This window comes from Streptomyces sp. HNM0645 (assembly GCF_030056615.1).
GTDB classification, from domain to species: domain Bacteria; phylum Actinomycetota; class Actinomycetes; order Streptomycetales; family Streptomycetaceae; genus Streptomyces; species Streptomyces marianii.
Map to the genome: position 1 here is coordinate 1 of NZ_JASHLT010000012.1, position 56,410 is coordinate 56,410.

Sequence of the window (56,410 nt, forward strand, 5' to 3'; positions counted from 1 at the left end):
CGGCCCACCCGGAAGCTGATCCAGGAGAAGAACGGGAGCAGCAGCAGGGACAGAGCGGTCAGCCGCCAGTCGAGTGCCAGCATCGCCACGACCGTGGCCACCACCGTGGTGAAGTTGGAGACCAGGGATGTGGCCGTGGACGAGACAGTGGCCTGCATCGCCCCGATGTCGTTGGCGATGCGGGACTGCACCTCGCCGCCGCGGGTTCGCGTGAAGAAGGCCAAGGGCACCTTCTGCAAACGCTCGTAGACGGAAGTCCGGAGATCGTGCATGACCCGCTGACCGACCGTGGTGGACAGCAATGTCTGCAGGACGTCGAAGATGCCCGACACCAGGGCGATCCCGATCATGCCCATGGCCAGGAGACCGAGTAGCCCGGTGCGCCCCTGGGGGATCGCGGTGTCCAGGATCTCACGCAACAGGAAGGGTGAGGCGACGGCCACCAGCGAGGAGGCTCCGACCAGCAGGCCGACGAGGGCGATGCGCCCCCGATAGGGCCGGAACAGGCCCAGGACACGACGGAGTTCCCGGGGCCGCTCGGCAGGGCTCGGCGGGGCGGTTTCGGGAGTGCGGGCGGCGGGCGGACGGGGGTTCAGGGCTCTGAGGGAGTCTGGGGTGGGCATGGCTCAGTCACGGGCCTTGGTAGCGGGTCAGTCCCTCAAGGGTAACTTGTCCGGTTTTGCACCTTTCGCGCATGGAACGCCATTCATGACGCATCACATGAATGACCGAACCGGCTGTCATCAGTGATGCGGTGGGGGCCGCTCCACCGCGCCTTCGGCCGCCGTTGCGGCGGAGGGTGGGAGGTGACGACCTCGCGGCCCTCCCGCGGGGTGCTGAGGTGCTGTGGCAGCCCCGACGGAGGCGGCGCCCTGCGGCCGGGCCCGCGCCGGCCGGTCCGTCCTCGTACATCTCCCGCTCCCCCCCCGTATCCACCCCCTCCCCGCCCGGGCACGCCCCACCGGCAACCACCGCCAGCACCACAACAGCCGTCAAACCCAACCCGACCAGGGTCACCCTCCCCATGAGCCCCTGACAGAACGTGCCGAGACCACACTGGCAAACCGATGCGCATCATCACCTGAGGAGTGAGGAATACGCTGCCTGCCGGAATCACAAGGTAAGGCCAGTTTTCCCGGGAACGGGAATGACGACAGCACCGGACATCACATCCGGGGCCGCGCATTCAAGCCTCCCCCGATCGGTGGACATGCCTCCCCCCCGTCCATGGGCCGACCGGTGGACACACCCAGCACGTGAGGCATGCCACAGTGAGGGCATCGCCTCTCAAGAGGTACCGCGAACGCCGGCAGACGCGCGACAACCTCGCAGGTCCCGGTCACAGCACCGACAGAGGCGACCGTGCGGACGGCATACCGATCCCTCAGCATATGACGGCGTGCCGTCCAGAGACCCCAACCAACAAGGTCGGGGCCCCTTCCCTGAGCTTGGCGTTCAACCTCGACCGTTCACCTGACCCGCTGATCTTGGTTCGTTCCCGGGACAGCGGGGCGGCCGTTCTTCACGCTTCGAGGTGTCGAGCAACGTCGCGTGAAGGAACGGCCGCTGGTGAAGAGTCTCGCCGCTGAACAGTCCGCTGATGCCGCGTTGGGTGTCCTGTCCCACTTTCGTGTCCAGTTCTACGACTGCCTCTACACGCGGGCGGATGCGCTCTTCGAGCTCACCGACGCGGTGCTGTGCTCGGACAGCCCGGTGACGTCGCTGGTCGAGTTGACGCTCACGGCCGAGCATCGGCGTGGGCACGGAGCGATGTACGACGCGGTCAACCACGGCTGGCTGGAGCCGCGCCGCCTGCGCAGGCTGCTGGCTTCCACGCCGCTCCCGCGTGCTGCCGACGGGCGGATCGTGCTCGCGGTGGATGTGAGCAACTGGCTGCGGCCCGACGCCCCCACCAGCCCGGAGTTGCTGTTCTGCCACGTCTACGGGCGGGGCCGCAGCGTCGATCAGTTCATCCCCGGCTGGCCCTACTCCTTCGTCGCCGCCCTGGAAACCGGACGCACATCGTGGACCGCGGTCCTGGACGCGATCCGGCTGGGGCCGGCCGATGACGCCACCGCGGTGACCGCCACCCAGCTGCGGGAAGTGGTCACCCTGCTGGTGCACACGGGACAGTGGCGGCCGGGCGACGCGGGCATCCTCGTCGTCATGGACACCGGCTACGACGTCACCCGCCTCGCCCACGTCCTGGCCGACCCGCCCGTCGAGCTGGTCGGCCGGCTCCGCTCGGACCGCGTCATGCTCCGGGACGCCGGACCGCGCCGATCCACCCCGCGCGGCGGACATCCCCGCAAGCACGGCGGCGTCCTCACCTTCTCCAAGCCCGAGTCCTGGCGCACCCCCGACCAGGCCACGACATACGACACCACCCGCTACGGCACGGCCGAAGCCCTCGCCTGGGACCGGATGCACCCCCGACTGCAGGCCCGTGGCCCCTGGCTCGACCACTGCGGTGAACTCCCCCTGATCCACGGCACGTTGATCCGCCTGAAGGTCGAGCACCTGCCCGGCGACCGCGACCCGAAGCCGGTGTGGCTGTGGTCCTCGCACACCGGGATGACCGGCGCAGACGTCGACCTGCGCTGGCAGGCGTCCCTCCGCAGATTCGACCTTGAACATACCTTCCGGCTGCTCAAACAGACCCTGGGCTGGACCGTCCCCAAGGTCCGCGATCCGCACACCGCCGACCTGTGGACGTGGCTGATCATCGCCGCCCACACCCAACTCCGCCTCGCCCGGCCCCTCGCCGAGGATCTTCGTCGGCCCTGGGAACGGCCGACGCAGCCTCGTCGGCTCACCCCTGCCCGGGTCCGCCGGGGGTTCCGCCACCTCCGCGTGAAGACCGCCCGTCCCACCTGGCCACGCTCGCCCTGGCCCTCGCGATCGTCAAACGCAGCGACGACCAGAAGGGGTTCGTGGTACCGCCCAAGCGGTGGATCGTCGAGCGCCTCTTCGCCCACCTGATGCGCACCCGCCGCCTGGCACGCGACTTCGAGCGCCGCACCACCGGCGCCGAGGCGATGGTCTACTGGTCGATGATCCTGCTCATGACCCGCCGCCTGGCCCGGCCACACCCTGCGCGAGCGTGAACCGGGGGCCTTGACCTCGAAGGTTGGACACCTGTTCGTGTCGTTATGCGGCAAGCCTCAGGGTGGCTGACCGCTGTTCGTAGGCGATTGGCGCCTGCTGTCCGTTCGCCGAGTGTCGTCGGCGGGTGTTGTAGCGGGTGGTCCAGCGGAAGACCGCCAGGCGGCAGGCGCGGGCCCCATCGAAGCGGCGGGCGCCACGGAGCGTTTCGCGCTTGAGGGTCACGTTGAACGACTCGGCGAGGGCATTGTCCGCGCTGGTGCCGACCGCGCCCATGGACTGCTTCACCTTCAACTCGGCACATACAGCAGCGAATTCACGGGAGCTGTACTGAACTCCGTGATCGCTGTGCAAGACGGCGCCGGCCAGGCTGCCGCGGACCCGGGCGGCGGCCTGGAGCGCGTCGGCGACCAGCGAGGTGCGCATGCGGTCGGCGATCGACCAGCCCACCAGCCTGCGTGAGAAGCAATCGATCACGGTCGCCAGATACAGAGACTCGCCGTCGCCCACCGGCAGGTAGGTGATGTCGCCGACGTACTTCGTGTTCGGGGCCCTCGTGGTGAAGTCGCGCCCCAGCAGGTCGGGAATCGCTGCGGCGGACGGTTCGGGCACGGTGGTGACCTGGCGCTTGCGCAGCCGCAGCCTGGCGATGCCGTACTTGCGCATCACCCGTCCGACGCGCTTGTGGTTCGCCCGCTCGCCGTCCTCTCGCAGCTCGGCGGTGATCCTCGGGCGGCCGTAGGTGCCGTCCGACTCCGCGTGGACGGCCCTGATCCGCTCGGCGAGCGCGGCATCTGCCCGTTCACGCACGGCGCGGGCCCCACGGCCGGCCCGCCACTTGCAGAAGCTGGAGCGCGCGACCTCCAGCACGGCACACAACCGCTTCACGCCCCAGGCGCTGTAGTGGTCCTCGATGAACTGGAAGCGGTTGGTCACCAGGTCATCTACTGTGCGAAAAGCTTCGTCGCCTTGCGGAGAATGTCCCGTTCAGTGGCGAGCTTGTGCATCTCCTTGCGGGCTGCCGCCAGCTCCCGGCGCAGGGCCTCGTTCTCGGCCTGAAGCTCTTCGGCCGTCGGCGGGGAATCCACCGTGTTCTTCTCCGTGCTCGTCGTGCCGCCCCCGCCGCGGCGGGCCCGTTCGGCCCTCACCCAGTTACGCAGCGTCTCGCGGCTGATCCCCAGATCTTTGCCGATGCCCTCGAAGGTGTGACTCGGGTCCGACAGGTACAGCGCGACAGCGTCCGCCTTGAACTCGGGCGAGCAGACCTTCATCACCACAAAAGATGCCTCCCACCCGGCCCCTGACGGGGCCGGGCTCAGAGGTGTCCACCACTCGGGGACAGGTCCCACACGGTGAGCCAGTCCGCGTGGTCGGCGATGAACTGGCGCATCGGTTCGACCAGGTACATGCGCAGGTTGGGCGGGGCGGACGCCTCATGGGCTGGCCTGGAATTCCTCGTGGAGCTGGGGAAGGAAGGCGGCAAGGTGGTTCATCTCCGCAGCGCAGTGGTGGATCATGTCGGTGCCGATCGTGGCGGGCGTCAGCCGCGGCGCGGCCCGGGGAGCGACCAGGCGGCCGACCGCGCGGCCGGGGGCTGAGGTGAGGGCGCGGGTGGCCAGGCCGGGCGGCAGGGCACGGGCGGGCAGGTTCAGCAGCGCGCCGTCGCCGAGGAAGAACCGGGACCGCATCTCGGCACCGTCCTCGGTGGGTCTGACCTGGTGGACCAGCCACCCGAATGCCAACGGGTGGGAGCTCAGGCCGACGCGGGCGCAGATGTGGGTGGTCCCGGTGACGGAGGCGATGCCCATCTTCTCGGGGTCCAGGAACCGGATCGCCAGCGGCTGCATCCGACCGCCGATGTACTCATCCACGTAGGAGACGTTGCCGAGGTACCGCTGCCGGTCGGTCAGCGCCCGGTCGGCGCCGCGGTCCTCGCCGAGGGCGCAGTACTGGTGGGCATCGGGGTGCCACAGCTTGTACCGCGCGCTCTCACGGCTGTGCCAGCCGAACCACCAGTCCCACATGTCGGCGGTGGTGCCGGGCATCGGGGTGTGGATGCTGACCATGACGCCCCCGCCGGAGAGGCGGGTCCAGCCGGTCTCCACGGCCTCGTATCCGGGTCGGGCCAGCCGGTCGGCGACCTCGTCGACCCCATACCCGTACTCGGTCGGCGCCATCCCGCTGACCAGGGCGTGCACGACATGCTCCTGGACGGGCCGGGTCCGGGCCTGGAAGTAGCTCGCGTACGGCTGGGACCAGTCGGCCTCCCGGTAACCCAGGTAGCGCGGTTCGCCGGTGTAACTGGCCGGTCTGGGCGCCCGGTCGGCGGCGCTGGGCTCGTATCTCATCAGGCTTCTCCCTCGCGGGTCTGTGCGGTGCGAATCGCGGCGCGGGCTGCGTCCACCGGAGTCCCGAGCAGGAGTAGGTGGGTGAAGGCCACGTCGGCGGCGTCGCCGTCCCAGCGATCGGTGGGCCCGGTGGACAGGAACATGAGCGCGGTGCTCTCCAGCACCCGCGACAGCATCCCGGGGTCGAGGTCGTTGCCGAAGATGCCGCGTTGCTGCCCATGCCGGATCAACTCGGCGACGACCACGTTGAACGGGTCCATCGCCGAGGTCACGGCGTCGGCGGCGCCGCGGCGGGCGAGTTCGATCACCGGGGCGAACTCGCGTGCCGCGCCCCAGGTGCGCAGCACCATCGCCGCCAGCTCCGCGCCGGGGTCGTCGGCATGGACGTCGATGTGACCCAGGTGCGCGACGAACTGCTCCGCCCCGGCCCGGACCAGGTCGGCGACCAGGTCCTGGCGGGTCGGGAAGTGGCCGTAGAGGGTGCGGCGCACGACCCCCGCCACCGCGGCGATGTCGTCCATGCTCGCGTCAGGGTCAGCGGCCAAAACCTTGCTCGCGGCGTTCAGGATCGACAGCCGATTGCGTTCCCGGGCTCTCAGTGTTCGGTTCGTTGCAGCGGGCACCGCTTCGCCTCCTCTCGTCTGCACCCACCTCTCAAATTTACACGTCACGAGCATATTTGCACAGGACGTGTAAAATTTGGGGGTGAGTCGCCATGTCACGAGGCGTGTCGCTGCGCGGCGCGTTCACGTCACAGCAGCCAACCCCTATGCGGTGTGCCGACCCCACGCCGACGCCCGGCAGGAAACGACGGCGGACCGAGGGGAAGACAGCGCCGGCAAGGAGATCTGTCGGCACCCGGTCACCGCCCAGGGCCGGAGCATGGTCGCAGACGCCGCGACGCTGTTCCTACACGCCTCGGCGAACGACGACGAGCTGCTGCTCGCCCTTGCCCTGAAGACCGGCAAGGAACGCCGGCAACGCGCGTTCCCCCACTCCTCCGCCGATGCCCCCGCCGGCGACTTCACCGTCATCGCGGACCCTCTCTACTACCCCGGCCAAGGCCGCCGCCTGTTCGTCCTGTGCACCAGCGTCGGCGGCTACGCCGGCCCCTTCTACGAGAACGACAACAAGATCCGCGGCGCCGTCGCCACCGCCGAAGGCGTCTACGCGACCGGCGTGAACCACCGCCTCGTCCACGTCCCCGCGGGGGAGTTCACATGGCCGCCAGTGGCCTGGCGGCGCCGTGAGACGGACGACATGAGGACGGAGCGCATCGCCGCCAGCGCCCGCCCTGCGCGGCGATGGCACCCTGGGGGTTTCGCCGAAGAGCACGCGCCAATACGGTGGCCCGATGATGTCGATCAAGAAGTTCCAAGTCACCTTCGACTGCGCAGAACCTGAGCGCCTCGCCCGTTTCTGGTGCGAGGTGTTGGGGTACGTCGTACCGCCGCCGCCCGAGGGGTTTGCCACGTGGGACGATTTCAAGCGCTCGCAGCCACCTGAGCAGCAGGACGCATGGTTTGCCTGCGTCGACCCCTCAGGCGTGGGTCCGCGACTGTACTTCCAGCGCGTCCCCGAGGGAAAGGCCGCCAAGAACCGGCTGCATCTTGACGTTCGGGTCGGCACCGGACTCGTGGGAGAAGCGCGCCTCGCCGCGCTTGAGGCCGAGTGCGCACGGCTGATCCCGCTCGGGGCGGTACATGTGCGAACTCTGTATGACGGCAATGACGCGTGCATCCCGATGCTGGACATCGAGGGCAACGAGTTCTGCATCGACTGAGGGGCCTCGAACGTGCTTCCTCCGGTCATGTCCCGAGTATCGATGCAGTGGCGCGGAGCAGCATCTGACGCCCCCGCTGTTCAGCGGCTCGGTGCCCGCAGGTCGCGGGAGGGGAATCCGACGGCGCGGACTGCGGCGACGAGTGGCCGAAAAGTTCCGTGACATGCCGGCCCATGACCCCCGCCATGCGGCTCATTGTCCGCAACGGACGCCCTCATCCCCGCTCGGATCGCTTCCCCTGTCTGGCTCAAAACCAACTGCTCGTGAAGTTCGTTTAGCGGGCAGGACAGAGCCGGAGGTACTTCTGTGGCGCATGCGACCAGGCCCCCCAACCAGCGCCTCCAACTGGGGGCCGCGCTCCGCGTACTACGGCAGGCCAGAGGCATGACAGCAACCCAGGCAGCGGCCTCACTGCTGGTCTCCCAACCGAAGATCTCCAGCATGGAGACCGGCCGACGGCGCATCAGCCCACGCGACGTTCGCGACCTCTGCACGATCTACGGAGTAGAGGACCAGCGCACCGTCGACGCCCTCATCCGGATGGCCGGATGAGGGCCCGAGGGCCTGCTGTCTTCCTTCTGCGCCGAGGCCATCCGCCGCGCGCTGCCCGAGGCGGCGCAGGTCGCCGACCGGTGGCATCCGTGGCACAACCCGCGTTCAGCCGCCCGGAGCGAGGCCGAAGCGCACAGCACCTGCCGGGGCGCCGTGCCGGACGCGCCGCCTTTTCGTCACGGGCCCGCTCGGCCTGTTGCTCGCGGCGCCGGCCACCGCGGCCGGCGTCCAGGACTCTGCAGCCGGCACCCACCTGCTCGACCGAGTAGCCGCCACCCGCTCCGGCCCGCGCAGGATCTGCGTCGACGGCGGCTACCGCCGAGCAGGGCGGCAACGCCCCGGCGGCCGTCCACCGGCGCGTCGGCCCCTGGGGCCCGGTCGGCGTCGCCATCGAGTCCGCGCTCCCTGCGTGGCTCCTCCTCGACCGCCGACTACCGCCGCTGCACGGTGAAATGGCGGTGCGGCAGGCCGACGAGGCAGGCCCCGCGACGCATCGACGGCGCCTCTCGGGTGTCGCTCGGGGAGGAGATCAGCGGGAGTAGACGCCGTCGAGGCGGCCGCGTGCGAGAGCGGGGCCGCCCACCGCGTCGAGTACGTCCCGGGGCCGGCACGCCTCCAGGTTCGGCCGGCGCGGAACCGAGGTGATGGCGGTACGCAGTGCGAAGAGCTGGAAGGCGTACCGGTGTTCGCCGTGCCCCTTGAGCGGCTGCGGCCCCAGGTAGCCCCGGCCCATGCCGGAGCGCAGCACGTGGACGCCCTCGACCCCGGCGTCGGCCCCCAGGGCCCCCGGAAGCAGTTCCTGCCGCTCGGGGGAGATCAGTGCCAGGCAGTGGACGAACGGCCTGCTGGTGGGGGCGTCGGCGTCCTCGACGACCAGGAGCAGCTGTGCGGACTCCTGGGGGGTGCCGGTCCAGGTGAGGGCCGGGGAGAGGTTCCGCCCTCCCCCGCACCGGCCGGCGTGGACCGCGTGCATCGCCTCGCCGTGCCGGAAGTCGGTACTGCGCAGGTCGAGTGTGTCCGAGCCGGACAGGTTGGGGTGGTGCCAGGCCAGATGCTTTTCACCTGCGCGCTTGTTCTTCAGCAGCGTTCCCAGAATCGCCATGCCGTCGTCCCTCTCGTCGGTGGTGCGTACAGGTCGTCGGATGCGAGGTGTGCACGGCCCGGTCCGGCACACGGCCGGTCCGGGAGTCCGTCCCCGTCCCGGCTCACGGCCGACCGCCGCTTGCATCCATGAGTCACCATATCTAGAGTGACACTGAGTTTCACCAATGAGCTATGAATTCAACATCAAGTCGTGGTTGCATCTGCTGGGGGTGCAGTGCACGAAGAAGATCCAGAGGAGTTCACGATGAGCGACAGCAGGACGACCGACTTCACCGGCCGTACGGTGGTGGTCACCGGAGCGAGCTCGGGGATCGGTGCCGCGGCGGCACGGCGATTCGCCGCGCTCGGGGCGACGGTCGCCGTCGTCGGCCGGTCGCACCAGAAGACCAGCGCCGTCGCGGCGGAGATCGGCGCCGAGGCCCACCTGGTGGACTACGGGCGGCTGGACGACGTGCGCCGCCTGGCCGGGGAACTCCTGGCCCGCTACCCGCGGATCGACGTCCTGGCCAACAACGCGGGGGGATTCTTCACGAGCCGCAAGGAGAGCTCCGACGGCCACGAGCTGACTTTCCAGGTCAACCACCTGGCGCCGTTCCTGCTGACGAACCTGCTGCTGGACCGCCTCGAGGAGGCGCCGAACGGCTCCCGAGTGGTGAACACCGCCAGCGTGGAGTACCGCAAGGGGCACTTGGAGCTGGGCGACCTCGACCGCACGCGCGGCCGCTACCGCTGGCGGGAGGCGTACGCGGCCGCCAAGCTCGCCACCGTCGTCTTCACCCGGGAACTCGCCCGCCGATCCGAGGGGACGGGTGTGACCGCCTCGTCCTTCCACCCCGGCTCCATCGCCAGCGACGTCGCCCGGGACAACGCCTTGATGCGGGCGATCATGGGGACGCGCCTGGTCAAGGCCATGATGGCCACGCCCGAGCAGGGTGCCGAGCCGCTGCTCCACCTGGCCGGCACGCCGAACGCCACGGCCGTCAACGGCGCCTACTTCGACCGCCTCGAACGCGAGGACCCCCGCAACGCACAGGCCACCGACACCGACCTCGCCCGGCGCCTGTGGGAACGCTCGGCGGAACTGACCGGCCTCCCGGCCACCGCCCTCGGGTGACGAGACACGGTCCGAGGCCGGCACGACGCACCCAAGCCCGGCCTGGCGCCCGAGGACACCAGGCCGGGCTTGTCGGCACCGCGGTGACGATCCCACCGCGGTGCCTTCGGCACGCTGCCGACCCAACTGCTCGTCTCGAGCGCCACCGATCGCCGAGCTGGTCGACCCGCCCATGGAGGCCCATGGAGGCCCATGGAGGCCCATGGAGGATCCCGCCCCGGACGCGGACGACTGGGGCTGCTGAACCGACGACCCCGAGGGCCGTCGCAGTCGGCGGCGGGGTGGTTCGGGGTGACGTCGGTGACCACCGACATCCTTCACTCGTCCCCGGCACGGTCTCCCTGGTCGCTGCCACCTCCGTCGCGGTTGCCGGCCGCGGCGCGAAGTGGCTCGACATGCGTCCCTGACGTGACCGTCGAGGGCTCACACGCGAACCACGACACCGCGTCCGACAGAGCCCGGCCCGACGCGACAGCGACCTGGACCCGCTCCCACCAGACGTCCGGCGGAGCCCGGCAGGACGAGCGCGTGAGCAAGCCGGTGCGCTGACGGCTCGCGAGTGCGGACCCCATTCGTCCGTGCGTGTCCGGGCCGAGCGACGCCGGTCACGGTGAGAGGGCCGCGAAGGCTCCGTCGAGCAGCGCGATGAGGTCGAGAACGCCGTCCGACGCGGTCCAGTGGTCGACAGCGATGTTCAGGCAGTCCAGCGCCGCGGCGGCTTTCACCGACAGCGCGAGGGCCGAGGCCCCGGAGGGGCCCGCCCGCTCGGCGAGGGCCTGCTCCAGCAGCGGGTGCCAGGTGCGCTGCCTCTCCAGCTGGCGTGCGCACAGGGCGGGGGTCTCCCGTACGAGGCGGGCCAGCGCCAGCGCTCCCGCCGGATCCTGGCGGTAGGGTCCGACGACCACGTCCATCGCGGACCGCAGCGCCCTCCAGTCACCCTCGGCTGCCGGGCGGGCCCGCAGGGCCTCGGCGATCCGTTCACCATGCGTGTCGAAGGCGCTGAGGACTGCGTCCTCCTTGGTGCCGAAGTAGCGCAGGAACGTGCTGCGGGACACGCCCGCGGCAGCGGCCAGGTCGTTCACCGTGACGTTGTCGAAGCCCTTCTGCCGGAACAGGCCGAAGGCCACCTCGGCCAACTCGGCACGAACGGCCGCTCGGGCGATATCCCTCGTGTTCGTACGCGGCGCTCCACTCACCGGGCGTCCCCACCTCCCGTTCGGCATCGACTCTGTGAGACTTAGTATCACATATCAAACCCCATGCCGAATGCTAAATCAATGTTCACAAGTGAACCTCTTCAGTGTCGTGACGCCCGCCACGCCCTCACCTTCCGCCTCTCCGACCATCGCGCGACGATCGGGGCTGCAAGACGTTCGAGGTGACTCCCGGTCAAGGAAGACGCACCGACAGCCGCAGGGCCTCCTGCGCCGACGGAGCCAGATGCCGCGCCCCCACCAGATCGGTCCCACCCGACTCAACAACCCGGAAACACAAGCCCCTTGGATCAGAGTCGGTCTCGTCACGGTCGATTGCCTCGGAAGGTGCGCCGATAGGCGACGGGAGTGACGCCGATCGAGGCGTGCAGGTGCTCCCGGAGGGAGTTCCCGGTGGCGAAGCCGACCTGGTGGGCGATGTCGTCCACCGCCAGGTCCGTGGTCTCCAACAGGTGCCGAGCCTGGGTCACGCGCTGTTGGATCAGCCAGCGGCCGGGGCTCATACCGACCTCCTCGTTGAACCGGCGGGCGAAGGTGCGCAAGCTCATCCGGGCGTGACCGGCGAGTTCGCTCAACGGGAGCGGCTCGTGCAGGTTCTCCAGCGCCCACTGACGGGTGGCCGAGGTGCCGTTCGCAGACGCTGCGGGCACCGGATGCTCGATGTACTGGGCCTGGCCACCGTCCCGCCACGGGGGTACGACACAGGCCCGGGCCACGTGATTGGCGACGGCGGCGCCATGGTCGCGACGCACGAGATGGAGGCAGACGTCCACGCCGGATGCGGCACCGGCCGAGGTGAGCACGTCGCGGTCGTCGATGAACAGGACGTCCGGGTCGAGCGCCACCTGCGGGTACCACGACCGGAAGGTGTCCGCGAGTGCCCAGTGGGTGGTGGCGGGCCTGCCGTCGAGCAGGCCGGCGGCGGCAAGGACGAAGGCCGCGGTGCAGATGGACACGATCCGTGTCCCGTGCGGCACGTGGGTGAGTGCCCGGCCAACCCCCGGAGGCAGCTCACGGGTGAGAAGAGAGGTGTCGAACGGCGGCAGCAGGACCGTGTCCGCCGACTCCAGCAGTTCCGGGCCGTGTTCCACGGTGACAGCGAAGTCGGAGTTCGTAGCCACCGGCCTACCGTCGACCGAGCAGGTCAGGACCTCGTACCGACCCTCGGCCGCACCGAAGACACGGCTGGGGATGCCGAGCTCGAAGGGGTACACCCCGTCCAGGGCGAGGACGACGACACGATGGAGCTTTCCCATGGCAGGATCCCGTCGAAAGTTGGCATTCATGCCATGGTACGGGACGGCGTGGGCGGCGACGCTGGAAGCATGACGAACCACCCCACCATGCGCGCCATCAGCCAGGACACCCACGGCACCCCCGAGGTGCTCCAGGAAGTCGTGCTGCCGCGCCCCGAGCCCGGCCCGAGCCAGATCCTCGTCGCCGTGCGCGCGGCCGGCGTCAACCCGACCGACTGGAAGCACCGCTCCCGGGGCCTGTTCCTCAACCGCCTGCCGCTCGTCCTCGGCTGGGACGTCTCCGGCGTCGTCGAGGCCGTCGGCTACGGTGTGACCCTGTTCAAGCCGGGCGACGAGGTCTTCGGGATGCTGCCCTACCCGCACGGCGTCGGCTCCCACGCCGAGTACGTGACCGGCCCTGCCCGCGCCTTCGCTCACAAGCCGGCCGGCCTCGACCACATCCAGGCCGCCGCCCTGCCACTCGCCGCGCTCACCGCCCACCAGGCGATCGTCGACACCGCCGGGGTCCGCTCAGGGGAGCGGGTCCTCATCCACGCGGCCGCCGGAGGCGTCGGCCACCTCGCCGTCCAGATCGCCAAGGCCCGCGGCGCCTACGTCATCGGCACCGCCAGCGCCCCCAAGCACGCATTCGTCCGCTCCCTCGGCGCGGACGAAGTGATCGACTACCGCACCACCGACTTCCGCGACGCCGTCCGGGACGTCGACATGGTCCTCGACCCCCTCTCCGGCGACACCCGCAGCCGCTCCCTCGACGTGCTGCGCCCCGGCGGCGTTCTCGTCTCCCTCCTGCCCGCCACGGACGCCGACGAGGAGGCGAAGGCCGCAGCCCGCAAGATCCGCGTGGAGACCCTCCTGGTCGAGGCCGACCACACCGGCATGAAAACCATCGCGGACCTCGCCGAATCCGGCGCCCTGCGTGCCCACATCGAAGCCACCTTCCCCCTCGCCGAGGCGGCGAGGGCGCACGCCCTGGGTGAGACAGACCGAACCACCGGCAAGATCGTCCTCTCCGTGGACGCGGCAGCACGACCCTCCGAGCTGCCGGGCGGGTGATGGCCCACTGGCGCGCGGTAGCGGAGAGCGCCGGGCGTCGAGGAGTCCCGGAGCAACCGCCTGCCGTGAAACTCGGCGCCGAGGTCGCGGACTTGGCGGACTCGTCCGAGTCGATGCGCCTGGCCCTGAAGGGAGGCACGAGCGAAATCGTCGACCGCATCGCGCTCAGGATCACCAGTGGCCTGGAGGGCGAGAGTCTGCCGTCGGCAGAGAGGCCCGCGACGTCGCACCGGTCCGTACGAGATGCGGCTCGGCGCTAGCGACGCCATGACCAGGACGCATCGCGGTCCGCCCCGCTCGGCGCCGTCGCAACGGCAACCCGCCGGCTTCTGCGCCTTTGGAAGGTCCGCGCCCCACGCCGGATCCGGGCGTGGACATGTCCACCCGAAAGTTCGACCACCTCACCCGAGTAAAGGGCGTGTCATGAAAGTTCTGATTGTTCTCACCTCCCACGACGAGCTGGGGGACACCGGCCGCAAGACCGGGTTCTGGCTGGAGGAACTTGCGGCACCGTACTACCGCTTCAAGCAAGCGGGCGCGCAGATCGTGCTCTCCTCGCCCCAGGGCGGCAGGCCACCGCTGGACCCCAAGAGCAACGAGCCCGACTTCCAGACCGACCAGACCCGGCGCTTCGAGGCCGACCCCGAGGCGACCCAGGCACTGGCGAACACTGTGCGCCTTGACTCGATCTCGGTCAGCGACTTCGATGCGGTCTTCTATCCCGGCGGGCACGGGCCGCTCTGGGACCTGGCCGAGGACACCGTCTCCGCGCGGCTGATCGAAACGGCGCTCCGTTCCGGCAAGCCGGTGGGACTGGTGTGCCACGCGCCCGGCGTACTGCGGCACACCGTCAACGATGACGGAACCGCGCTGGTCCCGGGCAGGAAGGTCACCGGATTCGCCAACTCCGAGGAGGAAGCCGTCCAGCTCAGCGACATCGTCCCCTTTCTGGTCGAGGACGAACTCACCCGGCTCGGAGGGGTCTACTCCAAGACCGACGACTGGCAGCCCTATGTCGTGCAGGACGGTCTGCTGATCACCGGGCAGAACCCGGCTTCCTCGGCTTCCGCGGCTGACGCCCTGATGGAACTGGCCGGCAAGGGCGGGGGTGAGCGCGCACCCCTTGGTGTGTGAGGCATGCGGGGCCGACCCTGCGGGGCGTCGGCGCCGGGAGACGGTGGGGACGCAGGCGGCTGAGGTGTTCGGGCAGAAGACCAGTCTGCGGAAGTGGCACGGCGCCTGCGGGTGAGCCGGAAGCCGGCCTGTCAGTGGCACCGGACGTGGGTGGGTGCGGTACGGCGGCGGTGGCCCCGGCCGGGTCATTGCGGGCCCGGACGCGGTGCGGCCGTCGAGCACCGTTCCGGGAAGCCTGCGGATCTGGAGCGGGCGCCGCTCACCTCGCGGCGCCCGCCCATCGATGTCCCCGTCTCCGGGGCCGGATGTTCCCCCTCGTGCTCAGCCGTCGGACGCGCTGTCCGCGTCGGCGTCGTCCGCGACGGATTCGGCGCCGTCCAGGAGCCGTTGCATCCGGGCCAGTTCCTCGGAATCCACGCTCTGCGTCGCACCACCGCCCTCGGCTGCAGGTGCGTCCCCGTCCCCGGCGGCCTCCTCGGGGACCGCCGTGGACGTGTCCCCCGGAGCTCGGGTGCTGCCCGTGGCCGGCGGATTCCCAGCGGTCTCCCCGCTCCCGTCGGCGCAACCGCCGAGGAGCAGGGCGGCCAGAGCCGCCACCGTGAGCGCGGCGGTCCGGCGGCGCGGGAGCGGCTGCATCAGTCGTCGCTCCCGTTCTCCTGGGCCTGGCACCACGTCTTGACCGCCGCCACGTCCTTCTGGCGCTGCCCAAGAGTCGTCTTCAGCGTCGTGCGGGCGGTGAGCCGGTTCTTGAGGAAGGTGTGGACCTCCGTGTGGCCGGCGTCCTCGGCAGCGGCCACGCGCTGCTCCAGCCGGGCCAGTGAACCGCGCTCGTCGGCGTCGCCGTTGATGCGCTCCAGAGCGCGCTCGATGCGCTTCTCGATCTTGGGGACGCGCTTGCACAGGGTTTGCGCGCCGTCGCCGGAGCGGGCGGTGTGCCCTGACGGCGTGCCGCCGTCGGCCACGGCAGCGCCGGCGCCGACGAGCAGGGAACCAAGGGCGAGGAAGGACACGGCGGCCTTCTTGAACGTCAACATGACAGTTCCTCCTCGAGCGGTTGCGGACGGGCGGGTTCCCGTCGGCAACGGACGTTAGGAGCGCTCTTTGTGGAAACCTTGTGGGCGCCCGCCGTCCGCCGGCTGCTCGGGCGACCTGGGGTGCGCGGCGGTCTCGATCATCCAGTCGCGGCGCGCGGGCGGCGGACCCACACCCACGCCGCCGTCACTGCCACCGCCGGGACCGCCCAGGCCGTCGGGCCCGCCGCCGGCTCCGGCGTCGCGAACCGGCAGCCGGACCTCGAAGCGGGTTCCGGTGCCGTCCGGCCCGTCCAGGACCCGGATCCGCCCCCGGTGCAGGGCGACCTGCTGAGCGACCAGGGTCAGCCCGAGTCCGGAACCCGGACTGCAGGGCCCGCGGTGAAACCGCTCGAACACGCTCTCGCGTGCGGCATCCGGAATGCCGGGGCCCTGGTCGTCCACGGTGAGGACCGCCGCACATCGTCCGTCCCGCTCCGCGCTGGCGCGCAGTGCCACGGCCACCTGTGCGGGGCGCGCCCCGTCGCGGCCGTGCAGGACGGCGTTGACCAGCAGGTTGTCGACGATGGTGCGCAGTCCCGGTTCCCAGCCGTGGATGGCCGGCACGGGCTCGCAGTCCAGCGCGAACGAGGTCTCCGGGTGCCTGCGGCTCAGGGCCGCAGTCGACGCCTCGGCGATCTCCGTCAGGTCCACGGGCCCGAAGGTGTCCGTCTCCACCAGGTCACCGCGCCCCAACTCGCGCAGCATCATCAGCAGCCCCAGCAGCCGCTCGTGCTCCTTGCGCAGGTCGTCCAGCACCTCGACCCGATCGTCCACGGCTATGTCGGGATGGTCGGCGAGGATGTCCAGATTGGTCCGCATGCTCATCAGCGGGGTGCGCAGTTCGTGTGAGGCCGCGGCGGAGAAGGAGCGGGCCGTGGCGAGTCCTTCGGCGGTACGGGCGGCCTGCTCGTCGTATCGGGCCAACACCGTCTGGAGGGTGCGGGCCAGGTCGTCCACCTCGGCGATCCCGGTCGGGGCATGCTCCAGGCGGGTCGAAGTGGAGCGCGGGTCGAGCCCGCTGGTGCGCTGCTGCAGGTGCCGCAGCGGCCGGGTGGCCCGGGCGGCCACGGCCCCGGCGAGGAGGCCCGCCAGGGGCGCGGTCACCCCGGCGACGGTGAGGACACGGGTGCGGACGACCCCGAGTTGTTCGTCGCTCGTCGTATCGGGAGAGAACAGCCACAGCGTGCCGTCCACTCCGTTGCGCCGTCCGGTGATCCGCACCGACAGGGCCCGCCAGCCGGTGTCCCCGTCCCGCACTGTGATCGGCTCGGGGGCGTCGTCGGGCAGCGGTACGGACACGTCGGGCTGCGGTCCGCCCGAGGCGGTCCCGTCGGGTCCGATCAGCCGGATGCCCACATCGAGTGCGGCGTTGTACAGACCGCGCTCCCGCGCGCGCTCCACGGCCGGAGCGCGGTCCGTCGCCACCGCCCGGAGCAGTCCGCGGGCGTTCCCGGCGACCACGGCGGCCCGTTCGCGCAGGTGTGCGTCCTGCTGGGTGTGCAGATCGGCCGCCACCAGTTGGACGAGCAGCCAACCGGCGCCCAGGACCAGAAGGGGGACGGTGATCCCCACGGCGAGGGCGATCCGTGTGGAGAGCTTCATGTGCGAGGAAGGCCGCAGGCGGGCAGGGAGTCTCACCGGCCTGCCGCCCCGGGGCCCGCGTCACGGGTGGTGCCTCCGTCGTCGCGCAGGACGAAACCGACTCCCCGGACGGTGTGGATGAGCCGGGGCCGGCCGTCGGCCTCCAACTTGCGGCGCAGGTAGCTGACGAAGGTGTCCACCACGCCCGTCCGGACGTCGAAGTCGTACCCCCACACCCGGTCCAGCAACTGGTCCCGAGTGAGGACCACGCCGGCGTTGCGGGCCAGTGTGCTCAGCAGCTCGAACTCCCGCCGGGTCAGCGGCAGCAAGACGCCGTCCAGTTGAGCCTCGCGGGCCGTGAGGTCGATGGTCAGGGGTCCGGCCCGCAACCGACCGGAGCTCTCCGGTGGTCGCCGGCGCAGCAGGGCCCGCAGCCGTAGCAGCAATTCCTGGAGTGCGAAGGGCTTGACGAGGTAGTCGTCGGCACCGACCTGGAGCCCCGCGATCCGGTCCGCGGTCTCGTCCAGGGCGGACAGCATCAGCACCGGCACGTCGTTGCCTTCCGCGCGCAGTGTGCTGCATACGTCGATGCCGCTGAGGCCGGGCATGGATATGTCCAGCACGATCGCATCGAGCGGGCCGTCGCCGATCCTGCGCAGGGCCCTCGGGCCGTCTTCCGCGAGCTCCACTGAGAAGCCGTTCAGGCGCAGCCCGCGGGCCAGCGACCGGCGGATCGCCGCGTCGTCGTCCACCACCAGGACGAGCCCTCGTTCCGCGTCCCCGGGACCGGGCATCTGCGCCTCCTGCCTCCGGACCCCTTTTGGGCCCTGTTCTCCGCCTCCCGCGGCGACCATCGTGCACCAGAGGACGGCTGCTGTCGGCAGCGTGGGGGGGGAAAGCAGCACAGTCACAGGGAATTCCCAGGCACGGCTCCTAGCCTCCGCTGCCATGGCACGTCATCGAACCCCTCGGCGGTCGCGTCCGTACGTCGCACTGGCTTCGGCACTCCTCTCCGTGAGCGCGGCGGCGGCCGTCGCCCACCAGGCCGGGTCCGGCCCGGCGGGCAGTGCCGTCCCGGCCGCCGCGATGCCGCAGCAGGCCGACGGCCAGGACCGGGCCGGTGGGGCGAAGGGCGAACCGTCCACGCAGGAGCAGCTCATGGCCGTCCTGGCGGAGGCGACGGACGCAACGACTGCCGGCACCGCGGGCCACGCCGCCGTAGCAGTCATGGACCTGACGACGGGACGGAGCGCAGCGGCCGACGACGGCCACGCATTCGCCACGGCCAGCATCGTCAAGGTCGACATCCTCGCAGCACTGCTCCTGACAGCCCAGGACGGGGACCGCGTGCTCACCGGCCAGGAGCGCCGGCAGGCCGCGGCGATGATCCAGGTGAGCGACAACGCGGCGGCGACCGCCCTGTGGGACGCCGTCGGAGGGGCGGACGGCCTGGCGCAGGCGAACCGGCGGCTGGGACTGTCGGAGACGACACCCGGTTCCGACGGGCTGTGGGGCCTGACCCAGACCACCGCGGCCGATCAGCTCCGTCTGCTGCGGGCCGTCTTCACCGACGACTCACCGCTCTCCTCGGCCTCCCGCGACTACGCGCAGCAGCTCATGGGCGGCATCGCCGCAGACCAGGACTGGGGCATATCGGCCGCGGCCGACGACACCTCCTCCGCCCGACTCAAGAACGGCTGGCTGTCCAGGAGCGAGACCGGGCTCTGGGTGATCAACAGCATCGGTGTGGTCGAGAAGGACGGCAACCGGTTCCTCGTGGCCGTCCTCAGCGACGACCAGCCCAGCCGAGCGGCCGGGATCTCCCTCGTCGAGACCGTAGCGGCCCGAGCCGTGTCCCTGCTCGCACCGGACAGCCCTTAGCAAGGCATGGTCGGCTCGCCCCACCTCGCGGACGACCTTGCTCAGGAGGTGTGGATCGCGGTGGTGCGCGGCCTGCCGCGCCTGCGGAAGCCGGAGCGGTTCACCCCGTGGCTGTTCACCGTCGCCCGGCGCACGGTCACCGACCACCTGCGCGGCCTGCAGAGCTCCGGCGACCCCCCTGGAGGAAGCGGCCGCCGTCATCGCCGACGACGGCGAGGCCAGCGGCGTCCTGACCACGGCGAACTCAGGGTCCCGTCCGAGCGGCAGGGCCTGGCTCCGGAGTGTCCTCGCCCTCCAGCGCCGTACCGAGGTACCACCGGGCCTCGTCCTGGACGATCGCGACACCCGTCCCCACCATGACGACCCCTCACCACGCCCTCCAGGCCCGCACGGACGTCCCACGAGCCGTCGCAACCCCGCCACCGCCAGACCGGAAGGGACCGTGACCCCGGACAGGAAGCCGTACGCCGTGGGCAAGCCGGGGCCCGGGGAAGGGCCGATCACCGGCGAGGCCCTGTGGTCTTCACCCACCCCTGCAGGCAGGGGGCAGCACCCGTCAGCGAGTCCGCCTGTCACTCACCCCCGGGCGGTACTTGCGCTGCCCACCGCACCTGGCAGGCCGACCCGACCTCCTCGGACCGTGGAGTCGACGAACGGTCACGAGGCCGCGGCCACCGCCATGCGGCGCTCAGCCGGGCCGGCGCGCAGGAGGTGCTCGGTGGGGCCTTCGTCTCCCCGGCGGCGGACGAAGGGAGGTAGGGCTGGGGCACCGTGTCGTCCACGGTCAGGACTTTGTTCACGCGTGGGTACGGCCACGTGGCGTCGGTGGCCATCCGTCCTGACCAGCGGTTCGGGCCGTCGCCGCGGCACGTCGAGCAGCGTGTCGCCACAGATCGCCCGCAGTCCGCCCACCACAATCGGTTCGACATTTCGAGAGTGACGATCGTGGTGGGGCATTGGGAGTGTTCGAATCCGGGAAACGGCGCACGCGGCAGCCGCGTCCACTGCGGACAACCATGGGAGTGCTCCAACTCGGGATGCTCGTGGCCGCCTTCGACCAGACGGCTCTCGGTGTCGCCCTGCCCAACCTCGTGGCCGACCTCGGAGGCGTGCACGACCTGGTATGGGTGGTGGGGGTCAACCTGCTGGCCGCCACTGTCTCCGCCCCGCTCTGGGGCAAGTTCGGCGACATGTACGGCAGGCGGCGGGCCCTTCAGGCCGACCTTCTCATCCTGCTGGTGGGCTGCGTCCTGGCGGGCGCCGCCCAGAGCATGACCCAACTCATCGTCTTCCGGGTCGTCCAGGGCCTCGGCAGCGGCGGACTGGTGGTGCTTTCGCTGGCCGTGGTCAGCGATCTGGTGCCGCCGGAGGACCGGGGACGCCGACAGGGTTCCCTGAATGCGATGTTCGCCATCGGCACGGGTCTCGCACCGCTGGCGGGAGGCCTTCTCGCACAGTACGCCTCCTGGCGCTGGATCTTCTACGGTACCGCCGTCCTCAGCGCCCTCGCGTTCATCGGCAGCAGCGTTGCCCTGCGCGTCCCCGAACCGCACGGGGTGCGCCGCGGCTTCGACTACATCGGTCTTGGGCTCCTCGCCGCCCTCAGTACCTGCCTGCTGCTGAGCGTCTCCCTGGGGGGTCCGTCCTGGAAGGCCTGGCAGGTGATCGCGTACCTCGTGCTCGCCGTCATGCTCGGTGGGCTGTTCCTGGCCCGCGAGCGCAGGGCGCCACATCCCCTGATGCCTCCCAGGCTGTTCGGCAGCACCGTCTTCGCGCTCCTGGCCGCGGTCGCGTTCCTCATGGGTGCCGCGAAGGCCGCGACGTCCGTCTACCTCCCGCTGTTCCTCCAGATCGCCATGGGCTCCAGTCCCTTCGGCACGGGCCTGATCATGGTGTCGCTGGTCGTCGGGATCACCGCGGGATCGCTGGCAAGCGGAGAACTGGTCAGCCGGACCGGACGCTACAAGCCGTGCCTGATCGCCGGCACCGGCCTGACCTCCGTCGGGCTCGTACTGACCCACCTGCTGGACGCGCGGAGCAGCAGTTGGACGGTCGTCGGCTCACTCGCCGTCTTCGGTGTCGGCTTCGGGCTCACGGCTCCGATCCTGACCCTGGCGGTGCAGAACGCGGTGGGGTACGAGGACCTCGGCGTGTCCGTGTCCGGCATCGGCTACTTCCGGTCCCTGGGCAGGACCCTCGGCGTCGCCGTCGTGGGCACGGTGTTCGCCGTCCGGCTGGGGCACAACCTCGCGGAGGAAGAGGCCATGCGCGATCTCGACATCGCCGCGCTGCGTGCCGTTCCGACCCTGCTGGACGCATACACGCTGTCCATCAGGGAGACGTACCTGGGGTCCGTCGGCCTGGCGCTCATCGCCTTCGCACTGTCGTGGTTCCTGCGGGAGATCCCACTCCAGCCCGGTGCCACTCCCCCGGAGACCGCGGACCCGCTCCGCACCGCACCGGTCCCCCGCACGTCCATCGAGGAGGTGGAGCGCATCCTCTCAGCGGCCGGCAATCGGCAGGTACTGCGCAGCCTCTTCACCCGGATCGCCGAGACCGCCGACGTCCGACTGCCGCCCCAGGCCTGCTGGCTGCTCATCACGGCGCTCCGCGAATCGCCCTTGGACCTGCGAAGGCTCAAGCAGCACAGCGTGGTCGACGCGAGCATCATCGGCAACGCCGTGGAGGCGCTCGAAGCCCACGGCCTCGCCAGGGCCTCCGGCACCACCCTGGTCCTCACCGGAGAGGGACGTGAGGTCGCCGCGCACCTGACGGCCTCGCGCCGACGCATACTGCACGATGTCGTCGGCACCTGGGCCACGGAGGAACATGCCACCGTCGAGGCCCTCCTGGAGCGGCTCGACAAGGCGCTGACCGGCCAGGACGACCTCCCTCCGGGGTGACCACGCAGTGCCGCCGCATCGCCGGACCGGGCTCGCCGCAGCGGGCACCCCCGGCCCTGCACCGTCAGGGGACCTGCGGCCACGGACCGACGGGAACCCTGACATACGGGCGGTGGGCACCTTGTGCGCCGAGAAGGACTCCCCGACGTCGATCGGGCCTTCGTCGCGCGAACCGCACCGGAGACGTGCGGAGCACGTTCTGCCCCGCCTACCAGCGGTCGGCTTCGTCGACCGTGGCGACGCCCTCGTGTCCGCCCACGGAAGCCCGCCGAGGGCCGCCCTTCCGGCCGGTCCCCGTCATGTGCGCGTCTCGCTACGCGGCGTCGAAGCCCATCGCGAAGGTGATGCTGGAACCGGCGGCGTGCCGTGCGATTTCCATACGGTCGGTCAGCTCGCGGACAAGCCAGAGGCCCCGGCCGTTCGAGGCGTCCGGAGAGGGCAGCGTGCGCGGAATCATTTCTTCGCTGAGGCCGGGCCCTTCGTCGGTCACCCGGCAGCACACACCGTCTGCACTCCGGTAGAGCCTGAGGGTCCCCTCGCCTCCCCCGTGCCGTACGGCGTTGCACATCACCTCGTGCGCGGCCAGGACGAACTGGGCGCGGCGCTGCTCGGTGAGGGTGGTCGTGGACATGTGGAGGTCGACCTCGATGCGCACCCTCGCCAGGTCGGCGGCGTGGAACCGCGACTGCAGAAGCAGCTCTCCTTCGTCCTGGGTCGCGATGGTCTGGGCGGTCATCGCGTGGCTCCCTCGCTCTCGACCAGGACCAGAGCTTCGATCTGACGAGCTCCGAGGCGGCGGAACAGCTCTGCGTGGAACGGGGTGCAGTGAACCTCCAACCGCTCACGCGGGCCGCACCGTTCGACCTGTCGCAGTACTTCCGCCGCGCAGGTCACGGACAGGAAGGTCAGCGGGGTGAGGTCGACCGTCAGCGGCTCGTCACGGCCGGGGCCGGCAAGCGCGGCCTGGAAAGCGGCGTTCCACTGCTCTCGGGTTGACCAGTCCGCTTCGCCGACCAGTCGCAGCCCTTGGTCGGAATGGGAGGCTCCCAGCTGCCCCGGCTGCTCCAGCAGGGCGACGGGGTGCCCCAGGCGCATGGCCTCCACCGTCTCGGGAGCGAAGCGACGGCGGTCGTACGTGCAGATCTCCGCGTATCGGCAGTCTGTGAAGAGGGCTTCGGCGTGGAGTTCGCGGTGCATGACGCCCTCGATGTCCATCTCCAGGTCCTGAACCCAGGCCATGTCGATGACCGACCGCAGCCCGGTGTACCCGTCGGCGAGGGCCCGTTCGGTCTCCTCCCTCAGGCGCCCCAGCTGCCGCTCCGCAGTGAAGTGCCGTTGGGGATGGATCAGCTCGCGCATGCTGGTGAACTCCAGCTGGCCGTGTTCCCGCGCCGCTTCGGACGACGACCCCGCATGCGGAAACAACCGCTGGAACACCTCGTCGTCCGAGACGGCGGGATCAGCCAGGACGACGACCTTCTCACCACGCGCCAATCCGAGCTGCGCGAACACTCCCAGCACACCCCAGCGCGCCTGATCGTCCGCGTAGTGCGCAAAAGCATGATCCCCCAGCCGCATCTGCTCCACCGCCAGAGTACGAGCATCCACTGGAACGGCCACGGCCACCTCCCTCCGCCCGACCGGCGTCACCAGCTCAATGAAGAGCCACCACAGCAGTGATAAGGACAGCGACGCTATAGCGCGACAAGCCGGGAGGGGCCGCAGGACCGCTACCGATCGAAGCCGACGCGAAGAGGTCCGAACCTGAATCACAAAGCCCACAGAACCTTCGATCTGCGTACCATCGCACTCAGGCTCATCGAGAACGGCCAGGTCAGGGTCGCCGGGGTATCGCCACAGCCGGCGAAGAAGCGGGGTCACCTGGAGTACCACGCCGTACCCTCGCTCCTGGTCGACGACACCGGAGCGCCACTCGCGCAAGTGGCAGCCGCGTTGGCAGTTGACACGGCCCTCCGCTGTCGCGGTGGTTCGGGGCATGGCTTGCCCTCCTGCGAACGGGAGGCGACTCCGGCCGCCCGACCGCACCCGGTCGGGGCCCTCGGAGGTTGCTGAGCTCTGCATCACAAGTCGAGGAAGGGCTGTCCTACCGGCCGGCCGCCGGCCCTGGTCCTGCGCGGTGAGCCGCCAGAACGCTCTATGCCGTTCGAGACGATCCGCCGAGCACCTCGGACGCCTCCACCAGCCATGCCCGATCCGGTGAACTGCTCGCGAGGTTGGCTCCTCACCGGGCGGGGAGCTCCACCTCCACCGAATGAGTGGACCTCATTTCGAACCACCTCACCCCTCACCTGCGAGATCGAGTCGAACAACTTCCCAAAGAGTGTGTTTCGGGGCAATCCGCATCACCACGGGATCCGAATGACATGCGTCAGGCCCACAACGGGCGCACACAACAGGGAAAGTGAGCATCTGTCATGCGTAAGGTCCTGCGTACTGCCGTCGTCACCGCCGTACTCGTACCCGCCGCGATCGCTTCCGTGGGAGCGGCCAGCGCGGACGGCTACGGGCAGCACACCACGGCCGCCGGCCCCAACGGTGCGGTCTCCAGCCACGTCATGAGCGGCACCAGCGCCAACGGCGGCACCTACTACATCGAGCGCAACAGCATGGCCGGCCCCGACGGAGCGATGAGCTCCAGCACCCACAGCGTCGCCGACGGCAGCATGGGCAACCGCATGGGCGGCGGACTGAGCGGCGGACTCCTCGGCCTCGGCCGGCTCCTCGGCTAGCACATGCACCGGGCCACCAGGCGGCCCTCACACGGCGGCGGCCCCACCACCGGACGGGACCGCCGCCGTTCCCACGGCGATCCTCGGACCGCCAAGTCGACGGAGCCGAGAGGCGTCATCTCCTGCCGCTGGTCCACGACGGGGAAGGAGCGGGGCCTTTCCCCCGGACACACTGGAGATGACCGTGTGGAGAAGCCGGACCGAGAAGGACTCCGGTCTCGGTCGTCGCCGCGTTCGCGGGTCGCCATGCGTCGCTCGTCGTCATCCCCGACCCGTTCGGCATCAGCCCCACCACCGCTGAAACCCGGGCGAACTGCGCCAACGACAGCCGGGCGGTGCGCATCGGCGCGGCGGACGCCCGCCTACTGCCCACCTCTCCCCAACTCAGTTGGGGCCGAGAGGACGAGCCTTCCATCGTGGACTTCGGCGACCTGGTGGACGGCGGTGAGGTGAGTGGGGTCGTGGGTGACCAGGACGGTGGCGGTGGCCTGCCGGTGGGTGAGGCCGGTGATCAGGTCGAGGACTGCTGCGCCGCGTTCGTGGTCGAGGGCGCTGGTGGGTTCGTCGACCAGGAGGACGGTGGGGTCGTTCATCAGGGCCCGGGCGATGTTGACGCGCTGGCGCTGGCCGCCGGAGAGCTGGTGGGGGCGGTGACCGGCCTGGTCGGCGAGACCGACGGCGTCGAGGAGTTCCATCGCCCGGGTGTGGGCGGCGCGCGGGTTGCGGCCGTCGATCTGCGCCATGACCTGGAGTTGTTCGGCGGAGGTGAGGGAGGGCAGCAGGTTGGGCTGCTGGAAGACGATGCCGATCTTGCGGCGGCGCAGTTCGGTGAGTTCACCGCGGGTGAGGCCGGTGGTGGTCCGGCCGTCGACGGTGACGGTGCCGGTGTCGGGGGTGATCAGGGTGGCGGCGACGGCGAGGAGGCTGGACTTGCCGGAGCCGGAGGGGCCCACCACGGCGGTCATAGTGCCCCGGGGCACATCGAGGGTGACGTGGTCGAGGGCGGTCAGGCGGGTGTCGCCGTCGGGGTAGGTGAGGGTGATGTCGGTCAGGTTCAGACTCATCGGGCGGTCCCCAGGGCGGTCAGCGGGTCGACGGAGGTGATGCGGCGGATGGACAGGGCGGCGCCGAGCGCACCGAGGAGGATGATCACGACGGCCGGGACAAGGACGGTCGCGGGGGTGAGGAGGAACGGCACAGCGCTGTCGGACAGCAGGGCACCGAGGGCGGCGGCGATGCCGGTGCCGAGCAGGGTGCCGCCGGCGAGCAGGACGATGGCCTGTCCGAGGGCGTCCTTGAGCAGATTGCCGGTGGAGGCGCCCAGAGCCTTGAGGACGGCGACGTCGCCGCTGCGCTGGATCGTCCAGACGGTGAAGAAGGCACCGATGACGAGGGCGGAGATCGCGAACAGGAAGCCGCGCATCAGTTGCAGGGAGCCGTTTTCGGAGGCGTAGGAGCCGATCGCGGACAGTGAGTCTTCGGTGGAGACCGTCTTGGTGCCGGCCCGGTGGTCGGTGACCGCCGTATCGGCCGTGGAGATGGTGTTCAGGGCGATGACGGTGGCCCTCGGGACCTCCCCGCTGCCGACCGGCGGCGCGATGTTCTGCCAGGTGCTCAGGCTGGTCCAGATCACCGGGGCGTGGCTGAAGTGGGCGTCGCCCTCGACGGCCGCCACCGTCAGCTGCCGGCCTGCCAGGGTGAGGGAGTCGCCGGCCTGCACTCCGAGGTCGTCGGCGGCTGCGGTGGACAGCACCGCCACCCTGTCAGTGATCTCGTCGCTGCGCGGGGCGAGGCTCGAGCCCGGCTCGACGCCGAAGGCCGAGACCCCGGTACTTCTGTCCCCGGCCGTGGCCTTGGTGGTGGTGATCCCCAGCGGTTCGGCGCTTTCGACGCCGGGCGACTCGGACCACTGCTGCCACTGCCGCCGGGTGACGGTGGAGTTGGAGTACGACGGGTCCTGCCCGCCGGTGGGCGCCTGGAAGGCGATCTTGTCGACGGGCAGCCGCGTGATCGCGGAGACGTTCTGCCGGCCCAGTCCGGCGGTCAGTCCGGACAGCAGTCCGACCAGCAGGGTGATCAGCACGATGACGGTCCCCATCAGGGCGAAGCGCCCCTTGGCGAACTTCAGGTCTCTCCAGGCGACGAACACGTCCTTGGCCTGCCCTTTCCGGCGGTGGAAGCGGTACGACCCCACCGTCGCAGCCGGCCCCCTGCGTGCGCGTCCGGCGCAGGACGGCACTTGGCGGGCCGAAAAGTCGGCACGCGGGTTCCAACTTTCGATGGAGGCCCCAGGGCGCCGGCATCCGTAACCTGGGACGCACTGTGAACCCCGCTGCCCCCGCCCTGACCCCGACCACCCGAGCATTGGCCTGGTGCCTGCACCTGCTGGTCATCGGCCTGCTCGCCCTGGCCGCCGGCCGGGCCGTGGCCGACAGCCGGCCCCATGCCGGATTGATCGTCGCCGCGTCGGCAGCGTGCGGCCTGGTGTACGCGGCCGGGCCGGTGCTGCCGCCCGTGCGCCGTTCACGGCGGGCCGCCGCACTGTGGCTGACCTCCGTGGGCGCCTGCTGGCTGGCGCTGCTCGCCCTGTCCCCCGACGCCGTGTGGGTGGCCTTTCCGCTGTACTTCCTCCTGCTGCACCTGCTGCCCCGCCGCGCCGGACTGACGGCGGTGGCCGCCACCGCCGCCGCAGCCATCGCGGGCTTCGCCGCCCACCAGCACTCCTTCAGCCCCGCCATGGCCATCGGCCCCGCCCTCGGCGCGGCCGTGGCGGTCGCGGTGGTGTGGGGGTACCAGACCCTGTACCAGGAGAGCGAACACCGCCGCAGACTGATCGAGGAGCTCACCGCCACCCGCGCCGACCTGGCCGCCGCCCAGCACACCGCCGGTGTGCTGGCCGAACGCGACCGGCTGGCCCGTGAGATCCACGACACCCTCGCCCAGGGCCTCTCCAGCATCCAACTGCTGCTGCGCGCAGCCGAACGAGCACTGCCCCACGCGCCGCAGAACGCCGCCCGCCACGTCGACCAGGCCCGGCAGGCCGCCGTCGACAACCTCGCCGAGGCCCGCCGCTTCGTCGCCGCCCTCACCCCTCCCACGCTGGAAGGCACCACCCTGGCAGGCGCCCTGGAACGCCTGTGCACCACCACGTCCGCCCGGCACCGGCTCACCGCACGCTTCCACCTCACCGGAGACCCCGCCCTGCTCGCCACCGCACACGAGGTAGCCCTGCTGCGCATCGCCCAGTCCGCCCTCGCCAACACCGTCCGCCACGCCGAGGCCACCACCGCCGAAGTCACCCTCAGCTATCTCGGGGACCGCGTCGTCCTCGACGTCCTCGACGACGGACGCGGCTTTGACGCCGCCCGCCTGCCTGCCCCCGATCTCGAGGCCGGCGGATTCGGACTGGCCGCCATGCGCGCCCGCGCCCATGCCCTCGGCGGCACCCTCACCATCGAATCCGCCCCCGGCCTCGGCACCGCCCTGGCCGCTCGACTGCCGTTGCCGTCCCCGGCCACGACCCGTCCCGAGGCCCGCCCGTGACCGACGACGCCCCCATCCGCCTGCTCCTGGCCGACGACCACCCCGTGGTACGGGCCGGACTGCGCGCGGTGCTGGAAACCGAGCCCGGCGTCGTCGTCGTGGCCGAAGCCGCCACTGCCGAGGACGCCGTCAGCCGCGCCGCCGGAGGCGACATCGACGTCGTGCTGATGGATCTGCAGTTCGGCAAAGGCATGGGCGGTGCCGAAGCAACCGCTCAGATCACCGCCCGGCCGGGGGCGCCCCGCGTGCTGATCGTCACCACCTACGACTCCGACGCCGACACACTGCCCGCCATCGAAGCCGGCGCCACCGGCTACCTCCTCAAGGACGCCCCGCCCGAGGACCTGGCCATCGCCGTACGCACCGCGGCCACCGGAGGCACCACATTGGCACCCACCGTCGCGGACCGGCTGATGAACCGGCTACGCACCCCCGGCACCGCTCTGACCCGGCGCGAGACCGAAGTCCTCGTCCTGGTCGCCGACGGCCTGTCCAACCAGGCCGTCGGCCAGCGCCTCCACCTGACCGAAGGGACGATCAAGTCCCACCTCGCCCGCATCTACACCAAGCTCGACGTCGACTCCCGCACCGCCGCCGTTGCCACCGCCACCGACCTCGGCCTGATCCGTCGCTGACCGGCACTCGGTCGAAGACCTCCGCGCGGGCGGTGGCCCGGCCGGGCCAGGTGCGGCTGCCGATCTCTTCAACGAGCAGGGCCCGGAAGCTCTTCGCGGCGGGGGCGGCCTGCCGGTCGCCACCGGCCTGACCAGGTACTACGAGAAGAAGACGCCGCAGCGCAGCAGCACATTCGCGTACGGCGACGCCTCCCCGGTGCGTACGACGAGCCGCGCGCCCCCCGACAGCCCCTTGAGCCGCTCGTGCGGTACGAGGCCGAGCTCGGGGAAGCGCCCGTCCAGCAGCGCGGCCGCCTCCGGATTGGCCCGCCGTACCTCCGTCGCCGCGGTCGCGCCCTCCACGACCAGTTCGGCGAGCAGCCCGTCCAGCACCTCGGCGAATGACGGCACCCCGGCCCGGAAGGCCAGGTCGACGACGCGTGGCCCGCCCGGGATCGGCATCCCGGCGTCACACACCAGCACCTCGTCGCCGTGTCCCAGCTCCGCGAGAGCCCCGGCGAGATGACGGTTGAGGATCCCGGCCTTCTTCACAGCGCGGCGACCTCTTCCGGCGTCGGATAGGACCCCTGCGCTCCCGGCTTCGTCACCGCCGCGGCCCCGACCCGCGTCGCGTACGCCGCCGCGTCCGCGAGCGCGTCGCCCTGCCCCAGCCGCCAGGCCAGCGCCGCCGTGAAGGCGTCGCCCGCGCCGGTGGTGTCGACGGCGTCCACCTTCACCGCGGGCACCATGGCCGCCCCCTGCGTCGACGCCACCAACGCACCCCGCGCACCCAGCGTCACGACCACCGAACGCGGCCCGCGCGCGAGCAGGATCCGCGCCCAGTCGGCGGGCTCGTCACCGACCGGCTCGTCACCGAGGATCACCCTCGCCTCGTGCTCGTTCACGATCAGCGGGTCGCACGCCGCCAGCACCTCCGGCGGCAGGGGGCGCGGCGGCGACGGATTCAGTACGAAGCGGGTGCCGGGCGCCAGGCTCCGCACCGCTTCCGCCACCGTCTCCAGCGGGATCTCCAACTGCGCCGACACCACGCGGGAGGCGCGGAGGAGGCCCCGCGCCGCCCGCACGTCCCCTGGCGTGAGCTTCCCGTTCGCCCCCGGCGACACGACGATGCTGTTGTCACCGGACGGGTCCACGGTGATCAGCGCGACGCCGGTCGGCGCGCCGCCGACCAGCACGCCCGCCGTGTCGACCCCGGCCGCCCGCTGCGCGTCGAGCAGCAGCCGGCCGTACGCGTCGTCACCGACCCGGGCCAGCAGAGCCGTACGCGCTCCCATCCTGGCGGCCGCGACTGCCTGGTTGGCGCCCTTGCCGCCCGGATGGACGGCCAGATCGGAGCCGAGCACCGTCTCCCCCGGCCCCGGCCGCCGCTCGACCCCGATCACCAGGTCGGCGTTGGCCGACCCGATGACAAGGAGGTCGTAGTCGTACATGAAAGGTCTCCCCTGATACCCGTACCTGGATTTGCGACTGGAGCCCGAAGCGTCGGCCGGCGACGGACGTGGGACGTCAGCCGCCGAAGCCGGCCACGTTCTCCTTGGTGACCACCTTCACCGGCACCTTCACCGTCGCACTCACCTTCTCGCCCTCGGCGGCACGCAGGGCGTTGTCCACGGCGATCCGGCCGAGTTCCCTCGGCTGCTGGGCCACCGACGCGTACAGGGTCCCGTCCCCGACCGCCTGCAGCCCGTCCGGCGTACCGTCGAAGCCGACCACCTGGACCGACGTACCGGCCTTCGAGCCCAGTGCCTTGATCGCACCGAGCGCCATCTCGTCGTTCTCGGCGAAGACGCCGTCGATGCCGGGGTGCGCCTGGAGGAGGTTCGACATCACGTCGAGGCCCTTGGTGCGGTCGAAGTCGGCGGGCTGCTTGGCGACCACCTTGATGCCCGGGTATGCCTTCAGCCCTTCGGCGAAGCCGGCGCCGCGCTCCCGGCTGGCGGAGGTACCGGCCTGGCCCTGCAGGATGACGATCGTGCCCGTGCCGCCGAGTTTCTCGGCGAGCGCCCGGGCCCCCAGCTCGCCGCCCTCGACGTTGTCGGAGGCGACCAGCGCGGCCGTCTTCGCCTTGGTGACGCCCCGGTCGACGCCGACGACGGGAATGCCGGCACGGTTGGCGGCCCGTACCGCCGGGCCCGCCGCGTCCGAGTCCACCGGGTTGACGACGATCGACGCCAGGCCCTCGCTGGTGAAGTTCTGCAGCTGGTTGGCCTGCTGCGAGGCGTCGTTCTGCGCGTCGGTGACGGTGAGGTCGACGCCGAGCTTCTTCGCCTCGGCCTCCGCGCCCGCCCGGATCTGCACGAAGAAGGGGTTGTTGAGCGTGGAGAGCGACAGTCCGATCTTCTGCTGCGCGGCCGTCGACGAGCCGCCGTGCAGCAGCGAGGTCGCTCCCACGACCGCGGCCGCGACCACGGCGGCAAGGAGGTACGTGACCGCTTGCCTGCCCTTGCTGCCGCCCCCACCGGCACCCACCGGAGTCGCCCCCGCCTTGCGCCGCACGGTGTCGAGCAGCACGGCCAGCGCGATGACCACGCCGATGACCACCTGCTGCCAGAAGGCGGACACCGAGAGGAGGTTGAGGCCGTTGCGCAGCACCGCCAGGATCAGCGCACCGATCAGTGTCCCGGACGCCTTGCCGGTACCGCCCGCGAGCGAGGCACCGCCGATGACGACGGCCGCGATGGCGTCCAGTTCGTAGCCCTGCGCGGCCTGCGGCTGCGCGGAGGACAGCCGGGAGGCGAGCACGATGCCCGCGGCGGCGGCGAACAGCCCGGACAGCGCGTAGATGGCGAGCTTCTGCTTCTTCACCCGCAGCCCGGACAGCCGGGACGCCTCCTCGTTGCCGCCGATCGCGTACATGGACCGCCCGATGTACGTCCGCCCCAGCACGAACGCCGTGATCAGACCCATGACGACCATCACCAGCACGGGCACCGGCAGCCAGCCGCCGAGTGTGTCGCCGAGGTGCGAGACCGATTCCGGAAAGGCGATCGGCGTGCCCTGAGAGATGACCAGCGACAGCCCGCGCGCCACGGACAGCATGGCGAGTGTCGCGATGAACGGCGGGAGTTTGCCGTACGAGACGAGGAAGCCGTTGACCAGGCCGCAGGCTATGCCGGTCGCGACGGCCAGGATCACCGCCAGGGCGACCGGTACGCCCTCGTTGGTCGCGCTCCAGGCGAGGACGGTGGCGGACAGCGCGGCGACGGAGCCGACCGACAGGTCGATACCCGCCGCGACGATGACGAAGGTGACGCCGAAGGCGAGGATCGCGGTGACGGCCGCCTGGACGCCGATGTTGAGCAGGTTGTCCGTGGTAAGGAAGTCGCCGGACAGCGCCGACAGCGCGACGACGAGGACGATGAGCGCGGTGAGCGCCCCGTTGTCGAGCAGCAGCCGACGCAGCCCTCCGGGGCCGGCGGCGCCACCCGCGCCCGCGGAGCTCTTGATGGTGTCAGTGGCCACGGGTGGCCTCCGTTTCCGTAGTGGGGTTGCTGACGGCGAGCGCCATCACTGCGTCCTGGGTCGCCTCGTCGGCGGGTAGCTCGCCCGCGATCCGCCCGTGCGCCATCACCAGCACCCGGTCGCTCATACCGAGCACCTCGGGCAGATCGCTGGAGATCATCAGGACGGCGGCGCCGGCGGCGGTCAGTTCGTTGATGAGCTGGTAGATCTCGACCTTGGCGCCGACGTCGATCCCGCGCGTCGGCTCGTCGAGGATCAGTACCCTGGCGTCGGCGAGCAGCCACTTGCCGATGACGACCTTCTGCTGGTTGCCACCGGACAGGGTCCGCACATGCTGGCCCAGCCCGGCCATCCGCACTCCGAGCTGCTCCGCTATCCGCCCGGCGGTCTCCCGCCGGCCCTTCAGGTCGACGAGCCCCGCGCGGGTCGCCTTCCGCAAGGTGACCAGCCCGAGGTTCTCCTCGACGGAGGCGTCGAGCACCAGCCCCTGCCCCTTGCGGTCCTCGGGCACGAGTCCGATCCCGGCGGCCATGGCGGCGTTGACGTCATGGCGCTTCACCGCGGCACCACCGGCCCTCACGGCCCCCTTGTCGTACGGGTCGGCTCCGAAGACGGCCCGCACCACCTCGGTACGACCGGCTCCGACGAGCCCCGCGATCCCCACCACCTCACCGGCCCGCACCTCGAAGCTCACGTCATGGAAGACCCCGTCCCGCGTGAGCCCCTCGACGGTCAGCAGCGCGACCCCGGCATCGCCCCGTTCCCGCGGGTACTGCTGCTCGATCGACCGCCCCACCATGAGCCGTACGAGTTCGTCCTCGCCGGTGGAGGCAGGCACCTGACCGACGGTCTTCCCGTCACGGATGACCGTCACGCGATCCCCGAGGGCGGCGATCTCCTCCAGGTGATGCGTGATGAACACGACCCCGACACCGTCCGCCCGCAGCTGCCGCACGATGGCGAACAGCTTCTCGACCTCCTCAGTGGTCAGTACGGCGGTCGGCTCGTCCATGATGAGCACGCGCGCGTCGAGACTGAGCGCTTTGGCGATCTCGACCATCTGCAGCCGGGCGATTCCGAGTTCACGCACGCGCGCGCGTGGGGACACGTTCACGCCGACGCGCTCGAGCAGTTCCTCGGCGTCGGCCTCCATCCGCTTCCGGTCGACCATCCCGAGCCGCCTGGGCTGCCGCCCGAGGTAGATGTTCTCGGCGACGGACAGATCGGGAACGAGATTGAACTCCTGATAGATGGTGGCGATCCCGAGTCGCTCGGAGTCGCGCGCACCATTGATGTGCGCCTCCTCACCATCCACCAGGATCCGCCCGGCATCGGGCGTGTAGGCACCGGAGAGCATCTTGATGAGCGTGCTCTTGCCGGCCCCGTTCTCGCCGAGCAGCACATGCACCTCACCCCGGCGCAGATCGAAGTCGACGCCGTCGAGCGCGACCACGCCGGGAAAGGTCTTGCGGATGCCCTCGATACGCAGCAACTCGTCCGGGTTGCTCACGGCATACTCCTTCGTACGGGGGACAGGGGCGGTACGGCTGAGGGGGGCTCGCCGCACGAACGGCGTACGACGAGACGGGCGGAAAGGGTTACGGACTCACCCGGCCGCCCCTCGATCCGCGCGACCAGCGCGCGCACCGCGGCGCGCCCCAGCTCGCCGGTGGGCTGGGCGATGGCGGTGATCGGCGGATCGGTGTGCACGAACCACCGGATGTCGTCAAAGGCGGCGAGCGCGAGGTCGTCGGGAACGCGCATCCCACGCGCGCGCACGGCGTCCAGGGCGCCGAGTGCCATCAGGTTGTCGGCCGCGAAGACGACCTCGGGGGGCTCGGGCAGGTCGAGGAGGCCCTCGGTGACCCGGCGCCCGCTCTCGGCCTGGAAGTCTCCCTGGCCTATGTAGGCGTCGGGGAGGTCGAGACCGTACGCGCAGAGCGCCTCCCTGAATGCCTCCACGCGCTCCCGTCCGGTCGTGGTCGCGGCGGGTCCCGCGATGATCGCGAGGCGCCGGTGCCCGAGGCCGTACAGATGCGCGACCAGGTCCCGTACGGCCGCCCGCCCGTCCGCACGCACCACGGGCACGTCCACACCCGGGATCCACCGGTCCACGAACACCATCGGCGTCCCCGCGCGAGCGGCGTCCAGCATCAGCGGAGAGCCACCGTCGGTGGGGGAGACGAGGAGGCCGTCGATACGGCGGTCCAGCAGGTTCCGTACGTGGTGGTCCTGGAGGTCGGGCCGCTCGTCGGCGTTCCCGATGATCACGCTGTAGCCGAGCGCGCGGGCCTCTTCCTCGACGGAGCGGGCCAGCTCGGTGAAGTACGGGTTGAGCACATCGCTGATGACCAGGCCGAGGGTGTGGGTCTGGTCGGTACGCAGGGAACGGGCGACGGCGTTCGGGCGGTAACCCAGCGTCTCGACGGCGGCCAGCACGCGCGAGCGTGCGTCCGCACTGACCGACGGATGGTCGTTCAGGACACGCGAGACCGTGGCGACGGAGACGCCCGCCTCGGCGGCGACGTCCTTGATACTCGCCATCGCTGGTCCACCTCTCTTGTGGAATGACGCATGGAATCGATTACATGATCTGCGCAGGGAAGATTGGAATCGATTACACGGGAGGTCGGCAAGGGGGTGGTGAAGGACGAGACCGGATCGTGACCCCGCCGTCGCGGACCTGCAAGAGAGCCTCCGGGCCCGGCACGACCGTGGCCCCTGCCGAAGGGAGGCAGGGGTGGTGTGCAACGCAAGCTCGCGATGTTCCCGTCGCCGCGGCGGCCCCGCATCGGGCGCGAGCCGTACTGTGCCGCCCCTTCCGCCTCGAGACGGCCGCCGCCCTGACCGGCCTCCGTAGTGCGCCGTGAGCGACCAGGTCGCCCGCGCCGCCGGTGCGGCCCGCTACCACGGACGGCGACGAGGGCGCACGGGAACCGAGTCCCGCACCGCACGGCCCCGCAGCCCCTCGCACAACGCGGCTGCCTGCGCCTAGTACTCCAGTCTGGTTTCGCGATCTTGCGGCGGACCCGGCTGGGATCGGGTACGGCCACCGCGTGATCATCGGTTGGTGTGTGGACAAACGAAGATCGTGCGGTGGCCGCGGGCCATAGCGTAGACCCTGGTTGTTGGCGGGCGATGTTCGACCAAGTCATGGCCCGGATCGCGGGCAGCTTCGGCCGAGTTGAGCCTCGGGCCACGGCCCGCGCCTAAGCACTTCCAGCTCCCTTGATCGCGAGGGAGACCGCGCCGGTAGAGTCGGCTGGACGGTACCACCCTGGGGGAACTGATGACGGCAGCGGATGCAGTGCCCATAGTCCTCGTTCACGGGACGCGCTTCAGCGCGGGGCAGTGGAGCGTGCAGATTGCTGCACTCCGGGACGAATTCCCGGTAGCCGCCGTCGACCTGCCCGGTCATGGGGAGCGCTCGGCTCAAGCCTGGAGCCTGAGCAGTGCGACAGAGATCATCGCTTCCGCGGTGGACTCGCTCGACCGTGGGCCAGCTCTGGTCGTCGGGCACTCGCTCGGCGGATACGCCTCGCTGGAGTTCGCGCGGCGTCGTCCAGAACAACTGCGCGGGCTGATCCTCGCGGGAGCCAGCGCCTCCACCCGCGGCATCTGGGCAGCGCCATATCGGTGGGTAGCCAGGCTGGTCCCCCGCATACCGGCGGATTGGCTGGCCCAGTGGAACGACCGGTTACTGCGACGGCTCTACCCACCAGAAGTGGTGGAGGCGACCATCCGTTCCGGCTACGCCTTCCATACCCTGCCAGCAGCCTGGGGCGAGGTACTGGGACGCTTCGACGCGGGTGCGATGCGTTTTGTGGAGGCTCCGGTACTGATCCTGAACGGCGAGAAGGACGCCGTCTTCCGGGGCGGCGAGGCGGACTTCGCCCGCGCACATCCCCACGCTCGCGTCGAGTTGATCCCGCGCGCAAGACATCTCGCGAACTTCGACGACCCAGACGCCTTCACCGATGCCGTTCGCCGCTTCGCTCGGCAGCTCCCTGCCGTCAGCTGAGTGCGCCATCACCGGGGCACCGGCACCCCGTGCCCACCAGCCAATTGCGGTGCTCAGCCACGAGTGGTTGGGTGGATTGCGAAACCGCACTGGAGTACTAGACGGCACTCTGCATCCACTGGACCAGGGCCGATCTCATGCGCTGTGGGCAGCAGCACGCCCCTCCCCCGGCCGCGAATCCCCGTCCCTACGGCCTTCCGCCGCGCCGAGGTTCGCGCCCTCCGCGCTCGTGCCCGGTCAGGCCTGTCTCGGTGCGCAGCTCGCGGCACCGGTGCCCGGGTGCGCGGGATGCCCGGTCAGTCGGACCGTGCCGGTGCACTCCCGTACGGCCCCAGGAAGTGGAAGGCACGGTCCCGGGGCCTCGTACAGGAACAGGGACGTGTCGCTCAGCTGGAGCGCGTGGGTCAGGCCGGGGGCGAAGGCGAGGGGCTTGGCCAGGCCCCGGTGGGTGGTCGTGAACAGCCGCTGCGCCGGGGTCGCGGCGGTGGCGTCGGCGGCGGGCAGCGTGTCCAGGGCGGCCGTCAGGAGGCCGACCGCGTCGTACGCCTCGGCCGACCAGCGACCGGGGGGCGTGCGGTGGCGGTCGCCGTAGGCCCTGGAGAAGCCGGACGGGCCGGGCGCGTCGGAGGCGGTGAAGGGGGAGCTGAACACCCAACCCTCCGCTGCCCGGCCCGCCCCCGCTGAGGAAAGTCGGTGTCAGTGCGGGCCCTACGCAGACGGGGCAGCGAGACGGTATCCGACCCCGCGGACCACCTCGATGAGGGTAGACGTCCGCAGTTTGGAACGCAGGGACGCCACATGCACCTCGAGGGTGCGCTCCGCGCCCTCCCAACGGCTCTCCCACACCTCGCTGATGATCTGCTCCCTCCGGAAGACGACGCCGGGCCGCTGTGCCAGCAGCGCCAGGAGGTCGAACTCCTTGCGGGTGAGATGCACCGCCGTACCGGCCACACTCACCCGGCGGGATGTCAGCTCGATTCGTACGGTGCCGAAGCGCAGATCACTCCCATGCCGCACCTGACCGTCCCTCGGCGCGGCGGTCCTCCGGCTGACGGCATGGATCCGTGCGATGAGTTCCCTGGTGTTGTACGGCTTCACGACGTAGTCGTCGGCTCCACGGTTGAGACCGTGTACCCGGGACCGAACGTCGGAGCGTGCGGTAACCATGATCACCGGAGTGCTGGTCCATCTTCGGATCCTGCCGCACACCTCGTAGCCGTCCTGGTCGGGCAAACCCAGGTCGAGCAGGATGACGCCGAAAGGGGCGACATCGTTCATCAACAGTGTCTGCAGGGCCTCTTTCCCGCTACCGGCGTGGACCACCTCGAATCCGTGACGGGTGAGGATCGCGGACACTGCGGTAGCGACATGGTGGTCGTCCTCGACAAGCAGAAGTCTCATCCCGGCTCCCTGGCATTTGTCAGTCGTTCGGCGATGCAGTGGGGCGAATTCACTCCGACTTCGCATGCCGCGTCAAGACGTCATCCGCATCGCGGACACTTTCGACTGACTGACCAACAGTTCCGTTCTGACCTACCGAAGGGTAGTTCTCGGTCCCGGCCGGGTTGATGCCGATGGATGGGCCGACGATCCTCAAATGCCGCTCAGGTCCGTGGCGTCATCCGCACAACGTCACCACGGAAGTCGACGGTCGTGTGCGACTCGTCGCGGTCACGGGTAGCGCTGAAGCGGCGGAGGATTCCCGTACGAGGAACCCGACCGGCCCAGGGTCGCGAGAAAGGCCTCCTCGATGTCGCCGTTGTCGCGATGGACTTCGAGTGCATCGTTGACTGCTTCTCTCAGGGCCCGGTCACCCTTCTTCATGCCTATCCCGTAGGGCTCCTTCGTGAACGGCGCACCCACGACCCGTATTTTCAGCAGATGCTGAGCGGCGTAACCCATGAGAATCGCATCGTCAGTAGTGACCGCGTCGACCTTCTCGTCGAGCAGTTGACGCACACACTCGGGATAACTCTGAAGTTCGACCGCTATGGCACCATAGTTCGGCTTCTTGATCTCCTGCAGGGGAGTGGACCCGCTCACCGAGCAGACTCTCTTGCCCTTGAGAGCCTGGGGGCCGTCGATCTGCATCTCGGTCATCCGGACCAGCAGATCCGCGCCCGCCATGTGGTACGGGCCCGCGAAGTCCACCTTCTTCATGCGTTCGGCGTTCATGGTGTACGTGCCGACGTAGAGGTCGACGTCGCCTCGGGCGATGGCCTGTTCGCGGGAGTCGGAACGGACCGTCCTGAACTCGATCTGGTCGGCAGAGAAACCAAGGTCGGCCGCCACCATCCTGGCCACCTCGATATCGAATCCGGACCGATCTCCGTCCGCATCCACGGAGGCAAGAAATGGCTGGTCGTCCTTGGAGCCGATGACGATCTTCCCCTCCCTCTTGGCGCGTTTGAACACGGGAGAGTCAATCATCACTTCCGGAGTGACCGGATACGCGGGCAGACCCGACGCTCGGCCGCCGGTATCGTCATCGAAACCACACGAAGAGGTGGTCGGCAAGATGCAAAGAATTCCCACAGCAACTGACTTGCGATACCGCATGAGTACACCCTTCGACCGACTGCTGGACGAGAACGTGCAACCGAGGCCGCATCATCGACGCTCCCGGTACCGGCTGTGGCACGGCGTTCGCAGGGGCAGCACCCGCACCGCCCCTCTTCGGATCCCGCTGGGCCGTGCGGCGCCGGCCGGCTGCTCCCTTCGACTCGTTGATGCGGCCTCATGTGCGCAGCACACTCGCTCGGTCAGGGAATCGGAATCCCTGCACCTCCACGGTGGTAGCCGCACGATACTGACGTGAGGTGCAGCACCTCGCACATCTGAGGAAAACTTGAGGATCTCGTCGGCACAGGTGATCGTTGAGCATTTTCCGCGCGGCGCGGATCGGGCGCCGCAGGTCATGTGGGTGGGTGGCCGCAACGCACGGGGCTTCCGTGCTGTCGAAGGAGGATCGCGGTCTCAACCCGTCCGCAGAACGGCCCGGTTGGTGCCCTGTCGCACCACGCTCGCCCTGCAGCATGACCTGGCCGAGCGGGTCACGATGGCCGTCGTCACCCCGGGAGGGTGCGCTGGGGCGGAGACTTCCGCCGTACAGCGTGCGCTGGTCGCGCGGATGCGACTGCGCACCGCGGTGCCCGCAGTCCGCCTCACCGGGCTGTCCGGACGCCCGTCCCCGGTCGGGTGGCGGGCGGACTCGGACGGGTACCGCGTGTGGAGCTCGCCCTGGGGAGCCCTGTTCGGGCTCGGCGCCGTGCCGCCGTCATGCTTCGCCGAGCAGTGGTTGTTCGGCCCAGATGACCTTGCCCTCGGTGGTGTAGCGGGTTCCCCAGCGCGCCGCGAACTGGGCCACCAGGAACAGCCCGCGGCCGCCCTCGTCCATGGTCGCCGCGTGGCGCAGGTGCGGTGCGGTGCTGCTGGAGTCGGCCACCTCGCAGATCAGCGTGCGGTCACGAACGAGCCGCAATCTGATGGGCCCGGTGGTGTAGCGGATGGCGTTGGTGATGAGTTCGCTGAGGATCAGCTCGGTGGTGAAGACAAGGTCGTCCAGTCCCCACGCCCCCAGCTTCTCCGTCACGGCCTCCCGCATCGCGGAGACGGCCGAGGGGTCTCCGGGCACGTCCCAGTCGGCGACCCGTTCCCGGTCCAGCACCCTGGTGCGGGCGACGAGCAGGGCTATGTCGTCGCTCGGCCGGTCGGGAAGCAGCGCGTCCAATACCGCACCGCAGGTCCCCTCCGGGGTGGGCGGGGCGGCGGCGAGCGCGTCGCGCAGCATCCTCAGTCCCTCATCGATGTCCCGCTCGCGGTTCTCGATGAGGCCGTCGGTGAACAGCACCAGCCGGCTGCCCTCGGGCAGCAGCCGTTCCGCGGTCTCGAAGGGCAGCCCTCCCAGCCCGAGCGGTGGTGCCGCGGGCAGCTCGGGGAACTCGATGCTGCCGTCGGGGTGGACGAGGGCGGGCTCGAGGTGTCCGGCTCGTGCCATCACACAGCCCCGGGAGATGGGGTCGTAGATCATGTAGAGGCAGGTGGCACCCGTGATCGCCGGTCGCCCGCTGCTGCCGGACTCCTCGTGGTCGATCCGGGTGACCAGCTCGTCCAGATGCCACAGCAGCTCGTCCGGTGACAGGTCGAGGGTGGCGAAGTTGTGGACGGCGGTGCGCAGCCGGCCCATCGTCGCCGCTGCGTGCAGACCGTGTCCGACGACATCGCCGACGATCATGGCGACCCGGGCGCCCGAGAGCTGGATGACGTCGAACCAGTCGCCGCCCACGCCGCCCATGCCCGCGTGGGCGGGCAGGTAGCGGTGGGCGACCTCGACGGCCGAGGGTCCGGGCAGCACGCTGGGCAGCAGACTGCGCTGGAGCGTGACGGCCATGGTGTGCTCGCGCGTGTAGCGCCTGGCGTTGTCGATGGCCAGCGCGGCGCGGGCGACGAGCTCCTCGGCGAGGGACACGTCTCCGTCGTCGAACGGCTTGGGCTTCCCGGACCTCCAGAACGTGACCACACCGAGAACCTCTCCTCTGGCCTGGAGCGGGACGCTGATCATGGAATGCAGTCCGTAGTGGACCATCTTGCGGGCTCGCGCCGGATCCTGCTCCTGCCATCCCGCGAAGGTCGTCATGTCGGCCTCGAGGATCGCCCTGCCGCTGCGGAAGCCCGTGGCCTGGGGAGTGGCGGGGACGAAGTAGATCAAGGAGTCCAACGGGTAGATCGGCGGATTGCTCCGGACGCCGGAGACCGCGATGCGTCGCATCGGATAGCCGTCCGCACCGGCCCTGACCGGGTCCTCGCCGCGCAGGACCTGGTCCAGCAGGTCCACTGTCGCGAAGTCGGCGAACTGCGGGACCGCGAAGTCCGTCAGCTCCTCGGCGGTCTGCACCACGTCGAGGGTGCTGCCGATCTTCAGGCCGGCGTCGTAGAGGAGTCTGAGACGCGAGTGCGCGACGTCGACCCTTCCGGAGAGTTCCTGCAGCTCGGTGGTGTCGCGAAGCGTCGCCACGCTGCCCAGCGTCCAGCCGTTCCGGCTCGTCGAGCGCTGGTTGACGGCAAGCATCCGGTCGCCGGCCAGGTGCACCTCGTCGGTGGCCGTCCGCCCCGACTCCAGCAGTTCGTCCATGCTGAGGGTGATGCCGAGGGCGGACACCGGCCGTCCCTCGGCGTCCGGGGGCAGGCCCAGCAGCCGGCGCGCCTCGTCGTTGGCGAGCACCAGCCGACGGTTGCCGTCGACGACGATCACCCCTTCGCGCACGGCGTGCAGAACGGCGTCGTGGTGGTCGTACATCCGGGACAGCTCGGTCGGTCCCAGGCCGTGCGTCTGCCGTCGCAGCCGCCTGCTGATCAGGGCCGTGCCGCCGGTGGCGAGGATGAGGGCGGATCCGGCCGCGCCGAGCACCACGGGCAGCTGCTGGTTCGCCGTGCCGCTGACGTTCTCGACGGTGACCCCGGAGGTGACGGTACCGATGACGGTGCCGTCGGTGTCGACGACCGGGACGATCGCCTGCACCAGGGGTCCGATGGTGCCGGTGATCCACTCGACGACCACGGCCCCGTCGAGAGCGGGCTGGATGTTGCCGACGAAGCGGTTGCCGATGCGGTCGGGAAGCGGGTGGGTGTAGCGGATCGCGTCCGTGTTCGTCACGACGACGAAGTCGACACCGGTGGCCTTGCGCACGGCCTCCGCGCGCGGCTGCAGCAACTCGGTCGGATCAGGGCTCTTCAGGGCCTGTCGAGTGCCGGGCGACTGCGCAAACGTTTCAGCAACCGCCAGGGACCTGTCACGTGCCGCCGCTTCCGCATCGCTCCGTGACTGCAGCAGCAACGCCACGACGGCCGCGACGACGAGCAGCACCACGACGGCCACCTGCAGAACGAACACCTGGCTGGCTACAGTGCGCATACGTGGAGTACTGAACAGCCGCCCACGGGAAGCGCTGCCCGACAGACGCTCGGACCGGTCGCGATGACCGGACATGCCTTCGCCAGCCACTCCCTCATTCTCCACCGATGACGCTCGGAAGCGAGATGCGCGGGAAGCCTGGACCGGAACAAGGCCGGCGACGGCCGCTGCCGGGGCCCCTGGGCACCGCTGGGATGCTGAACCGGGCCTCCCCCCTGCACCGCCGCGTCCCCGGCCGATACCACCACGCGCTCCAGGCGTCGGCCCCCGGCTGCGCCGGCGGTGGAAGCAGGACCCCGAGTCCGGCACGTGGTGCTTTCCCCGGGATCGGTGGCACACCGGATTCGTCGATGCGCCGGGTTACGACGGACCACTCGGCCAGGTCGAGGGGCCGCACCTTCTCCGACGTCCCGACCAGGCCCGCCACCACACCGCTGACCCGGCGCAAGAGCATCCACCACGGGCGTTGCCGGCCCTCGGTTGCTCCGTCATGCGCCGGTGCCGTCCGACGATCTCGGTTTGCCGGGGACCATCACGCGGAGCGACGCCCAGGACACCGCAAAGAGCCCCGCGGCTACCAGTGACGACCGTGTTCCCATGGCGGCGGTGATCAGCGCGCCGATCGCGGCACCCACGCCGAAAGACACGATGACCGACGCGTACAGGACCGCGAGACGCTGGTCGGACCGGCTCCCGGTACGGCGTGCGGTCAGCGCCGCGCCGGTGGCCCTGGTCAGGTTCCCGGTCATGGCGACCGTGAGGAAGGTGGCTGGTCTGACCATCTGGAAGAAGACGACCTGGAGTGCGACGACGAATCCGACGGATGTGGTGATCGCGGTTTGCGGAATGCCCCCGGGCGCCAGTCCGATCACGGCCAGCACCGCGGTTTCGAGGGCGAGGGCGTACAGCAGCGGAGAGCGGGCGGCCCGATTGCCTTTTGTCGAGGCGCCACGGAAGGACTCGGCCACCACGACGCCTGCGACGAACGCCATCATGGGCCACAGGTGCGCAAGGGATCCGTGGTATTGAGGCTGGGCCAGGTCGACGCAGAACAGGACCAGATTCCCCGTCTGCGCTCCCGCGAATACGCCGCCGTGGGCCATGTACAAATAGGCGTCCACATAGCCATTGGCCACAATGACCAGCGAGCTGAGCGTGACAGGGACTGTGGCGTCTTCACCCATCCAGGCGCTCCGGGGCAGCGGTTGGACAACGAGGGGGCGATCGGTGTTCCTATGTGGAGCAGGAACACCGGCACATGGACGGTACGGGTGCACGATGCCGTTGCGTGAAACGGCTTCACGGACCAGTTCCTCGGCCCGTTCGGCCTTTTCGGCGAGTAGTGACTGTGCGGGGGACGATGTAGCGGCTGAAGATGTCGATGATCGCCCAGGCGTGGAACCAGAAGCCCTTGGCCGGGCCGGGCAGCCGGGTGATGTGCCAGGTGGACACCTGCGGGGCCCGCCCGCGACCGGTTGGTGGATCGTCCCGGGCGGGGCGGGTGGCCCGGCGGCGGACGGAGTCCGCTACGTCGGCCCTGTGGGCGATCACCCAGTGCCGGCGGTCGGGCCGGTGCCAGACGCGGACCTCGACCCGGGCCCAGTCGAACACACGTGGTTCGTGACCCTCCGCGCCGCAGCAACGGCGATTCCGCTTCCTCCGGGCAAGGCCGGTGGACAAGTCGTGGACGGGGTGATCGATGGCCCGGCGAGCAGGCGGTTGGTCGGGGGTTCCGTGAACCTTTCCGGCCGGGATGCCGACTGTCTCTGTGACGGATGATGTGGGACGGGGAGGCACCGTGAGCGGTGACATGCGCGACGGGCTGCTCGTGGTTCGCTGCCAGCTCGGGGAACGGGAAGCGTTCCGCGAACTGGTGGGCGTCTGGCATGCCCCGCTGCGTCGCTATCTGCAAGGCATGGTCGGCTCGCCCCACCTCGCGGACGACCTTGCTCAGGAGGTGTGGATCGCGGTGGTGCGCGGCCTGCCGCGCCTGCGGAAGCCGGAGCGGTTCACCCCGTGGCTGTTCACCGTCGCCCGGCGCACGGTCACCGACCACCTGCGCCAGGCGTACAGGGCTCCGGCGACCCCCCTGGAGGAAGCGGCCGCCGTCGTCGCCGACGACGAGCTCAGCGGCGTCCTGACCACCATGCAGATCGAAGCCGGTCTCTCCCAGTTGCCGCCCCCGGAGCGAGAGGTGCTGATCCTGTTCCACCTGGAGGATCTGCCGTTGGCCGCCTGCGCGGAGGTGCTGGGCGTGGCGCCCGGCACGGTCAAGAGCCGGCTGCACCGCGCGCGGCGCCTGCTGCGGACCATCCTTGCCGAGAGGGGATACGAGGCATGAGCGAGCAGAAGCCCACAGCCCAGCGGGACGTACCCGAGCAGCTGGAGCGCGCACTGGCCGCGGAGGTGTCGCTGCGCTCCCGGATGCGCCACGTGGCGGTGGGACTGGCGGGAGGGGGCGGGGCGGCACTGATCGCGGTGCTGTGGGCGACCGAGCCGGATCCGCTTCCCGCCCGCACTCAGCTGGCCTTCGCCGGGCTGATCGTCATAGGGCTGGCCTGGGCCGGCTTCGCCGGATGGGTGCTGAGCAGGCGGCGGCCGCTGTTCGCCCGGGACCGGGTGCTGGGCGCGCGCCTCGCACTCGGTGCGACCGCGGTGACGGCCGTCGCCGGGACGGTGCTGGCCACCGTCCGCGGTACCGCCGCCGACGTGCTGGCCACCGCCGTGGGCGGCGTCGTCCTCACCGCCGCCGCAGTACTCGTCCTGGTACGGGCGCGGTCGCGCCGCCGCGAACTGCTGCGCCTGCGGGACGCCCTCCGACGAGGCGCATCCTGAAGCGCATCCGGTCCGAGACCACCTACCGCATCCAGGAGTTGGAAATGAACGACAAACTCGCTCCGGTCGGCCCGCTGGCCCTCGCTCTGCGCCTCCGCGGCGCAAGCAGGTCCACGCTGGTCCTGGTCACGGCGCTGGCCTGCACAGGTCTGCTGATCGGGATCGGCCTGCTCCTGACCTGAGCCCGCGGCCACACGAGCATTCCCACCGCCCCAGGTCCCCCGTGTCAGGTCGGGCCCGCCGGCTGTCGAGGCACTGAACGTGCACAACGCGCTGTCCGACGTCGCGGGCACCGCCCGGAGCCTGATCTGCGGAGGTCGGTGGCCCGCTGTCTGTGGACGGCGCCGGGCCGGGCCGCCGCCATCACGGTGATCACGGCGCCGTTCGTGGCGGCCCGGTTCCGGGGGAAGCACTGATCGCACCGTGACTCAGAGCAGGGCGGCGGCCTCCTCGAGACCCAGACCGCCGCCCTCGACGCGCGCCGCCTCGAACGCCGTGTCCCCGAGCACGGCGCGTGCGGACTCCTCCGCCAGCCGTCGGTTCTCCCGTTCGAAGGAACTGAGGAAGTGGCCGGGCGGCAGCAGTCCCTCGTGCGCGCCGACGAGCCGGGCCGCGCGCAGCGCCCGGTCCTGGCCGCCGAGCCCGATCAGCGCCCGCGCCGCGGTGAGCAGCTGGGAGGCCGAGAGCTGCGGGCTGACCATCATGGACAGTGGGGTGCAGCCGAGCTGCAGCGCGCGACGGCAGCGGGCCAGGGCGTCCTCGAACTCGCCGTCGAGTACGTCCACACAGCCCAGGGCACCGTGGGCCAGCCCCTCGAACACGGCGAGCGTCTCGGTGCGGAAGTCGTCCAGCAGCGCCATGAGATGGCCGCGTGCCTCGGCGGTGCGACCGGTCCTGGCCACCCGGAGCGCCAGGATCAGTCGGGCGGCGATCACACCCTCGTAACCGCTCTCGGGACCCGCGGCGAGCACCTCGCGCAGGATCTTCTCGGCTTCGGCGCCGCGGCCCGTCTCGTCGAGCACGGCCGCGAGCCGCGCCTGCAGCAGCGAGACCTGGCTCTGCGCACCGAGGACGTCCGCGCGCTCGATTGCCCGGCGGAAGTCCTCCGCGGCCTCCTCGTAGGCCCCGCTGCGCTCATGGGCCTCGCCGCGGGCGGACAGCGCCTCGGCGGCACCCCAGGCGTCGCCGAGCCGTTCGAAGATCTTCAGACTGCGGTCCGCGTCGCGGCGCGCGTCGCCCGCCCACAGGGTGCGGTTGGCCAACGCGTTGGCCCGCACCTGGAGCGCTGCCGCCAACTCCCAGTCGCAGCCCGCCTCCTCCGCGGTTCGGATGGTCGTGTCGAGGACCTCCAGCACGCGTTCGCCGTCGCCGGAGATGAGGACGGCGAAGAACCACAGCGAGGCGGGGAAACGGCATGCCTGCGGCAGACCGGGGTGGTAGGCCTCGGTCACGCGATCCAGCCAGCGGCGGCGCTCCGGGGTCAACCACTCCTCGATCGCATGGTCCATGTTGACCATCCGCACGAGCCGGACCTGTCGGCGCGCCTCCGTCAGCAGCTCCCCCCGCAGCGGCGGAGGGGCGTCCGTGCAGCGCTCCGTCAGCGGCGGGGCGGGGACGACGGGATGCGCGAACGGGTCGGGCCCCAGGGCGGAGACGGCGTCTGTCCAGTGGCGGGCTTCGCCGCGCAGATCCCTCAGCTGCCAGTACCAGGCGAGTGAGAGCACCAGGCTGAGCCCCTCGTGCTCGTCGCGCGCGGCGACCGCGTGCCGCAGCGCGGTCCGCAGGTTCTCGTGTTCCAGCTGCAACCGGGCGAGCGTGGCACGCTGCCCGGCCCCGCGCAGCCGGGGCTCCAGGTTCCGGGCCAGCTCCCGGTAGTGCACCAGATGCCGGCGCTCGGCGGCTTCCCGCTCCGCGGCCTCGTCCAGCCGCTCTCCCGCGTACTCGGCGACGGTCTCCAGCAGCCGGTACCGCATCTCGCCGTCCGCGCCGGGCGCGGCGACGACCAGCGACTTGTCCACCAGCGCCCCCAGAAGAGTGGCGACGTCCGGTTCCGCGGGACGTTCGCGGGTGCGGTCGGCCGGGTCGGCGCAGACCGATTCGGCCGCAGCGATGTCGCACTCGCCGGCGAAGACCGAGAGGCGGCGCAGGACAGCTCGTTCGGGCAGGTCGAGGAGGTCCCACGACCAGTCGACGACCGCGCGAAGGGTCTGCTGGCGCGGCAGCACGGTCCGCGCGCCGGTGTTGAGCAGACGGAACCGGTCGTCGAGGCGGTCGGCGATCTGGGGCGCAGTGAGCATCCGCAGCCGCGCGGCTGCGAGTTCGACGGCGAGTGGAAGCCCGTCGAGACGGCGGCAGATCTCGGCGCACGCCGACGCGGTCGCCTCGTCCACGTCGATGCGGAAGTCGGGACGCGCGGCCGCGCCGCGGTCGGCGAGCAGGCGCAGTGCCACCGGGATGGGCAGCGGCCCCACGGGCCGCACCAACTCCCCCGGCACGCCGAGTGGTTCCCGGCTGGTCGCCAGGACCGTGAGCCCGGGGCAGCGCTCCAGCAGCCGCTCGGCGAGTGCGGCCGCCGCCTCCACGACGTGCTCGCAGTTGTCCAGGAGCAGCAGCATGCGCCGCCGAGCGCAGTACTCGACGAGCCGCGCGAAGGCGTCGCCGCTCTGCCGCTCGCCGCCTGCCCGGAGTTCCTCCGCGCCCGCGCCCCTCAGTACGGTCTCGCGTCCTCCGAGCGCGCTGAGCACCGTCTCCGGGACGGACTCCGGGTCCTCCACGGGTGCGAGTTCGGCAAGCCAGACGCCGTCGGGCCAGGGCCGGTCGGGGTCCGCCGCGGCCCGCTCGGCCGCCTCTTGCGACAACCGCGTCTTGCCGGAGCCGCCCGCTCCCACGAGCGTGACGAACCGGGCCCCGGCCAGATCCTCACGGATGGCCCGGAGATCGGGCTCGCGCCCCACGAAGCTGTTGAGCCTGGTGCGCAGGTTCCCGGGCGGCGGAGTGCCGGGCGAGGCATCGGCGGAAGGGGAGGCCGCCGGGGAAGTGCCGCCCGCCTCGTACGGGTACGGGCGCAGCAGCTCCTTGTGCAGCGCGCGCAGGCCGGGCCCTGGGTCGGTGCCCAAGCGGTCGGCGAGCACACGGCGGACCTCCTCGTACGCGGCGAGCGCCTGCGCGGTGCGGCCGGTGTCCCGCAGCGCCGCGATCCGCAGCTCCTGGAGGCGCTCGTCGAGCGGATGCGCGGCACACGACTCCGCCAGCTCCGCGAGAGCCTCCTCCGCCCTGCCGCCGATCGCGAGCACTGCGGTCAGCCGGGTGCGCTGGGCATCGAGCCGTCGCGTCTCCCAGCGGGCCGCCTCCGCGAGCCGCCCCGGCAGGTCCGCCAGTACAGGGCCGCGCCACAGTCCCAGCGCCTCGTCGAGGAGCGCCGCCGCGCTGAGGGCGTCGCCGTCGGCCATTGCCCGCGTCCCCTCCCCCGCGAGGCGGTCGAACCTGTGCAGATCCACCTCGTCGCGCTGCGCGCGCAGCTGGTACCCGCGGCCGTCCCCAGCAGCCACTGCGGCCGGCCCCAGGGCCCTGCGGAGCCGTCCGACCAGCGCCTGCACCGCGCCGACCGCGTCCGCGGGCGGGTCGCCGTACCAGATGTCGCCGATCAGGACGCCCACCGGGACCGTGCGCCCGGTCCGCAGCGCCAGCGCGGTCAGCAGCGCCCGCAGCCGGGCGCCGCCGAGCGCGACGGGCGTACCGTCGTCGTGGAATGCCTGAGTCGGGCCGAGTACGCGGTATTGCACCCGTCCATTGTGTCCGCCGACCGGCCGTGGGCGCGCGCAGGTACCCCGATGCGCCCCGGTACGGGTGGTCGCGGTGTGCAGCACGGCCGGTAACGGCCGCACATCGGCCGGACCGCGCTCATCCGCGTCAACACGTGCGCCGTTCTTCGGCCACCGCCCTCGTCCGGGCCGGCCCAGTCACCACGACGTGACCGGCCGCGGGGGTGCCGGCTTCGGTCACCGTCCACCGTGACGCGAGCGCGGTGCACCGGGGCAGAGGGGTGAACCCGGCATTGCAGACACCGGCCGGATGTCGCCAACCGGTCCACGGATCACGGCGTGTTCACGATGCCCGGGACGTGTTCGACCACGGCGATTCCGCAGCTCCGTTGCACGACGCCCGCCGCCGGCGGAAGAACCGACGCCACACGAGAGGGACCGCCCGACAACGGCCCCGGGAGAAACTGAGGTCCGGACATGCCGGCCGGCTGCCGCGAGACAGAGCTCGCCGCACCCAGCCCGTGCTCCGGGAAGTGGCCTTGGCGTCGAAAGCGACGGCGTGGGCTGGGTCGTCAGTCGTGCGTGCAGTTGTGTCGGCACCGCGGCAGCTCGCGGTTCCGGCCGGACTCTTCGATGTTGGGGTCCGTGTAGGAGAAGGTGGCGAGCAGGCCCGCCTCCTCCCCCGAGTAGGGGGTGCGCCAGTGTGGGACGGTGCTCCCGGCGAACGCGCACACGCTGCCGTCGGCGGGCGGGTGCTTCAGCCGCTCGAACCCGGCGCACTCGGGCCAGAACCCCTTGTCGGCGACCACCTTGGCCAGGTCGTCGGGCGCTGCGCCGCGCAGCGACGGGGCCCACCACATCGGCGGCAGGCGTTCGGTCAGGGCAATGCCCACGGTGACGGTCGCCCTGGCCGCGTCGGTGTGCAGACCTTGGAAGTCGCCGTGGTGGTAGACGACCACCGAGCCGCCCTGCGGTACCAGCTGGGGTGTTCCAGTCGCCTCCCGCAGTGCTGTCAGCAACTGCTCGTCGAAGGCCAGTTGTTGGAGCAGTGGCCCGGCCGGCAGAAGGCTGTAGTGTGCCGGGGACGCGAACGAGCCGTCCCGGTGGCAGACGACGTCGTCCCGTTCGTACGGGCCGGCCTCGCCGATCTGCTCGTGCGCCTCGATGGCCATGGCCTTCAGCCGCTCGGCGTCCAGGACGGCGGGCAGCAGGACCCTGCCGTTCCGCTCCCAATCGGCTCGGGCGGCCCTGTGGTCGACATGCGGGATGGTCCGCGACGCCCCAGCCTTCCTCGTGCCGGATGCCTTCGCGGCGCTCCGCGGGTGGGTGCGGAGGGCGCTGACCATGGCGTCGATGTCGGTGAAGCCGTGGTCGCGCAGCACCGCCGGAATGTCACTCGGCTGCTGGACGCCCCAGCGGACGAGCACCGACCGGCACATGTCACGCAGGACCGTGGGGTCGTTGACCGGAGGTCCGGCTTCGGCTCGTGCGTCGGCGAGTGCCGCGAGCGCCCGGTGGTAGGCGGGGCACGTCTGCAGCCGTTCGACGAGTGGCGTTCTCCAGTCGACCCGGGGGTCACCGAGCCAGAGCCGGACGGCGAGGAGGGGGCCCGCCGTGTCCCACGGCTGGTCACGCTCGGTGTCCCGGAGCAGGGTGAGGGCGTCTCCGGACTCGCTCGGGGACGACGGCAGTCCGAGGTCCGGGAGGCGGGGGCCCAGAGCCCGGGCCAGGGGCTCCCAGGCCAGGTGGGTCGGGTCGTTCTCTGATATGTCCACGATGCTGCTCAGCGTGCGCCGTTGTTCGGCCACTGCGGCGTTGTCCGGCTGCCGCAGGGTCTGCAGCAGCAGGCACTCGGCCGCCACGCTGCGCTGGAAGGCGGGGTACTCGGGCCAGTCGAGCGCAAGCTGGGTCAGGACCTCGTCGTCACGCGGCCGCCCCTGTTCCGGCCCTGCGGCCTCGCGTTCCCCCTCCGGAGCCGCGGACGGCATCGAGGTCGGGGTCCAGCGACGGAGATGGGTGGTCGTCGCGAGCCTTACCGGGGCTCCCCGGTATCGCAGGCCGGCGGGTGACGGGGAGAAGTGGGCCGCACACGTGTCAGACGTAGCCGTTGCCGCGGCGAGCGCGAGCGCGCTGACGGCGTCGCGATGTTTGACGCCCGGGCCCTGTGCCGCGCAGTACGCACGGAAGGAATCCAGTGCGGCCGCCCGGCAGCCCCGCTGCCGGGCGGCATCGAGGATGGTGAAGTCGTCGCGAGCGGTGAAGGGAAGGCTCTTGGCCGCCTCGACGATGGTGCGGGCGGTCAACTGGTCGATGGCTCCCTCCCGGGCGGCTCTGCCGGCCGTGTCCCGCAGGTCCACCAGGGCCCAGCTCGTCGGCCGGTACGCGGCCTCGGCGTCGGCGTGGGTCAGCGCCACCTCGTCGTCGCCGACCAGGACGCCGTCGCGGTAGCTGCGGAACACCTCCCCCACGCCCCGCATGCCGAACGCCTCGAGTTCCGCCGCGCGCAGCGCTCCCATGCTGGAGGCGCCGTACACCGTCACCCCCCGGTCGAGGAGAGCGAGCAGTTCCTTGTGACGGACCGCGCGTGACTGCAGGAAGACACCGTCGATCACGACCAGGGTGTCCCCGGCGTCCCACTCCCACCGCAGCACCTGGTCCGCGGCGACCGGACCGCGGACCTCTGCCTCGGGCAGTACGCGGCACACGTCGTCTGCGCTGATGGTCGGCCCGGCGGTGACGACGAGCCTTGATGTGTGCGTCATGCCCATGCTCCAGTGTCGAAGGTGAGCCCCGGCGCGACGACATGCACCACGGGGATGCCGTACGCGGGTACGGTGAGATCGGCCCGGAGGACGGTGGTGCCGTGGCGCGCCGCGACGTCAAGGAGGTTTTCCAGGTCGGCGTCGATGTCGCGCGGACCGGTCGGCGCCGTGCCGTGAACCCGTGTCAGTTCGGCTACCCGAGGGGTCGCCGCGCCACCGTTCCCCGACTGCGGAGCCGAGGTCCCGGCCGTGTCGGCGAAGTCGTAGTGGAACACGCCGATGTCGTCCCGGGCCCCCGCCACCGCGGTCAGTCGCGACTGCGCGGCCTCGGTGAGAGCCCGGGACAGTGCCACGTCGGCGTCGGGGTGGGTTCCGGAGCCGGAGAACCACCAGGGCACCGACGGGGACCACACGCGGGCCGCAAAGGTGGGCACCCGCAGATCGCAGGTGACGTCGGCGATCTCGACGACCGCTCCGGCCGTGAGGAGTTGTTCCAGCACCGCGGACGCCGTCCCCGAACCGTCCGGCTCGGCCCGTACGGCCGACTTCCAGGGGCCGCCGGAACGCGCGGTGACGGCAAGGGAGTGCCGCTCCACGACCTCCAGCAGCCCGTGAAGTGTCGCCTCGGCGAGGTTGTTGCCGCCGGCCAGCCCGTTGCTGCTGGTCCGAACGGCCGGCGGTGCCCAGGACGAGCGCATGCGGAGGTCGACCACGACCGACTCCAGCGGAGCCCAGGTACCGGTGCGCGCCGTCAGGTCCTCGACGGGGCACCAGCGGATCCGCGTGCCGGAGTGCAGCGCATGCCCTCCGAGCAGCGGCAGTTCGGCCCAGTCGTAGGTGAGTTCGGTGGCCAGCCGGGCCGGGCTGGCCACGGCGGTCTCCAGGGCGGGTTCCTCCGCGCAGTGCAGCTCGAAGGATTCCATGGCCGCGGAGACCCGGGCCAGCTCATGCGTGACGCCCTTGCCCTGCGAGACCGACAGGCTCTTGGCGTTCGGCCGAATCGCCTGCCAGACCGGGAGTCCGATGTCGTCCAGGAGCGTGACATCCGCGACCCTGGTAATCCCGACCGTGCCCAGCAACGGCTGCAGGCGCTGCCAGGTCTCCTCCGGCGGGACGGTCCGATGGGTGCCTTGCCACACCGCACTCCAGCGGTGTGGTGGCGCGGCGAAGTCGAGCACAGCGGTCATGGGTCTCCCTCCTCGGGGTACCTGGATGGCGGCGGTGTTGCGGGACGGTCCTCAGCCCGTCCCGCAACACCGTCAGCTCGTCACTCTGCGGTACAGGCAAGGAAGGTGCCGGAACCGAGTGCCTTGGCAACGGCAGCATCCAGCTCGTCGAGCATGGCGAAAACCTCGTCGTGGTTCATGCGCTCGTCCTTTCTGTGTGTGCGGTGAGCGGGAGGACGTCCCTCCGCCCTGTGTCCACGCTGCCGTGCGGACGAGGAGGGTGTGCTCCTCCAAGCGACGCAAGCACCGGTGGAGTACGGTGTCCGCCAACCGGTGGATGTGGTCGCTGGGAGGTGCCCACGGGAGACGCGTGCCCGTGAGCCCCGTCAGCCCGGCGGTCGGCGTGGTCCGTACCGCGGTCCGCGGGCCGCCCGGGGCCTCCTGCCACCGGTGGCAGGTCCCGGAGCCGCCGGGTGGGACGGGCCGAGGCATCCAACCGGGCGACCGTCGAAGGCCCCGGGCCGCACGGTGACGACCGCGGCGCGACGGGCACGGTGCGAAGACGCCAGGGCCCGGCACGGCACGGGAGCCGTCCAGCGCCGAGGCGGCGCCGCGAGCCTCGTCGCGGGCCTGCGACGAGGGTCCTGGACACCCGTGGTGAGCCGGACCGGCCACGGACGAGTGGGATCCCCCACCTCGATGAACGGACACCGTCCATCAGCCGCCGAGTGGGTCGATCGGCCGACAGGGGCAGCCTGCGGCAGTCGATAGCGTCATCACTGCGGAAGCGATACCACCACTCGCGAATGCGGCCACCACCCGCACTGCGACGGCGGTTCGCGCGAACCAGCCGGCCGTCAGGGCACGACCCGCCCCCACCCGCGAGGCGGCGTCGGACCCGGCCGGGTTCCCGCTCCCCCACCAAACCGAACCGGACGTCCGCATACGAACGCGGTGCCCGTCACCGGACACCCGACGAGGCCGACACCGCACTCCGCGCAGGCACCCGGACCCGCTCGAAGGCCACGTCATGTCCTCCAGCACAGTCTCCCGTCCGCGGCACGAGTTCGATGTCCGGCCCACCGTGGATGCGGTCCCGGCCGCCCGTCGCCTGGTCCGCGCGCTCGCCCGTACGCTCTGCCTGTCACTGGGCGACGGCTCGCTGTCCACGATCGAGTTGCTCACCGGTGAGCTCGTCGCGAATGCCGTCGAGCACACGCACGAACCGTGCGGGGTCTGCGTGCGTCGAACCGGCGGGGGCCTGCGCGTGGAGATCACGGACACCGCGGACTCGGGCATCCGAGTGCGGCCCGGGACACCTCCCCTCGACGCGGAGAGCGGACGCGGCCTCTTCCTCGTCGCGGCGCTGGCCACCGCTTGGGGAACGGACCCACAGGAACACGGCAAGAGGATCTGGTTCGAAATCCGCGCCACCACGTCACGGGAGTGCTGCCGTCCGTAAGGGCCGCGCCCCGGCGCCGTGGCCCACCCGGCGGTCTCCCCCGCACCCGTCGGTGCGGGACCCGCCCTCATGAGGCTTGTTCCCCGCGGTCCCACGTCCGGCGGCGCCAGGAGGCTGCCCGGGCCCTCCCCGAACACCGCCGGGGTCGGCCCGTGCGGATGCGCGTGGAGGCGACCGGACCGGCCGGCCGGGGGGGCCATGCCGTCAGTCGCCCTCGGCAGGGGCGGCCGGCTCGAGCGGAATCTCCACTGTCGCCGCGGTACCGCTCGGATCACGCGGTTCCAGCCGGAAGCGTCCCCCCACCGTCTCCACCCGGACACGCAGCGAGGCGAGGCCGATATGGCCGCTGCGCACGCTCTCGTCCGGCGCCCGCTGCGGCAGCCCCCGCCCGTCGTCGGCCACCACCAGGCTCAGGAGTCCCTCCCGGGCCTCCAGACGGACCTCCACCTCCGTCGCCTCCGCGTGTTTCACGACGTTGTGGAGGAGTTCCCGTGCCGCGGCAAACGCGATGGACTCGAAAGGGGAGGGCGGTACGGGGGTGCGGTGGACCCGGACGTCGAACCCGCCGCGCTGCGCGGCGGCCTCGGCGAGGCTCTGCACCGCTTCGGCCAGGCCCCGATGCTCGAGGACTGCCGGATGCAGCTCCCCGACGACCGAACGCATCCCGCGCGCCGCCTCCTTGAGTGCCCGGTCGGCGCGGTCCAGCGCTTCCCGGTGGTCGGGCCCACGGGCTTCGTCCAGGTCCTGGCGTGCGGCGAGCACGTCCTGCAGGGCTTCGTCGTGCAGTGCCTCGGCCAGGTTGCGGCGCTCGCGTTCCTCGGCGTCCATGGCCTGCCCCAGCAGTTCGCGGCTCCTTTCCAGGAGCACCCCCACGCTTCTCACCCGGTTCCGCTGGACCCGGGTGAGCGCGGTGCAGACGGCTCCGAGCAGCAGCAGACTCAGGACGAGCAGGGCGGTCCGCCCCCATCCGGCGCCCGTCCCGGCCCCTTGCGCGGCGAGCAGGTATGCCAGAGCTGACGCGCCGGTCATCGCGGCCGTCACCCGTGGCGAAGTCTGGAAGGCGGCGAGTACGGGGATGAGGAAGAAGGCGTCGTCGACCAGGGGCCTGATGCCGGGTGGGGTGGCGAAGCCCCCCGCCAGCGCCAGCATCGCGCCGAGGACGACCAGGTCGAACAGCAGAAGGCGCCAGGGCTGCGGCATCGGACGGCTGCCGATCCAGGCCGCCCACGTCAGGAACGCCGCCCACAGCGCGTAGCCCGCGACCAGCGCTCTGCATGCGCCCTCGTTCTCGAGCGGGGGGAACAGCACGAGTTGCACGACCAGCAGAGCCACGATCAGCAGACGCACGAGGCTCTGGGACCGTGCCGCGTTGAGATCCTGCTCGGCTTCCACAGCCCGGGCCGTGGACGTCGTGCGCCCGTGCAGCCGACGGGACGGGGCACCTGCCGGAACGAACCGCTTTCCGCGGCCTATCACAGGGCCGCGGTCATTCCAGGAGGCCACGGCGCATCGCCTCGGCCACCGCGGCGGCCCTGTCACCGACGTCCAGCTTCTCGTAGAGCCGTTGGGTGTGGGTCTTGATCGTGCTGGGGGCCAGGAACAGTTCCTCGGCGATCTGGGGGACGCTCTTGCCCTCGGCGAAGGCCCGCAGCACCTGCTGCTCGCGTTCACTGAGGAGCACCCGGTCCTCGCCGGCGGCGGCCCGGAGCCGGACCTGCTCCATCAGGCCACTGGTGAGGTCCGGGGGAAGCGCCGTCCCGCCCCGGGCGACCTTCAGCACGGCGTCGACGATCTCGCGTCGCGTGGCGTCCTTGGCGAGATAGCCCGCGGCGCCCTCCTCGACGGCCCGGAACACCACGGAGTCCTCCGTGTAGGCGGAGAGGACGATCACACGCACCGGCAGGCCGTCCCGTGCAACGGCATGGACGACGGCGAGGCCGTCCAACTTCGGCAGCTTGTAGTCCACGAGCGCGACGTCGGGCCGGTGGGTGCGGATGTGTT

49 protein-coding genes and 1 pseudogene (1 of these 50 cut by a window edge) are annotated in these 56,410 nt (G+C 70.9%); 19 read left to right on the plus strand and 31 right to left on the minus strand.

Annotated features, from left to right (window positions below; genetic code table 11):
• Positions 1 to 623, minus strand: a 623-nt coding sequence (locus QMZ92_RS09575; protein ID WP_283296819.1) for an ABC transporter transmembrane domain-containing protein, incomplete at its 3' end; no start/stop codon positions are given.
• A 985-nt stretch (positions 624 to 1,608) separates the two neighbouring features.
• Between QMZ92_RS09575 and QMZ92_RS09580 the strand changes: the two genes are divergently transcribed.
• The gene (locus tag QMZ92_RS09580) at positions 1,609 to 2,982 is read left to right on the plus strand and encodes an NF041680 family putative transposase (RefSeq protein WP_349307715.1); all 1,374 of its coding nucleotides are present in this window, start codon (positions 1,609 to 1,611) and stop codon (positions 2,980 to 2,982) included.
• The gene (locus QMZ92_RS09585; protein WP_283296820.1) at positions 2,934 to 3,107 is read left to right on the plus strand and encodes a hypothetical protein; all 174 of its coding nucleotides are present in this window, start codon (positions 2,934 to 2,936) and stop codon (positions 3,105 to 3,107) included. Before QMZ92_RS09580 ends, QMZ92_RS09585 begins: the two co-directional genes overlap by 49 nt.
• Positions 3,108 to 3,150: 43 nt before the next feature.
• On the opposite strand, the gene QMZ92_RS09590 is transcribed toward QMZ92_RS09585, so the two are convergent.
• The 3 genes from QMZ92_RS09590 to QMZ92_RS09600 form a co-directional block, all read right to left on the minus strand.
• Positions 3,151 to 4,382, minus strand: a protein-coding gene (locus QMZ92_RS09590) for an IS3 family transposase (protein WP_283296821.1) whose coding sequence is annotated in 2 segments (ribosomal slippage) — positions 3,151 to 4,064 and positions 4,064 to 4,382 — 1,233 coding nt in all. Because the reading frame shifts where the segments join, the coding sequence is not laid out codon by codon here.
• A gap of 156 nt (positions 4,383 to 4,538) precedes the next feature.
• Positions 4,539 to 5,453: a DAPG hydrolase family protein gene (locus tag QMZ92_RS09595; RefSeq protein ID WP_283296822.1), complete on the minus strand. Its 915-nt coding sequence runs from the start codon at positions 5,451 to 5,453 to the stop codon at positions 4,539 to 4,541.
• Positions 5,453 to 6,130: a TetR/AcrR family transcriptional regulator gene (locus QMZ92_RS09600; protein ID WP_283296925.1), complete on the minus strand. Its 678-nt coding sequence runs from the start codon at positions 6,128 to 6,130 to the stop codon at positions 5,453 to 5,455. The genes QMZ92_RS09595 and QMZ92_RS09600 overlap by 1 nt, the downstream gene beginning before the upstream one ends.
• A 205-nt stretch (positions 6,131 to 6,335) precedes the next feature.
• Between QMZ92_RS09600 and QMZ92_RS09605 the strand changes: the two genes are divergently transcribed.
• The 3 genes from QMZ92_RS09605 (at position 6,336) to QMZ92_RS09615 (ending at position 7,788) form a co-directional block, all read left to right on the plus strand.
• Positions 6,336 to 6,857, plus strand: coding sequence for a hypothetical protein (locus QMZ92_RS09605; protein ID WP_283296823.1), 522 nt, complete (start codon positions 6,336 to 6,338; stop codon positions 6,855 to 6,857).
• On the plus strand, positions 6,808 to 7,236 hold the full coding sequence (locus QMZ92_RS09610; protein WP_283296824.1) for a VOC family protein: 429 nt from the start codon (positions 6,808 to 6,810) through the stop codon (positions 7,234 to 7,236). Before QMZ92_RS09605 ends, QMZ92_RS09610 begins: the two co-directional genes overlap by 50 nt.
• A gap of 306 nt (positions 7,237 to 7,542) precedes the next feature.
• Entirely contained in the window at positions 7,543 to 7,788 is a 246-nt protein-coding gene (locus QMZ92_RS09615) for a helix-turn-helix domain-containing protein (RefSeq protein ID WP_502962026.1), read from the plus strand.
• Between the two features lie 529 nt (positions 7,789 to 8,317).
• Here the strand turns inward: QMZ92_RS09615 and QMZ92_RS09625 are convergent.
• Entirely contained in the window at positions 8,318 to 8,890 is a 573-nt protein-coding gene (locus tag QMZ92_RS09625; RefSeq protein WP_283296825.1) for a YbhB/YbcL family Raf kinase inhibitor-like protein, read from the minus strand.
• A gap of 246 nt (positions 8,891 to 9,136) precedes the next feature.
• Between QMZ92_RS09625 and QMZ92_RS09630 the strand changes: the two genes are divergently transcribed.
• Complete coding sequence (locus tag QMZ92_RS09630; protein ID WP_283296826.1) at positions 9,137 to 10,006, plus strand: SDR family NAD(P)-dependent oxidoreductase; 870 nt, start codon at positions 9,137 to 9,139, stop codon at positions 10,004 to 10,006.
• A 605-nt stretch (positions 10,007 to 10,611) separates the two neighbouring features.
• On the opposite strand, the gene QMZ92_RS09635 is transcribed toward QMZ92_RS09630, so the two are convergent.
• Together QMZ92_RS09635 and QMZ92_RS09640 are read right to left on the minus strand one after the other, a co-directional pair.
• Positions 10,612 to 11,202: a TetR family transcriptional regulator gene (locus tag QMZ92_RS09635; protein ID WP_283296827.1), complete on the minus strand. Its 591-nt coding sequence runs from the start codon at positions 11,200 to 11,202 to the stop codon at positions 10,612 to 10,614.
• Positions 11,203 to 11,525: 323 nt separating this feature from the next.
• Positions 11,526 to 12,476 carry a GlxA family transcriptional regulator gene (locus tag QMZ92_RS09640; RefSeq protein ID WP_283296828.1) on the minus strand — a complete coding sequence of 317 codons (951 nt, stop codon included), beginning with the start codon at positions 12,474 to 12,476 and terminating at the stop codon, positions 11,526 to 11,528.
• An 87-nt stretch (positions 12,477 to 12,563) separates the two neighbouring features.
• Here QMZ92_RS09640 and QMZ92_RS09645 point away from each other — a divergent pair, with 87 nt between their 5' ends.
• On the plus strand, positions 12,564 to 13,529 hold the full coding sequence (locus tag QMZ92_RS09645; RefSeq protein ID WP_283296926.1) for an NADP-dependent oxidoreductase: 966 nt from the start codon (positions 12,564 to 12,566) through the stop codon (positions 13,527 to 13,529).
• Between the two features lie 423 nt (positions 13,530 to 13,952).
• On the plus strand, positions 13,953 to 14,663 hold the full coding sequence (locus QMZ92_RS09650; protein WP_283296829.1) for a type 1 glutamine amidotransferase domain-containing protein: 711 nt from the start codon (positions 13,953 to 13,955) through the stop codon (positions 14,661 to 14,663).
• Between the two features lie 321 nt (positions 14,664 to 14,984).
• On the opposite strand, the gene QMZ92_RS09655 is transcribed toward QMZ92_RS09650, so the two are convergent.
• The 4 genes from QMZ92_RS09655 to QMZ92_RS09670 are packed head-to-tail and all read right to left on the minus strand — an operon-like array spanning position 14,985 to position 18,111.
• Positions 14,985 to 15,299 (minus strand): hypothetical protein, encoded by a 315-nt coding sequence (locus QMZ92_RS09655; RefSeq protein WP_283296830.1) that lies wholly within the window; start codon positions 15,297 to 15,299, stop codon positions 14,985 to 14,987.
• Positions 15,299 to 15,697, minus strand: a complete 399-nt coding sequence (locus QMZ92_RS09660) for a hypothetical protein (protein ID WP_283296831.1) — start codon at positions 15,695 to 15,697, stop codon at positions 15,299 to 15,301. The genes QMZ92_RS09655 and QMZ92_RS09660 overlap by 1 nt, the downstream gene beginning before the upstream one ends.
• 54 nt (positions 15,698 to 15,751) lie before the next feature.
• Positions 15,752 to 17,338 carry a sensor histidine kinase gene (locus QMZ92_RS09665; protein WP_283296832.1) on the minus strand — a complete coding sequence of 529 codons (1,587 nt, stop codon included), beginning with the start codon at positions 17,336 to 17,338 and terminating at the stop codon, positions 15,752 to 15,754.
• Between the two features lie 32 nt (positions 17,339 to 17,370).
• Positions 17,371 to 18,111, minus strand: coding sequence for a response regulator transcription factor (locus tag QMZ92_RS09670; RefSeq protein WP_283296833.1), 741 nt, complete (start codon positions 18,109 to 18,111; stop codon positions 17,371 to 17,373).
• 154 nt (positions 18,112 to 18,265) lie between these two features.
• On the opposite strand from QMZ92_RS09670, the gene QMZ92_RS09675 reads away from it, so the two are divergent.
• The 3 genes from QMZ92_RS09675 to QMZ92_RS09680 all read left to right on the plus strand — a co-directional run bounded on the left by QMZ92_RS09675 (position 18,266) and on the right by QMZ92_RS09680 (position 22,101).
• Positions 18,266 to 19,198 (plus strand): serine hydrolase, encoded by a 933-nt coding sequence (locus QMZ92_RS09675; protein WP_283296834.1) that lies wholly within the window; start codon positions 18,266 to 18,268, stop codon positions 19,196 to 19,198.
• 6 nt (positions 19,199 to 19,204) lie between these two features.
• Positions 19,205 to 19,558, plus strand: coding sequence for an RNA polymerase sigma factor (locus QMZ92_RS36310; RefSeq protein WP_502962027.1), 354 nt, complete (start codon positions 19,205 to 19,207; stop codon positions 19,556 to 19,558).
• A gap of 656 nt (positions 19,559 to 20,214) precedes the next feature.
• Entirely contained in the window at positions 20,215 to 22,101 is a 1,887-nt protein-coding gene (locus QMZ92_RS09680; protein ID WP_283296835.1) for an MDR family MFS transporter, read from the plus strand.
• Between the two features lie 313 nt (positions 22,102 to 22,414).
• Here QMZ92_RS09680 and QMZ92_RS09685 read toward each other — a convergent pair whose 3' ends face one another.
• On the minus strand, positions 22,415 to 22,837 hold the full coding sequence (locus QMZ92_RS09685; protein ID WP_283296836.1) for an ATP-binding protein: 423 nt from the start codon (positions 22,835 to 22,837) through the stop codon (positions 22,415 to 22,417).
• A complete protein-coding gene (locus QMZ92_RS09690) occupies positions 22,834 to 23,721 on the minus strand; it encodes an MEDS domain-containing protein (RefSeq protein ID WP_283296837.1) in 888 nt (295 codons plus the stop codon). The genes QMZ92_RS09685 and QMZ92_RS09690 overlap by 4 nt, the downstream gene beginning before the upstream one ends.
• Positions 23,722 to 24,536: 815 nt before the next feature.
• On the opposite strand from QMZ92_RS09690, the gene QMZ92_RS09695 reads away from it, so the two are divergent.
• Positions 24,537 to 24,851, plus strand: coding sequence for a hypothetical protein (locus QMZ92_RS09695; protein ID WP_283296838.1), 315 nt, complete (start codon positions 24,537 to 24,539; stop codon positions 24,849 to 24,851).
• A 362-nt stretch (positions 24,852 to 25,213) separates the two neighbouring features.
• On the opposite strand, the gene QMZ92_RS09700 is transcribed toward QMZ92_RS09695, so the two are convergent.
• Both QMZ92_RS09700 and QMZ92_RS09705 read right to left on the minus strand, forming a co-directional pair.
• Entirely contained in the window at positions 25,214 to 25,915 is a 702-nt protein-coding gene (locus QMZ92_RS09700) for an ABC transporter ATP-binding protein (protein WP_283296839.1), read from the minus strand.
• Positions 25,912 to 27,000, minus strand: a complete 1,089-nt coding sequence (locus QMZ92_RS09705) for an ABC transporter permease (protein WP_283296927.1) — start codon at positions 26,998 to 27,000, stop codon at positions 25,912 to 25,914. Before QMZ92_RS09705 ends, QMZ92_RS09700 begins: the two co-directional genes overlap by 4 nt.
• A gap of 173 nt (positions 27,001 to 27,173) precedes the next feature.
• Between QMZ92_RS09705 and QMZ92_RS09710 the strand changes: the two genes are divergently transcribed.
• Together QMZ92_RS09710 and QMZ92_RS09715 are read left to right on the plus strand one after the other, a co-directional pair.
• Positions 27,174 to 28,394 (plus strand): sensor histidine kinase, encoded by a 1,221-nt coding sequence (locus QMZ92_RS09710; protein WP_283296840.1) that lies wholly within the window; start codon positions 27,174 to 27,176, stop codon positions 28,392 to 28,394.
• Positions 28,391 to 29,029, plus strand: coding sequence for a response regulator (locus QMZ92_RS09715; RefSeq protein ID WP_283296841.1), 639 nt, complete (start codon positions 28,391 to 28,393; stop codon positions 29,027 to 29,029). The genes QMZ92_RS09710 and QMZ92_RS09715 overlap by 4 nt, the downstream gene beginning before the upstream one ends.
• Positions 29,030 to 29,167: 138 nt before the next feature.
• On the opposite strand, the gene rbsD is transcribed toward QMZ92_RS09715, so the two are convergent.
• The 5 genes from rbsD to QMZ92_RS09740 form a co-directional block, all read right to left on the minus strand.
• On the minus strand, positions 29,168 to 29,560 hold the full coding sequence (gene rbsD / locus QMZ92_RS09720; RefSeq protein ID WP_283296842.1) for a D-ribose pyranase: 393 nt from the start codon (positions 29,558 to 29,560) through the stop codon (positions 29,168 to 29,170).
• Positions 29,557 to 30,459, minus strand: a complete 903-nt coding sequence (locus QMZ92_RS09725) for a ribokinase (RefSeq protein ID WP_283296843.1) — start codon at positions 30,457 to 30,459, stop codon at positions 29,557 to 29,559. The genes rbsD and QMZ92_RS09725 overlap by 4 nt, the downstream gene beginning before the upstream one ends.
• Positions 30,460 to 30,535: 76 nt before the next feature.
• A complete protein-coding gene (locus QMZ92_RS09730; protein ID WP_283296844.1) occupies positions 30,536 to 32,491 on the minus strand; it encodes an ABC transporter permease/substrate-binding protein in 1,956 nt (651 codons plus the stop codon).
• A complete protein-coding gene (locus QMZ92_RS09735) occupies positions 32,481 to 34,001 on the minus strand; it encodes a sugar ABC transporter ATP-binding protein (protein WP_283296845.1) in 1,521 nt (506 codons plus the stop codon). The genes QMZ92_RS09730 and QMZ92_RS09735 overlap by 11 nt, the downstream gene beginning before the upstream one ends.
• The gene (locus tag QMZ92_RS09740) at positions 33,998 to 35,035 is read right to left on the minus strand and encodes a LacI family DNA-binding transcriptional regulator (RefSeq protein ID WP_283296846.1); all 1,038 of its coding nucleotides are present in this window, start codon (positions 35,033 to 35,035) and stop codon (positions 33,998 to 34,000) included. Before QMZ92_RS09740 ends, QMZ92_RS09735 begins: the two co-directional genes overlap by 4 nt.
• Positions 35,036 to 35,780: 745 nt before the next feature.
• Between QMZ92_RS09740 and QMZ92_RS09745 the strand changes: the two genes are divergently transcribed.
• Positions 35,781 to 36,512, plus strand: coding sequence for an alpha/beta fold hydrolase (locus QMZ92_RS09745; protein WP_283296847.1), 732 nt, complete (start codon positions 35,781 to 35,783; stop codon positions 36,510 to 36,512).
• Between the two features lie 237 nt (positions 36,513 to 36,749).
• On the opposite strand, the gene QMZ92_RS09750 is transcribed toward QMZ92_RS09745, so the two are convergent.
• The 6 genes and pseudogenes from QMZ92_RS09750 to QMZ92_RS09775 form a co-directional block, all read right to left on the minus strand.
• The gene (locus QMZ92_RS09750) at positions 36,750 to 37,163 is read right to left on the minus strand and encodes a type 1 periplasmic-binding domain-containing protein (protein WP_283296848.1); all 414 of its coding nucleotides are present in this window, start codon (positions 37,161 to 37,163) and stop codon (positions 36,750 to 36,752) included.
• 57 nt (positions 37,164 to 37,220) lie between these two features.
• Positions 37,221 to 37,913, minus strand: coding sequence for a response regulator transcription factor (locus QMZ92_RS09755; protein ID WP_283296849.1), 693 nt, complete (start codon positions 37,911 to 37,913; stop codon positions 37,221 to 37,223).
• Between the two features lie 270 nt (positions 37,914 to 38,183).
• On the minus strand, positions 38,184 to 39,071 hold the full coding sequence (locus QMZ92_RS09760) for a glutamate ABC transporter substrate-binding protein (protein ID WP_283296850.1): 888 nt from the start codon (positions 39,069 to 39,071) through the stop codon (positions 38,184 to 38,186).
• Between the two features lie 718 nt (positions 39,072 to 39,789).
• Positions 39,790 to 42,423, minus strand: coding sequence for a SpoIIE family protein phosphatase (locus QMZ92_RS09765; protein ID WP_283296851.1), 2,634 nt, complete (start codon positions 42,421 to 42,423; stop codon positions 39,790 to 39,792).
• A 488-nt stretch (positions 42,424 to 42,911) separates the two neighbouring features.
• Positions 42,912 to 43,607, minus strand: a complete 696-nt coding sequence (locus QMZ92_RS09770) for a YoaK family protein (protein ID WP_283296852.1) — start codon at positions 43,605 to 43,607, stop codon at positions 42,912 to 42,914.
• 349 nt (positions 43,608 to 43,956) lie between these two features.
• A pseudogene (locus tag QMZ92_RS09775) lies at positions 43,957 to 44,133 on the minus strand (IS701 family transposase); the annotation flags it as partial.
• Positions 44,134 to 44,221: 88 nt separating this feature from the next.
• Between QMZ92_RS09775 and QMZ92_RS09780 the strand changes: the two are divergent.
• From QMZ92_RS09780 to QMZ92_RS09790, 3 genes are read left to right on the plus strand one after another with little or no spacing between them, the layout of a single operon-like run.
• Positions 44,222 to 44,764 carry an RNA polymerase sigma factor gene (locus tag QMZ92_RS09780; protein ID WP_283296853.1) on the plus strand — a complete coding sequence of 181 codons (543 nt, stop codon included), beginning with the start codon at positions 44,222 to 44,224 and terminating at the stop codon, positions 44,762 to 44,764.
• Complete coding sequence (locus tag QMZ92_RS09785) at positions 44,761 to 45,258, plus strand: transmembrane transport protein (protein WP_283296854.1); 498 nt, start codon at positions 44,761 to 44,763, stop codon at positions 45,256 to 45,258. The genes QMZ92_RS09780 and QMZ92_RS09785 overlap by 4 nt, the downstream gene beginning before the upstream one ends.
• Before the next feature lie 44 nt (positions 45,259 to 45,302).
• Positions 45,303 to 45,440, plus strand: a complete 138-nt coding sequence (locus QMZ92_RS09790) for a hypothetical protein (RefSeq protein WP_283296855.1) — start codon at positions 45,303 to 45,305, stop codon at positions 45,438 to 45,440.
• 246 nt (positions 45,441 to 45,686) lie between these two features.
• On the opposite strand, the gene QMZ92_RS09795 is transcribed toward QMZ92_RS09790, so the two are convergent.
• The 3 genes from QMZ92_RS09795 to QMZ92_RS09805 form a co-directional block, all read right to left on the minus strand.
• A complete protein-coding gene (locus QMZ92_RS09795; protein ID WP_283296856.1) occupies positions 45,687 to 49,040 on the minus strand; it encodes an ATP-binding protein in 3,354 nt (1,117 codons plus the stop codon).
• A 551-nt stretch (positions 49,041 to 49,591) separates the two neighbouring features.
• Positions 49,592 to 51,781, minus strand: coding sequence for a TfuA-like protein (locus QMZ92_RS09800; protein WP_283296857.1), 2,190 nt, complete (start codon positions 51,779 to 51,781; stop codon positions 49,592 to 49,594).
• Positions 51,778 to 52,968, minus strand: coding sequence for a YcaO-like family protein (locus QMZ92_RS09805; protein WP_283296858.1), 1,191 nt, complete (start codon positions 52,966 to 52,968; stop codon positions 51,778 to 51,780). Before QMZ92_RS09805 ends, QMZ92_RS09800 begins: the two co-directional genes overlap by 4 nt.
• Positions 52,969 to 53,977: 1,009 nt before the next feature.
• Between QMZ92_RS09805 and QMZ92_RS09810 the strand changes: the two genes are divergently transcribed.
• Complete coding sequence (locus QMZ92_RS09810) at positions 53,978 to 54,409, plus strand: ATP-binding protein (protein WP_283296859.1); 432 nt, start codon at positions 53,978 to 53,980, stop codon at positions 54,407 to 54,409.
• Positions 54,410 to 54,613: 204 nt separating this feature from the next.
• Here QMZ92_RS09810 and QMZ92_RS09815 read toward each other — a convergent pair whose 3' ends face one another.
• Both QMZ92_RS09815 and QMZ92_RS09820 read right to left on the minus strand, forming a co-directional pair.
• Complete coding sequence (locus tag QMZ92_RS09815; protein WP_283296860.1) at positions 54,614 to 55,801, minus strand: sensor histidine kinase; 1,188 nt, start codon at positions 55,799 to 55,801, stop codon at positions 54,614 to 54,616.
• A gap of 94 nt (positions 55,802 to 55,895) precedes the next feature.
• On the minus strand, positions 55,896 to 56,410 hold the 3' portion of the coding sequence (locus tag QMZ92_RS09820; RefSeq protein ID WP_283296861.1) for a response regulator transcription factor. Its footprint extends 139 nt past the window's final position; only the last 515 of its 654 coding nucleotides appear in the window; the start codon falls outside the window, past its right edge — the gene reads right to left on this strand; it ends in the stop codon at positions 55,896 to 55,898.

What these genes read in the sequence shown, in the direction of transcription:
- QMZ92_RS09595 (WP_283296822.1), bottom strand. Translation starts at nt 5,453, where the DNA reads ATGAGATACGAGCCCAGCGCCGCCGACCGGGCGCCCAGACCGGCCAGT.
- QMZ92_RS09600 (WP_283296925.1), bottom strand. Translation starts at nt 6,130, where the DNA reads ATGCTCGTGACGTGTAAATTTGAGAGGTGGGTGCAGACGAGAGGAGGC.
- QMZ92_RS09605 (WP_283296823.1), top strand. Translation starts at nt 6,336, where the DNA reads ATGGTCGCAGACGCCGCGACGCTGTTCCTACACGCCTCGGCGAACGAC.
- QMZ92_RS09610 (WP_283296824.1), top strand. Translation starts at nt 6,808, where the DNA reads ATGATGTCGATCAAGAAGTTCCAAGTCACCTTCGACTGCGCAGAACCT.
- QMZ92_RS09625 (WP_283296825.1), bottom strand. Translation starts at nt 8,890, where the DNA reads ATGGCGATTCTGGGAACGCTGCTGAAGAACAAGCGCGCAGGTGAAAAG.
- QMZ92_RS09630 (WP_283296826.1), top strand. Translation starts at nt 9,137, where the DNA reads ATGAGCGACAGCAGGACGACCGACTTCACCGGCCGTACGGTGGTGGTC.
- QMZ92_RS09640 (WP_283296828.1), bottom strand. Translation starts at nt 12,476, where the DNA reads ATGGGAAAGCTCCATCGTGTCGTCGTCCTCGCCCTGGACGGGGTGTAC.
- QMZ92_RS09645 (WP_283296926.1), top strand. Translation starts at nt 12,564, where the DNA reads ATGCGCGCCATCAGCCAGGACACCCACGGCACCCCCGAGGTGCTCCAG.
- QMZ92_RS09650 (WP_283296829.1), top strand. Translation starts at nt 13,953, where the DNA reads ATGAAAGTTCTGATTGTTCTCACCTCCCACGACGAGCTGGGGGACACC.
- QMZ92_RS09655 (WP_283296830.1), bottom strand. Translation starts at nt 15,299, where the DNA reads ATGCAGCCGCTCCCGCGCCGCCGGACCGCCGCGCTCACGGTGGCGGCT.
- QMZ92_RS09660 (WP_283296831.1), bottom strand. Translation starts at nt 15,697, where the DNA reads ATGTTGACGTTCAAGAAGGCCGCCGTGTCCTTCCTCGCCCTTGGTTCC.
- QMZ92_RS09665 (WP_283296832.1), bottom strand. Translation starts at nt 17,338, where the DNA reads ATGAAGCTCTCCACACGGATCGCCCTCGCCGTGGGGATCACCGTCCCC.
- QMZ92_RS09670 (WP_283296833.1), bottom strand. Translation starts at nt 18,111, where the DNA reads ATGCCCGGTCCCGGGGACGCGGAACGAGGGCTCGTCCTGGTGGTGGAC.
- QMZ92_RS09675 (WP_283296834.1), top strand. Translation starts at nt 18,266, where the DNA reads ATGGCACGTCATCGAACCCCTCGGCGGTCGCGTCCGTACGTCGCACTG.
- QMZ92_RS36310 (WP_502962027.1), top strand. Translation starts at nt 19,205, where the DNA reads ATGGTCGGCTCGCCCCACCTCGCGGACGACCTTGCTCAGGAGGTGTGG.
- QMZ92_RS09680 (WP_283296835.1), top strand. Translation starts at nt 20,215, where the DNA reads ATGGGAGTGCTCCAACTCGGGATGCTCGTGGCCGCCTTCGACCAGACG.
- QMZ92_RS09685 (WP_283296836.1), bottom strand. Translation starts at nt 22,837, where the DNA reads ATGACCGCCCAGACCATCGCGACCCAGGACGAAGGAGAGCTGCTTCTG.
- QMZ92_RS09695 (WP_283296838.1), top strand. Translation starts at nt 24,537, where the DNA reads ATGCGTAAGGTCCTGCGTACTGCCGTCGTCACCGCCGTACTCGTACCC.
- QMZ92_RS09700 (WP_283296839.1), bottom strand. Translation starts at nt 25,915, where the DNA reads ATGAGTCTGAACCTGACCGACATCACCCTCACCTACCCCGACGGCGAC.
- QMZ92_RS09725 (WP_283296843.1), bottom strand. Translation starts at nt 30,459, where the DNA reads ATGTACGACTACGACCTCCTTGTCATCGGGTCGGCCAACGCCGACCTG.
- QMZ92_RS09740 (WP_283296846.1), bottom strand. Translation starts at nt 35,035, where the DNA reads ATGGCGAGTATCAAGGACGTCGCCGCCGAGGCGGGCGTCTCCGTCGCC.
- QMZ92_RS09745 (WP_283296847.1), top strand. Translation starts at nt 35,781, where the DNA reads ATGACGGCAGCGGATGCAGTGCCCATAGTCCTCGTTCACGGGACGCGC.
- QMZ92_RS09755 (WP_283296849.1), bottom strand. Translation starts at nt 37,913, where the DNA reads ATGAGACTTCTGCTTGTCGAGGACGACCACCATGTCGCTACCGCAGTG.
- QMZ92_RS09760 (WP_283296850.1), bottom strand. Translation starts at nt 39,071, where the DNA reads ATGCGGTATCGCAAGTCAGTTGCTGTGGGAATTCTTTGCATCTTGCCG.
- QMZ92_RS09765 (WP_283296851.1), bottom strand. Translation starts at nt 42,423, where the DNA reads ATGCGCACTGTAGCCAGCCAGGTGTTCGTTCTGCAGGTGGCCGTCGTG.
- QMZ92_RS09770 (WP_283296852.1), bottom strand. Translation starts at nt 43,607, where the DNA reads ATGGGTGAAGACGCCACAGTCCCTGTCACGCTCAGCTCGCTGGTCATT.
- QMZ92_RS09785 (WP_283296854.1), top strand. Translation starts at nt 44,761, where the DNA reads ATGAGCGAGCAGAAGCCCACAGCCCAGCGGGACGTACCCGAGCAGCTG.
- QMZ92_RS09790 (WP_283296855.1), top strand. Translation starts at nt 45,303, where the DNA reads ATGAACGACAAACTCGCTCCGGTCGGCCCGCTGGCCCTCGCTCTGCGC.
- QMZ92_RS09800 (WP_283296857.1), bottom strand. Translation starts at nt 51,781, where the DNA reads ATGACGCACACATCAAGGCTCGTCGTCACCGCCGGGCCGACCATCAGC.
- QMZ92_RS09805 (WP_283296858.1), bottom strand. Translation starts at nt 52,968, where the DNA reads ATGACCGCTGTGCTCGACTTCGCCGCGCCACCACACCGCTGGAGTGCG.
- QMZ92_RS09810 (WP_283296859.1), top strand. Translation starts at nt 53,978, where the DNA reads ATGTCCTCCAGCACAGTCTCCCGTCCGCGGCACGAGTTCGATGTCCGG.